This window comes from Mycobacterium colombiense, assembly GCF_001672755.1.
Classification (GTDB): Bacteria; Actinomycetota; Actinomycetes; order Mycobacteriales; family Mycobacteriaceae; genus Mycobacterium; species Mycobacterium colombiense_C.
Genome location: NZ_LZKI01000034.1, coordinates 1 through 57,671, shown reverse-complemented (window position 1 = coordinate 57,671; position 57,671 = coordinate 1). Strand labels below are relative to the sequence as shown.

General features: G+C 68.4%; 43 protein-coding genes (1 of these 43 running past the window's edge). 22 read left to right on the top strand and 21 right to left on the bottom strand.

Annotated features, from left to right (window positions below; all coding sequences use genetic code 11):
* From A5708_RS04500 to A5708_RS04460, 9 genes are all read left to right on the top strand, one after another.
* Positions 1 to 397 carry the 3' portion of a glycosyltransferase gene (locus A5708_RS04500; protein WP_065027474.1) on the top strand. 536 nt of this gene lie to the left of the window's left edge, so only the last 397 of its 933 coding nucleotides appear in the window; its start codon lies beyond the left edge, outside the window; its stop codon occupies positions 395 to 397.
* The gene (locus A5708_RS04495; RefSeq protein WP_065027473.1) at positions 394 to 1,224 is read left to right on the top strand and encodes an ABC transporter permease; all 831 of its coding nucleotides are present in this window, start codon (positions 394 to 396) and stop codon (positions 1,222 to 1,224) included. Before A5708_RS04500 ends, A5708_RS04495 begins: the two co-directional genes overlap by 4 nt.
* A gap of 94 nt (positions 1,225 to 1,318) precedes the next feature.
* Positions 1,319 to 2,197: a TauD/TfdA dioxygenase family protein gene (locus A5708_RS04490; protein ID WP_065027472.1), complete on the top strand. Its 879-nt coding sequence runs from the start codon at positions 1,319 to 1,321 to the stop codon at positions 2,195 to 2,197.
* 87 nt (positions 2,198 to 2,284) lie between these two features.
* Entirely contained in the window at positions 2,285 to 2,764 is a 480-nt protein-coding gene (locus A5708_RS04485; RefSeq protein ID WP_065027471.1) for a GreA/GreB family elongation factor, read from the top strand.
* 43 nt (positions 2,765 to 2,807) lie between these two features.
* A complete protein-coding gene (locus A5708_RS04480) occupies positions 2,808 to 3,242 on the top strand; it encodes a GtrA family protein (protein WP_064880240.1) in 435 nt (144 codons plus the stop codon).
* 32 nt (positions 3,243 to 3,274) lie between these two features.
* On the top strand, positions 3,275 to 4,666 hold the full coding sequence (locus tag A5708_RS04475) for an FAD-binding oxidoreductase (RefSeq protein WP_065027470.1): 1,392 nt from the start codon (positions 3,275 to 3,277) through the stop codon (positions 4,664 to 4,666).
* Entirely contained in the window at positions 4,667 to 5,434 is a 768-nt protein-coding gene (locus tag A5708_RS04470) for a decaprenylphospho-beta-D-erythro-pentofuranosid-2-ulose 2-reductase (protein WP_065027469.1), read from the top strand.
* Positions 5,435 to 5,436: 2 nt separating this feature from the next.
* Positions 5,437 to 7,359, top strand: a complete 1,923-nt coding sequence (locus A5708_RS04465; RefSeq protein ID WP_065027468.1) for a galactan 5-O-arabinofuranosyltransferase — start codon at positions 5,437 to 5,439, stop codon at positions 7,357 to 7,359.
* 6 nt (positions 7,360 to 7,365) lie between these two features.
* On the top strand, positions 7,366 to 10,629 hold the full coding sequence (locus A5708_RS04460; protein WP_065027467.1) for an arabinosyltransferase domain-containing protein: 3,264 nt from the start codon (positions 7,366 to 7,368) through the stop codon (positions 10,627 to 10,629).
* A 77-nt stretch (positions 10,630 to 10,706) separates the two neighbouring features.
* Here A5708_RS04460 and A5708_RS04455 read toward each other — a convergent pair whose 3' ends face one another.
* Positions 10,707 to 10,961 (bottom strand): hypothetical protein, encoded by a 255-nt coding sequence (locus tag A5708_RS04455; RefSeq protein ID WP_065027466.1) that lies wholly within the window; start codon positions 10,959 to 10,961, stop codon positions 10,707 to 10,709.
* Positions 10,962 to 11,210: 249 nt separating this feature from the next.
* Here A5708_RS04455 and A5708_RS04450 point away from each other — a divergent pair, with 249 nt between their 5' ends.
* Positions 11,211 to 11,834 carry a maleylpyruvate isomerase family mycothiol-dependent enzyme gene (locus tag A5708_RS04450; protein WP_065027465.1) on the top strand — a complete coding sequence of 208 codons (624 nt, stop codon included), beginning with the start codon at positions 11,211 to 11,213 and terminating at the stop codon, positions 11,832 to 11,834.
* Positions 11,835 to 11,837: 3 nt separating this feature from the next.
* Here A5708_RS04450 and A5708_RS04445 read toward each other — a convergent pair whose 3' ends face one another.
* Entirely contained in the window at positions 11,838 to 12,992 is a 1,155-nt protein-coding gene (locus A5708_RS04445; RefSeq protein WP_065027464.1) for a BTAD domain-containing putative transcriptional regulator, read from the bottom strand.
* A gap of 369 nt (positions 12,993 to 13,361) precedes the next feature.
* On the opposite strand from A5708_RS04445, the gene A5708_RS04435 reads away from it, so the two are divergent.
* From A5708_RS04435 to A5708_RS04415, 5 genes are all read left to right on the top strand, one after another.
* A complete protein-coding gene (locus A5708_RS04435; RefSeq protein WP_065027462.1) occupies positions 13,362 to 16,688 on the top strand; it encodes an arabinosyltransferase domain-containing protein in 3,327 nt (1,108 codons plus the stop codon).
* A complete protein-coding gene (locus tag A5708_RS04430; RefSeq protein ID WP_065027461.1) occupies positions 16,685 to 19,912 on the top strand; it encodes an arabinosyltransferase domain-containing protein in 3,228 nt (1,075 codons plus the stop codon). Before A5708_RS04435 ends, A5708_RS04430 begins: the two co-directional genes overlap by 4 nt.
* 167 nt (positions 19,913 to 20,079) lie before the next feature.
* The gene (locus A5708_RS04425) at positions 20,080 to 20,595 is read left to right on the top strand and encodes a hypothetical protein (RefSeq protein WP_065027460.1); all 516 of its coding nucleotides are present in this window, start codon (positions 20,080 to 20,082) and stop codon (positions 20,593 to 20,595) included.
* Between the two features lie 120 nt (positions 20,596 to 20,715).
* Positions 20,716 to 21,162, top strand: a complete 447-nt coding sequence (locus A5708_RS04420) for an FHA domain-containing protein (RefSeq protein WP_065027459.1) — start codon at positions 20,716 to 20,718, stop codon at positions 21,160 to 21,162.
* Between the two features lie 241 nt (positions 21,163 to 21,403).
* Entirely contained in the window at positions 21,404 to 23,179 is a 1,776-nt protein-coding gene (locus A5708_RS04415) for an acyl-CoA dehydrogenase family protein (protein WP_065027458.1), read from the top strand.
* An 87-nt stretch (positions 23,180 to 23,266) separates the two neighbouring features.
* On the opposite strand, the gene A5708_RS04410 is transcribed toward A5708_RS04415, so the two are convergent.
* The 11 genes from A5708_RS04410 to glf form a co-directional block, all read right to left on the bottom strand.
* Entirely contained in the window at positions 23,267 to 24,841 is a 1,575-nt protein-coding gene (locus A5708_RS04410; RefSeq protein WP_155765897.1) for an acyl-CoA carboxylase subunit beta, read from the bottom strand.
* Positions 24,842 to 24,852: 11 nt separating this feature from the next.
* A complete protein-coding gene (gene pks13 / locus A5708_RS04405; protein WP_196772530.1) occupies positions 24,853 to 30,117 on the bottom strand; it encodes a polyketide synthase Pks13 in 5,265 nt (1,754 codons plus the stop codon).
* A gap of 97 nt (positions 30,118 to 30,214) precedes the next feature.
* Positions 30,215 to 32,113: a long-chain-fatty-acid--AMP ligase FadD32 gene (gene fadD32 / locus A5708_RS04400; protein ID WP_065027455.1), complete on the bottom strand. Its 1,899-nt coding sequence runs from the start codon at positions 32,111 to 32,113 to the stop codon at positions 30,215 to 30,217.
* 325 nt (positions 32,114 to 32,438) lie between these two features.
* The gene (locus A5708_RS04395) at positions 32,439 to 33,449 is read right to left on the bottom strand and encodes a cutinase family protein (RefSeq protein ID WP_065027454.1); all 1,011 of its coding nucleotides are present in this window, start codon (positions 33,447 to 33,449) and stop codon (positions 32,439 to 32,441) included.
* A 110-nt stretch (positions 33,450 to 33,559) separates the two neighbouring features.
* Positions 33,560 to 34,462, bottom strand: coding sequence for an esterase family protein (locus A5708_RS04390; RefSeq protein WP_065027570.1), 903 nt, complete (start codon positions 34,460 to 34,462; stop codon positions 33,560 to 33,562).
* 162 nt (positions 34,463 to 34,624) lie between these two features.
* Entirely contained in the window at positions 34,625 to 35,668 is a 1,044-nt protein-coding gene (gene ag85A, locus A5708_RS04385; protein ID WP_065027569.1) for a diacylglycerol acyltransferase/mycolyltransferase Ag85A, read from the bottom strand.
* Between the two features lie 337 nt (positions 35,669 to 36,005).
* A complete protein-coding gene (gene aftB / locus A5708_RS04380; protein ID WP_269199375.1) occupies positions 36,006 to 37,979 on the bottom strand; it encodes a terminal beta-(1->2)-arabinofuranosyltransferase in 1,974 nt (657 codons plus the stop codon).
* Positions 37,966 to 38,874 carry a decaprenyl-phosphate phosphoribosyltransferase gene (locus tag A5708_RS04375; RefSeq protein ID WP_065027452.1) on the bottom strand — a complete coding sequence of 303 codons (909 nt, stop codon included), beginning with the start codon at positions 38,872 to 38,874 and terminating at the stop codon, positions 37,966 to 37,968. The genes aftB and A5708_RS04375 overlap by 14 nt, the downstream gene beginning before the upstream one ends.
* The gene (locus tag A5708_RS04370) at positions 38,871 to 39,413 is read right to left on the bottom strand and encodes a phosphatase PAP2 family protein (RefSeq protein WP_196772529.1); all 543 of its coding nucleotides are present in this window, start codon (positions 39,411 to 39,413) and stop codon (positions 38,871 to 38,873) included. Before A5708_RS04370 ends, A5708_RS04375 begins: the two co-directional genes overlap by 4 nt.
* Positions 39,406 to 41,292, bottom strand: a complete 1,887-nt coding sequence (locus A5708_RS04365) for a glycosyltransferase (protein ID WP_065027451.1) — start codon at positions 41,290 to 41,292, stop codon at positions 39,406 to 39,408. Before A5708_RS04365 ends, A5708_RS04370 begins: the two co-directional genes overlap by 8 nt.
* Before the next feature lie 50 nt (positions 41,293 to 41,342).
* A complete protein-coding gene (glf, locus tag A5708_RS04360) occupies positions 41,343 to 42,551 on the bottom strand; it encodes a UDP-galactopyranose mutase (RefSeq protein WP_065027450.1) in 1,209 nt (402 codons plus the stop codon).
* 253 nt (positions 42,552 to 42,804) lie between these two features.
* On the opposite strand from glf, the gene A5708_RS27375 reads away from it, so the two are divergent.
* Both A5708_RS27375 and A5708_RS04350 read left to right on the top strand, forming a co-directional pair.
* Positions 42,805 to 43,833, top strand: a complete 1,029-nt coding sequence (locus A5708_RS27375; RefSeq protein WP_231117810.1) for a PirG — start codon at positions 42,805 to 42,807, stop codon at positions 43,831 to 43,833.
* 129 nt (positions 43,834 to 43,962) lie between these two features.
* Positions 43,963 to 45,636, top strand: coding sequence for an LGFP repeat-containing protein (locus tag A5708_RS04350; RefSeq protein ID WP_196772528.1), 1,674 nt, complete (start codon positions 43,963 to 43,965; stop codon positions 45,634 to 45,636).
* 7 nt (positions 45,637 to 45,643) lie between these two features.
* On the opposite strand, the gene A5708_RS04345 is transcribed toward A5708_RS04350, so the two are convergent.
* Genes A5708_RS04345 through A5708_RS04330 form a run of 4 tightly spaced genes read right to left on the bottom strand, consistent with a single transcriptional unit; the run spans position 45,644 to position 48,823 of the window.
* A complete protein-coding gene (locus A5708_RS04345; RefSeq protein WP_065027447.1) occupies positions 45,644 to 46,459 on the bottom strand; it encodes a Cof-type HAD-IIB family hydrolase in 816 nt (271 codons plus the stop codon).
* A gap of 34 nt (positions 46,460 to 46,493) precedes the next feature.
* Complete coding sequence (locus tag A5708_RS04340) at positions 46,494 to 47,279, bottom strand: lysophospholipid acyltransferase family protein (protein ID WP_065027446.1); 786 nt, start codon at positions 47,277 to 47,279, stop codon at positions 46,494 to 46,496.
* A 14-nt stretch (positions 47,280 to 47,293) separates the two neighbouring features.
* On the bottom strand, positions 47,294 to 48,049 hold the full coding sequence (locus A5708_RS04335; RefSeq protein WP_065027445.1) for a lysophospholipid acyltransferase family protein: 756 nt from the start codon (positions 48,047 to 48,049) through the stop codon (positions 47,294 to 47,296).
* A 6-nt stretch (positions 48,050 to 48,055) separates the two neighbouring features.
* Entirely contained in the window at positions 48,056 to 48,823 is a 768-nt protein-coding gene (locus tag A5708_RS04330; RefSeq protein WP_065027444.1) for a lysophospholipid acyltransferase family protein, read from the bottom strand.
* Between the two features lie 200 nt (positions 48,824 to 49,023).
* Here A5708_RS04330 and A5708_RS04325 point away from each other — a divergent pair, with 200 nt between their 5' ends.
* A complete protein-coding gene (locus A5708_RS04325) occupies positions 49,024 to 50,574 on the top strand; it encodes an MBL fold metallo-hydrolase (protein WP_065027443.1) in 1,551 nt (516 codons plus the stop codon).
* On the top strand, positions 50,571 to 50,912 hold the full coding sequence (locus A5708_RS04320; RefSeq protein ID WP_065027442.1) for a hypothetical protein: 342 nt from the start codon (positions 50,571 to 50,573) through the stop codon (positions 50,910 to 50,912). Before A5708_RS04325 ends, A5708_RS04320 begins: the two co-directional genes overlap by 4 nt.
* 10 nt (positions 50,913 to 50,922) lie before the next feature.
* On the opposite strand, the gene A5708_RS04315 is transcribed toward A5708_RS04320, so the two are convergent.
* Both A5708_RS04315 and A5708_RS04310 read right to left on the bottom strand, forming a co-directional pair.
* The gene (locus A5708_RS04315; RefSeq protein WP_065027441.1) at positions 50,923 to 52,485 is read right to left on the bottom strand and encodes a phytoene desaturase family protein; all 1,563 of its coding nucleotides are present in this window, start codon (positions 52,483 to 52,485) and stop codon (positions 50,923 to 50,925) included.
* Positions 52,486 to 52,533: 48 nt separating this feature from the next.
* Positions 52,534 to 53,181 (bottom strand): TetR/AcrR family transcriptional regulator, encoded by a 648-nt coding sequence (locus A5708_RS04310; protein ID WP_065027440.1) that lies wholly within the window; start codon positions 53,179 to 53,181, stop codon positions 52,534 to 52,536.
* A gap of 72 nt (positions 53,182 to 53,253) precedes the next feature.
* Here A5708_RS04310 and A5708_RS04305 point away from each other — a divergent pair, with 72 nt between their 5' ends.
* Positions 53,254 to 53,733, top strand: a complete 480-nt coding sequence (locus A5708_RS04305; protein ID WP_065027439.1) for a DUF2834 domain-containing protein — start codon at positions 53,254 to 53,256, stop codon at positions 53,731 to 53,733.
* Here A5708_RS04305 and A5708_RS04300 read toward each other — a convergent pair.
* On the bottom strand, positions 53,730 to 54,302 hold the full coding sequence (locus A5708_RS04300) for a class I SAM-dependent methyltransferase (RefSeq protein WP_065027438.1): 573 nt from the start codon (positions 54,300 to 54,302) through the stop codon (positions 53,730 to 53,732). The two genes, A5708_RS04305 and A5708_RS04300, sit on opposite strands and share 4 nt — an antisense overlap.
* Before the next feature lie 79 nt (positions 54,303 to 54,381).
* On the opposite strand from A5708_RS04300, the gene A5708_RS04295 reads away from it, so the two are divergent.
* Positions 54,382 to 55,131 carry an AraC family transcriptional regulator gene (locus A5708_RS04295; protein ID WP_065027437.1) on the top strand — a complete coding sequence of 250 codons (750 nt, stop codon included), beginning with the start codon at positions 54,382 to 54,384 and terminating at the stop codon, positions 55,129 to 55,131.
* On the opposite strand, the gene serS is transcribed toward A5708_RS04295, so the two are convergent.
* On the bottom strand, positions 55,128 to 56,387 hold the full coding sequence (gene serS / locus A5708_RS04290) for a serine--tRNA ligase (RefSeq protein WP_065027436.1): 1,260 nt from the start codon (positions 56,385 to 56,387) through the stop codon (positions 55,128 to 55,130). The genes A5708_RS04295 and serS overlap by 4 nt on opposite strands.
* Before the next feature lie 112 nt (positions 56,388 to 56,499).
* Between serS and A5708_RS04285 the strand changes: the two genes are divergently transcribed.
* The coding region (locus A5708_RS04285; RefSeq protein WP_065027435.1) for a septum formation family protein at positions 56,500 to 57,671 on the top strand (1,172 nt) is incomplete at its 3' end.

Sequence of the window (57,671 nt, the reverse complement as noted above, 5' to 3'; positions counted from 1 at the left end):
GGACGCGGTCGGCGTCCCGGATCTGCGGCTGTTCATCCGCGGCGACGAGGTCGAGATGCACCGCCGGCTGGTTCGCTCCGGCCTGCCGTTCGGGACGTGCCTGGACACGATCTACTTGCACCCCTGCGGTTCCGATGAATTCCGCCCGATTCTGGGTGGCCGCATGCACACCCAGTATCCGGACAACAACACCAAGCGGTTCTACACCTACCGCAACCGCGGCTACCTGCTGTCGCAACCCGGGCTGCGCAAGCTGCTGGTGCAGGAGTGGGTGCGGTTCGGCTGGTTCTTCCTGGTGACCCGTCGCGACCCGCGCGGCCTGCTGGAATGGATCCGGTTGCGGCGCTTGGGACGTCGCGAGCAGTTCGGCAAGCACGATGCGGGAGGTTCCCGATGACGTTCCTCGACGCGGCGGCACAGTCGCGGACCTTCACCCGCGCCCGGGGCGATCTCGTCGACGGCTTCCGCCGCCACGAGCTGTGGCTGCACCTGGGCTGGCAGGACATCAAGCAGCGCTACCGCCGGTCGGTGCTGGGGCCGTTCTGGATCACCATCGCGACCGGAACCACCGCCGTGGCGATGGGCGGCCTGTACTCCAAGCTGTTTCATCTCGAGCTGTCGGTGCATCTGCCGTACGTGACGCTGGGGCTGATCATCTGGAACCTGATCAACGCCGCCATCCTGGAGGGCGCCGACGTCTTCGTCGCCAACGAGGGACTGATCAAGCAACTGCCGACGCCGCTGAGCGTGCACGTCTACCGGCTGGTGTGGCGGCAGATGATCCTGTTCGCGCACAACATCGTCATCTACATCGTGATCGCGATGATCTTCCCCAAACCCTGGTCGTGGGCCGATCTTTCGGTGATCCCGGCGTTGGCGCTGATCGTGCTCAACTGCATCTGGGTGTCACTGTGTTTCGGCATCCTGGCGACCCGCTATCGCGACATCGGCCCGCTGCTGTTCTCGATCGTGCAGTTGCTGTTCTTCATGACGCCGATCATCTGGAACGACGACACCCTGCGGCAGCAGGGCGCCGGACGGTGGTCGAAGATCGTCGAACTCAACCCGCTGCTGCACTATCTCGATATCGTTCGCGCCCCCCTGCTCGGGTCGCATCAGGAACTGCGGCACTGGGCCGTCGTGCTGGTGCTGACGGCCGTCGGCTGGATCCTGGCCGCCCTCGCGTTGCGCCAATACCGCGCCCGGGTGCCCTACTGGGTGTAGCCCGGCGGGCGGTGGCTCGAGGCCCGCGCCGGCTTGGTTGCCCGGGGAGCCATTTTGGGTGGAAAGTGTGCTCAGACTATCGATGGAGGGCGCGATGGACATCGTGCCGCTGGGCCCGGGCTTTGCCGCGGAATTGCGCGGAGTGACCATCCACGAGGTTGCCGCGGCCGACGCCGCCTACGCGGCGGTGCGCGCGGCATTCGAGGAGCATTCGGTTCTGGTCTTTCGTGACCAGGACGTCACCGACGAGGCACAACTCGCCTTCACGCGCCGGTTCGGCCCGCTCGAGGTCACCAAGGCGGGGTCGGTGGGCGCCGGCAGCAATCTCGTCGTCCTCCAGACCCTCGACGAGGGGGGCAACGTGGTGCCGGAAGATCACCGGCTCGCCCTGGAAAACAAGGCGAACCAGCTCTGGCACACCGACAGTTCGTTCAAGCGGGTGCCGGCGCTCGCTTCGGTGCTGTCGTCGCGCATCGTTCCGGCGCGGGGAGGCGAGACCGAGTACGTCTCCACCCGGCTTGCGTTCGAGCGCCTCGATCCGGCGCTGCAACGGCGGTTGGAGAATTCCTTCGCCTGGCACGAATACGCCTTTTCGCGCGCGAAGATCGCGCCCGACCTTGTCGGCCCGGCTGAGCGGGCGGCGCTGCCGCCACAATGTTGGCGCCTGGTGTGGAAGAACCCGGTCAATGGCCGCAAGGCGCTCTACATGGCCTCGCACACCTTCGCGATCGAGGGCATGGATCGGACCGCGGCGCAAGAGCTGCTTGCCGAGCTGACTCAGGCGGCGACCGCCCGAGGAGCGAGCTACCTGCACGCGTGGCGCAGGGGCGACGTGGTGATGTGGGACAACCGCGCGATCATGCACCGCGGCCGGCCGTGGCCGGCGCGAGAGCCGCGCCACATGGTGCGGAGCACCGTCGCCGCCACGGTCGCGGACGGGCTCGACGCGATGCATTCGCCGCTGCGCCGGTGACATGCACTCCGACTGATGGTGGCGGGTGCGTCGCCGTGGTGTCACACTGGAACGCCATCTGAGCAACCGGGCGAAAGGTCCACCGACGTGAGCAAAAAAGCCCCATCAGCAGCGGACGCCGCGCGGAACAACCTCGAAGCGGAGCTGGACCGGCTACGGCAACGGCGTGAGCGGCTAGAGGCCGAGGTCAAGAACGACCGCGGCATGGTGGGCGACCACGGTGACGCGGCCGAGGCGATCCAGCGCGCCGAGGAACTGGTGGTGCTCACCGACCGGATCAACGAGTTGGACCGGCGCCTGCGGACCGGGCCGTCGGACGCCGACGCGGCGGAGACGCTGCCCGGCGGCACCGAGGTGACGCTGCGGTTCGCCGACGGCGAAGTCGTCACGATGCACGTGATCTCCATCGTCGAGGAGACCCCCGTCGGCCGGGAGGCCGAGACGTTGACCGCGCGCAGCCCCCTGGCCCAGGCCCTGGCCGGGCGCAAACCCGGCGACACGGTGACCTACTCGACGCCGCAGGGCGAGAACCAGGTCGAGCTGATCTCGGTCAAGCTGCCCCGCTAGCGCTTGCCAGGGAGCGCCCGCCGGCCCCGTTAGACTCCCCTCGATGGTTGCCCCCCTGCCCGATTCCGCGTCTGAAGACGTGCGCCCGCACCTGAGCCTGACGACGCAGGTCACCCGGTTCGTCGTCACCGGCGGGCTGGCGGGGATTGTGGACTTCGGGCTCTACCTGCTGCTGTGGAAGGTGGTGGGCGTCCAGGTTGACCTGTCCAAGGCCACCAGCTTCATCGTCGGCACCATCACGGCCTACCTGATCAACCGCCGTTGGACCTTCCAGGCGTCTCCCAGCACCGCCCGGTTCGTCGCGGTCATGGTCCTCTACGCCATCACGTTCGCCGTGCAGGTCGGGCTCAACCACGTGTGCCTGGCGCTTCTGCACTACCGCGGCTGGGCGCCACTCGTCGCGTTCGTGATCGCGCAGGGCACCGCGACGGTGATCAACTTCGTCGTGCAGCGGGCCGTAATCTTCCGCATCCGCTGAGCCGCCTTCGGCAAGCGGTACCCTCTTTGACGATGTCGAGCACCGATCCCCTGACCAAGCCCACCCAGCTGATGGGCTTCGGGCGCACCGCACCGTCGGTGGCCCAGGTGCTCGCTACCCGCGATCCCGAGGTGATCGCCAAGGCGGTGGCCCGGGTGGCCGACTCGGGCGATCCCAAAAGCCGGGGCGTGATCGCCCGCGGGCTGGGCCGGTCCTACGGCGACAACGCCCAAAACGGCGGCGGCCTGGTGATCGACATGACCGGGCTCAACCGCATCCACTCGATCAGCGCCGACACCCGGCTGGTCGACGTCGACGCCGGCGTCAGCCTGGACCAGTTGATGAAGGCGGCGCTGCCGTTCGGGCTGTGGGTTCCGGTGCTGCCGGGAACGCGCCAGGTCACCGTCGGCGGCGCGATCGCCTGCGACATCCACGGCAAGAACCACCACAGCGCCGGCAGCTTCGGTAACCACGTCCGGTCGATGGACCTGCTCATGGCCGACGGCACTGTCCGCAGCATCACCCCCGACGGGGACGACGCCGAGCTGTTCTGGGCCACCGTCGGCGGCAACGGCCTGACCGGGATCGTGCTGCGCGCCACCATCGCCATGACGCCGACGGAGACGGCGTACTTCATCGCCGACGGTGTCGCCACCCACGACCTCGATGAAACGGTCGCCGTTCACCTCGACGGCAGCGAGGCCAACTACACGTACTCCAGCGCGTGGTTCGACCTGATCAGCCCGCCGCCGAAGCTGGGCCGGGCCTCGGTCAGCCGGGGCAGCCTGGCGAAGCTCGATCAGCTGCCGAAGAAGCTGGCCAAGAACCCGTTGAAATTCGATGCGCCGCAGCTGTTGACGGTGCCGGACCTGTTCCCGGTGAGCGCGATGAACAAGCTGTCGTTCATGGCGATCGGCGAGGTGTACTACCGGCTGGGCGGAACCTACAGCGGCAAGATCCAGAACCTGTCGCAGTTCTATCACATGCTCGACCTGGTCAGTGGCTGGAATAATGCTTACGGCCCAAGGGGTTTCGCGCAACACCAGTTCCTGGTTCCGCCGGATGCGATGAACGAGTTCAAGGCCATCATCCGCTGGATCCAGACCACCGGTCACTACTCGGCGCTGAACGTGTTCAAGCTCTTCGGGCCGGGCAACCGCGCGCCGCTGAGTTTCCCGATGGCCGGCTGGAACGTCGCCATGGACTTCCCCAACAAGCCGGGGATCAACGAGTTCCTCAACGAACTCGACAGGCGCGTGCACGAATTCGGCGGAAGGGTCTACACCGCCAAGGATTCCCGCGTGAGCGCCGAAACCTTCCACGCCATGTACCCGCGCATCGACGAATGGATCGCCGTGCGACGCAAGGTAGATCCGACAGGGGTGTTTGCCTCCGACATGGCCCGACGTTTGGAGCTGCTCTAAATGGTGCTCGATGCCGTAGGTAATCCGCAGGCCATCCTGCTGCTCGGCGGTACCTCCGAGATCGGCCTGGCCATCTGCGAACGCTACCTGCAGAACGCGCATGCGCGGATCGTGTTGGCCGCCATGCCCGGCGACCCCGGCCGCGACGCCGCGGTGGCGCAGATGCAGGCCGCCGGCGCGCGCTCGGTCGAGCTGATCGACTTCGAAGCCACCGATCCCGACACCCACCCGAAGATGATCGAGGCGGCCTTTAACGCCGGCGGAGATATAGACGTGGCCATTGTCGCGTTCGGCATCCTGGGGGATGCCGAGGAGCTGTGGCAGAACCAGCACAAGGCGGTGCAGGCTGCCGAAATCAACTACACCGCAGCGGTTTCGGTGGGAGTGCTGCTGGGCGAGAAAATGCGTGCCCAGGGGTTCGGCCAGATCATCGCGATGAGCTCGGCGGCCGGCGAGCGGGTGCGACGGTCCAACTTCGTCTACGGCTCCACCAAGGCCGGGCTGGACGGCTTCTACCTGGGACTCGGAGAAGCGTTGCGCGAGTACGGGGTTCGCGTCCTGGTGATACGGCCCGGCCAGGTACGTACCCGGATGAGCGCGCACGTCAAGGAAGCCCCGCTGACCGTCGACAAGGAATACGTCGCCAACCTCGCGGTTACTGCGGCCGCCAAAGGTAAGGAATTGGTTTGGGCACCAGCAGCATTCCGTTACGTGATGATGGTGTTGCGACACGTCCCACGTCCCATCTTCCGCAAGCTTCCCATCTGACCATGCGGAACGCGCTGGCCACCCTCGGCCAGATGGCTTTGGCGGTGCTGGTCGCGGTTGTCGTCGCGGTGGTCTCGCTGGTCGCCATCTCCCGGGTGCAGTGGCCGGCGTTCCCGTCCTCCAATCAACTGCACGCCCTGACCACCGTCGGGCAGGTCGGCTGCCTGGCCTGCCTGGTCGCCGTCGGCTGGGTGTGGCGCCGCTGCGCGCGCCCCCGCGGCCGGCTGCTGACCCAACTGGCCGGGCTGGTCTTCGTGTCCGCGTTCACCGTCGTGACGCTGGGCATGCCGCTGGGGGCGACCAAGCTGTACCTGTTCGGCATCTCCGTCGACCAGCAGTTCCGCACCGAATACCTGACCCGCCTGGCGGACAGCCCCGCCCTGCGCGACATGACCTATCTCGGGCTGCCGCCGTACTACCCGCCGGGCTGGTTCTGGATCGGCGGGCGCGCCGCGGCGCTCGGCGGGTCGCCGGCCTGGGAGATCTTCAAGCCGTGGGCCATCACCTCGATCACCATCGCCGTCGCGGTCGCGCTGGTGCTGTGGTGGCGGATGGTCCGGTTCGAATACGCCCTGATCGTCACCACCGCGACGGCCGCGGTGACGCTGGCCTACGGCTCTCCCGAGCCCTACTCGGCGATGATCACCGTGTTGTTGCCGCCGATGCTGGTGCTGACCTGGTCGGGTCTGCGCGCCGGTGACCGGCCGGACGCGTCCGGCCGTGCGGGCTGGGGCGCGGTGATCGCCGCCGGGCTGTTCCTGGGCTGGACGGCCACCTGGTACACGCTGCTGTCCGGGTTCAGCGCGTTCACCGTCGGGCTGATGGCCCTCTGGCTGGCCGGCGTGCGCTGGCACGGGAACCGCACGACCGGAGGCGTGAAAGCCGCCCTCGATCCGCTGCGCCGGTTGGGCGTCATCGCCGGCATCGCCGTGGCGATCGCCTGCACGACGTGGTTGCCGTTCGTGGTGCGGGCGGTGCACAGCCCGATCAGCAACTCCGGCAGCGCCATGCACTACCTGCCGGGCGACGGCGCCGAGCTGACCTTCCCCATGCTGCAGTTCACGCTGCTGGGTGTTGTCTGCCTGATCGGCACCCTGTGGCTGGTGCTCCGGGCCCGCTCGTCGGTGCGGGCGGGCGCACTGGCCATCGGCGTGCTGGCGATCTATCTGTGGTCGCTGTTGTCCATGCTCACCACGCTGGCGCGCACCACCCTGTTGTCGTTCCGGCTGCAGCCGACCCTGAGCGTGCTGCTGGTCGCCGCCGGGGCGTTCGGCTTCCTCGAACTCGCCCAGGCGCTCGCCGGCGCGGGCCGCGACCGCAGCTGGGGCCGCGCCATCGCCCCGGTGGCCGGCGCCATCGGCCTGGCCGCCGCCATCGCCTTCAGCCAGGACATCCCCGACGTGCTGCGACCCGACCTCACCATCGCCTACACCGACACCGACGGTCACGGGCAGCGCGGCGACCGCCGGCCGCCCAGCGCCGAAAAGTTCTACGCCACCATCGATCACGCCATCACGCAGGTGACCGGCAAGCCGCGCGACCAGACCGTCGTGATGACCGCCGACTACAGCTTCCTGTCCTTCTACCCCTACTGGGGATTCCAGGGCCTCACCTCGCACTACGCCAACCCACTCGCACAATTCGACCTGCGTGCCGCGCAGATCAACAAGTGGTCCAACCTCAAGACCGCCGACGAGTTGGTCCACGCCCTGGACACCTGTCCCTGGCCCCCGCCGACCGTCTTCCTGATGCGCCGCGGCGGAGGAGGCAACTACACCCTGCGGCTCGCCGAGGACGTCTACCCCAACCAGCCCAACGTGCGGCGGTATACCGTCGATCTGCGCGGGGCGCTGTTCGACAACCCGCGTTTCGTCGTCCAAAGCGTCGGCCCATTTGTGCTGGCCATCCGCAAGCCCGGGACGTAACCGCTGATGAGCACCGACACCACGGCCAAAACGGCCGAAGAACTAGCATCTAGCTCCGTGAACGACACGGAAGCGAATCACCGGATCGCCCGGCTGGTTGCTTCCGTCGCCGGGCTGCTCGGAGTGCTGCTGGCGATCGCCACCCCGCTGCTTCCGGTCGACCAGACCACCGCCCAACTCAACTGGCCGCAGAACGGCACCTTCGGCAGCGTCGACGCGCCGCTGATCGGCTACGTCGCCACCGATTTGACCGTCACCGTCCCGTGCGAGGCCGCCGCCGGCCTGGCCGGGCCGGGCAATACAGCCAAGACGGTGTTGCTGTCGACGGTGCCCAAGCAGGCGCCGAAGTCCGTCGACCGGGGGCTGCTGATCGTGCGCGCCAACAACGACCTGGTGCTGGTGGTGCGCAACGTCCCGGTGGTGACCGCCCCGCTGAGCCAGGTGCTCAGCCCGGCCTGCCAGCGGCTGACCTTCACCGCGCACGCCGACCGGGTCACCGCCGAGTTCGTCGGCCTGACCCAGGGACCCAACGCCGAGCATCCCGGCTCGCCGCTGCGCGGCGAGAAAAGCGGCTACGACTTCCGGCCCCAGATCGTCGGCGTCTTCACCGATCTGAGCGGCCCGGCGCCGTCCGGCCTGAAGTTCTCGGCGACCATCGACACCCGCTACAGCAGCAGCCCCACCCCGCTGAAGATGGCCGCGATGGTCCTCGGGCTGGTGCTGACGGCCGCCGCGCTGATCGCGCTGCACATCCTCGACACCGCCGACGGGACCCGGCACCGCCGCTTCCTGCCCGCCCGCTGGTGGTCGATCGGCGGTCTGGACGCCCTGGTCATCGGCGTGCTGGTGTGGTGGCATTTCGTCGGCGCCAACACCTCCGACGACGGCTACATCCTGACCATGGCCCGCGTGTCCGAGCACGCCGGCTACATGGCCAACTACTACCGCTGGTTGGGCACGCCCGAGGCGCCGTTCGGCTGGTACTACGACCTGCTGGCGCTGTGGGCGCACGTGAGCACGACCAGCGTCTGGATGCGGTTGCCCACCCTGGCGATGGCGCTGACGTGCTGGTGGGTGATCAGCCGCGAGGTCATGCCGCGGCTGGGCCACGCCGTCAAACAGAACCGCGCCGCGGCCTGGACCGCGGCGGGCATGTTCCTGGCCGTCTGGCTGCCGCTGGACAACGGCCTGCGTCCCGAACCGATCATCGCGTTGGGCATCCTGCTGACCTGGTGCTCGGTGGAACGCGCGGTGGCCACCAGCCGACTGCTGCCGGTGGCGATCGCCTGCATCATCGGCGCGCTGACCCTGTTCTCCGGGCCGACGGGCATCGCTTCGATCGGCGCGCTGCTGGTCGCGATCGGGCCGCTGCGGACCATCCTGCACCGCCGCTCGAAACGGTTCGGCGCGCTGCCGCTGGTCGCGCCCCTGCTGGCCGCGGTCACCGTCACCGTCATCCTGATCTTCCGCGACCAGACACTGACCGGTGAGATCCAGGCCACCATGCTCAAACGCGCCGTGGGGCCCAGCCTCAGCTGGTTCGACGAACATACCCGCTACGAGCGGTTGTTCATGGCCAGCCCCGACGGGTCGGTCGCCCGCCGCTTCGCCGTGCTGGCGCTGATCCTCGCGCTCGGGATCACGGTCGCAATGTCGTTGCGCAAGGGGCGGATTCCGGGCACGGCCACCGGGCCGAGCCGGCGCATCGTCGGGATCACCATCATCTCCTTCGTGGCGATGATGTTCACGCCCACCAAGTGGACCCACCACTTCGGGGTGTTCGCCGGGCTGGCCGGGCCGCTGGGCGCGCTGGCCGCGGTCGCGGTCACCTCCGTGGCGATGCGATCCCGGCGCAACCGCACCGTGTACGCCGCCGTGGTGCTGTTCCTGGTGGCGTTGTCGTTCGCCAGCGTCAACGGCTGGTGGTACGTCTCGAATTTCGGTGTGCCGTGGTCGAATGAGTTCCCGGCCTGGCACTACGCCTTCGCCACCGCGCTGCTCGGGTTGACCGTAGTGGTGCTGCTGCTGGCGGCCTGGTTCCACTTCGTCGCGCCGGACAACGGGCCACCCAAGACCCACCTGGGCGCACGAGCCGCTGGAATTATTCAGTCCCCCTTGGCAATTGCGACCTGGGTGCTGGTGGTGTTCGAGGTGGCTTCGCTGACCCTGGCGATGACCGATCAGTATCCGGCGTGGTCGGTCGGTCGCTCGAACCTGCAGGCCCTGACCGGAAAGTCGTGCGGACTGGCCGAGGACGTGCTGGTGGAGCAGGACCCCGACGCGGGGATGCTGACGCCGGTAAACGCGTCGGTGGCCGACGCGCTGGGCGCAGGTCTGTCGGAAGCCTTCACGGCCAACGGAATTCCCGCCGACGTGCGCGCCGACCCGGTGATGGAACGCCCGGGTGACCGCAGCTTCGTCAACGACGAGGAGAAGACGGGCAGCAACCAGGCCGGCACCGAGGGCGGCACCACCCCCGCGCCGGGGATCAACGGTTCTTCGGCCCAGCTGCCCTTCAACCTCGACCCCGCGCGCACCCCGGTGCTGGGCAGCTGGCGCTCGGGCATTCAGGTGCCCGCGCACCTGCGGTCCAGCTGGTACCGACTGCCCGCCCGCGACAAGGCGGGGCCGCTGCTGGTGGTGAGCGCCGCCGGGCGCTTCGACCCCCGCGAGGTCCAGGTGCAGTGGGCCACCGACGACCAGGCGGCCGGCGGGCATCCCGGCGGCTCGTTCCAATTCTCGGACGTGGGCGCGTCGCCGGCATGGCGCAACCTGCGCCTGCCGATGTCGGCAATTCCGAGCTCCGCCACCCAGATTCGGCTGGTCGCCGACGACGAAGACCTGGCCCCGCAGCACTGGATCGCGCTGACCCCGCCGCGAACTCCGCAGCTGCGCACGCTGCAGGACGTGGTGGGCTCCGCCGACCCGGTGTTCCTGGACTGGCTCGTCGGCCTGGCCTTCCCCTGCCAGCGACCGTTCGGCCATCAGAACGGCGTCGACGAGACCCCGAGATGGCGCATCCTGCCCGACCGCTTCGGCGCGGAGGCCAACTCCCCGGTGATGGACAACAACGGCGGCGGCCCGCTGGGCGTCACCGAGCTGTTGGTCAAGGCGACCACCATGGCCACCTATCTCAAGGACGACTGGTCTCGCGATTGGGGCTCGCTGCAACGGCTGACGCCCTACTACCCCGACGCCGAACCCGCGCACCTGCTGCTGGGGACGGCCACCCGCAGCGGCCTGTGGGGCCCAGCCCCGCTGAGACACTAAGGCGCACAACGAGTTCTGCCCCGCTTCCGGCCGAAGCACGGAAGCGGGGCAGACTACTGCGCGAGATCGACGTCAGATCATGGCAGGGCGGCGTTGAACGGGTGCGTCAGGGTCCAGCCCGGGTTCAGGAAGTTGGCGGCGTAGTGGCGCACCGGGTGCAGGTGGCCGCTGTGCGGGACGTAGGGGCTTGCGGAGGCGACGGCCGGCATCAGCGACCCGGCGATCGACAAACCGATGGCGCCCAATCCGACACCCGCGGCGACGCGGAGCTTGGAGACCTTCTTGGCCTTGACGTCGGTCTGGGTGTCTGCGCCGGCGATGTTGTCCTTCATGGTGGTGATTCCTATCTGCCGTACTTTGCGTATTTGCGTACTTTTTTCCTGGGACCGATCTTGCTGACCGGCAACACCAGGTTGCGACAGGCGGCTTGCCAGATGGTTCAGAGATTCTTGCGGAATTCTTGCGTCCCCGGTTGACCTGCGGCGCAACCCTTGAGGCTCGATATCGATGGGTCTAGATTTCGGTTCGTGGCCGCTGCAGCCGGGCCGCGGCCGAACCTGTTGAGCCGATGGTGACCCGCGATGACGTCCGACCTGATGACCATGGCCCGCGCCGAGCGCGCCGACCTCGCGGAATTCCTCGCCACGCTGACGCCGCAGGACTGGGAGGCGCCGACGCTGTGCACCCGCTGGAACGTCAAAGACGTTGTCGCGCATGTGATCAGCTACGACGAACTGGGCGCGCTGGGGCTGCTGAGACGCTTCGCCAAAGGTTGGATCGTGCGGGCCAACCAGGTGGGCGTCGACGAATTCGCCGCCCTCACGCCGCAACAGCTGCTGGAATTCCTGCGCGGTCATCTTCAACCACGCGGTCTGCCAGCGGGTTTCGGCGGAATGATCGCACTCGTCGACGGCACCGTCCACCACCAGGACATCCGCCGCTCGCTGGGCCGGCCGCGCGTAGTGCCGCCCGATCGACTCGAGCGGATCCTTCCGCTGGTGCCCGGCAACCCCCGGCTCGGCGCGGGACGCCGGATCAGGGGCCTGGGACTGCGCGCCACCGACGTCTCGTGGACACACGGCGACGGGCCCGAGGTGACGGGTCCCGGCGAGGCGCTCCTGCTGGCCATGACGGGCCGGCCGGCCGCCCTGGCCGACCTCGAAGGCGCCGGGCTTGCCACGCTGGCCGCCCGGGTCCGCGGGTAGCGTTCAGGCGGGGCGGATTTCGAAGACGAACTCCGAGTTGCCGATGCGGATGTGATCGCCGTCTTCCAGGGTGGTGCTGCGCCGCACGCGCCGGCCCCGCACCTGCACACCATTGGTGGATTTCATGTCGGTGATCAGGAAATCCGTTCCGGTGTCGATGATCACGGCATGGTGACGGCTGACCTCGGTGTCGTCCAGGACGATCTCGTTGTCGTCGAGCCGTCCGATCCGGGTGGTCACACCGTTGAGCTGGTAGTGCCGGCCTGCCTTGTCACGTAACCGGGCGACGACGGGATTGTCGACCAGCGCCGCCGTCGACTCCGAGCGCACGGTGCTCTGCTTGTGGGTGGTCATCACCGCCCGCTTGCCGACCCGCTTGGGTTGCTCGGGACCCAGCGGCTCCTGGCGCAGGATGCGCTGTTGCAGGGCGTTCACCGTCGGGCCCGGATCGATGCCCAGCCCGTCGGCCAGCGCCGTCTTCAGGCGCCGATACGCGCCGAGCGCATCCGACTGCCGCTCGGTGACGTAGTAGGCGGTGATCAGCTGCGCCCACAGCGGTTCACGGAAGGGATGCCGTGCGACGAGCGCTTCCAGCTCGCCGATGACGCCGTCGGCGCGCCCGCAGGCGATCTCGGCTTCGGCGCGGGCGGTGTAGCTGGCCACCCGCTCCTCGAGCAGCATGCTGGCGAACGCGTCGACGAAGGCGAAACTGTGCAGGTCGTCGAGCACCGGTCCGCGCCATTCGCCCAGCGCGGCCGACAGGTGGCTGCTGGCTTCCTCGAAGCGGCCCAGGCTGGCGGCCTGGACCCCCGCGGTCTTGTGGGCGCGGAAGCGTCCCAGGTCGCAATCGGCGTCGGCGACGCTGAGCTGATAGCCGGGCGGGGCGCTGGCCAGCACCCCGTTCGGGTTGGCCACCGCGCCGCGCAGCAGCCGACGCAGCGTGGAGATGTAGGACTGGATGCTGGTGCGCGCCGCCGGCACGGGAGCCTCGCCCCACACGGCATCGATCAGGGCGTCGACGGACACCGGTCGGTTGCGGTGGATCAGGAGCATGGCCAGCACCGCCCGCTGTTTCGGGGCGCCCAGCGACAACTGGGTGCCGTTGGCCGTCATCGACAACGGTCCCAGGACGCCAAATCCCAGACCTGCATTCGTCACGCGCTGTAAGCCTCCCGGGGGTTCGGCGGCCGCACTCGAGGCCTCAGCCCCCCATTTTGAACGCATAGACGCAACGAATGCTGAATCGGCAGGCGGGTTTTCCTGTGATTCGCGCCCGCCATCACAGCGTGAGCGGCACGCCCTGGGCCACGATCTCGCTGGTCGGCCCTACGCCGAACGTTTGCTCGCCCACCCGACGGCGACCGTGGGCGCCGATCCGGAGCCGGTAACGGACCCGGTCTCGGCCGGTGCGGTCGCGGCCGGCGGCGGACCCGGGGCGCTCAACAGCGAGGGTCCGACTCGGCCCCGGGGCGCTGCGCGGCCCCGCGTCCTCATCGGACAAAGCCGCGTCGCTTACGATCGAGCCTCGTGCCCCACGACGGTAATGAGCGATCGCAGCGGATCCCCCGGTCGGTGGCCGCCATCGCGGGCATCGTGGGCCTGCTGCTGTGCCTGTCCGTCCCACTGCTTCCGGTCAAACAGACCACCGCGACGGTGCTCTGGCCGCAGGGCAACACCGATGGGCACGTCAGCCAGATCACCGCGCCCCTGGTGTCGGGGGCACCCCGCGCGCTGGACATCTCCATTCCCTGCCCGGACATCGCGACCCTGCCCGCGGGCGGCGGCCTGGTGGTCTCGACCCTGCCGCCCGGCGGCATGGACGCCGGAAAGAACGGGCTGTTCGTGCGCGCCAACACCGACGTGGTCGTGGTCGCGTTCCGGGACACCGTGGCCGCGGTCGCACAACGTTCGGCCGTCGCCGCCGGGGGCTGCAGCGTGCTGCACGTCTGGGCCGACGCCGGCGCCACCGGTGCCGACTTCGTCGGCATCCCCGGCGCCACCGGGGTGCTGTCACCCGAAAAGAAGCCCCAGGTCGGCGGCGTCTTCACCGACATGAAGGTGCCCGCGGGACCTGGGCTGTCGGCCCGCATCGACATCGACACCCGCTTCATCACCGCGCCCACCGTCATCAAGGAAATCGTGATGGTCCTGGGCGCCCTGGCCGTGCTGACGGCCATCATCGCGCTCGCGGTGCTGGACCGCCGCAGCCGGGGCGGCAGCACGCTACTCAACTGGCGCTCCCCGATCGCCTGGCTCTCCCGGTACCGTCCCGGCACGCACCTGGCCAACTGGCGACGGGTCGGGATCGCGACCTGGATCGCCGACGCCGGCGTGATCGCGACCCTGCTGCTGTGGCACATCATCGGCGCCACCTCGTCGGACGACGGCTACAACCTGACCATCGCGCGCGTCGCCCCCGGCGCCGGCTACATCGACAACTACTACCGCTACTTCGGCACCACGGACGCACCCTTCGACTGGTACCTCGGGCTGCTGGCCAAGATGGCCTCCGTAAGCACGGCCGGGGTCTGGATGCGGCTGCCCGCCACGGTGGCCGGAATCGGGTGCTGGCTGATCATCAGCCATTGGGTGCTGCGCCGGCTCGGACCGGGCCGCGGCGGCCTGGCGGCCAACAGGGTGGCAGTCTTCACCGCGGGCGCGGTGTTCGTGGCGGCATGGCTGCCGTTCAACAACGGACTGCGGCCCGAACCGCTGATCGCCCTCGGCGTGCTGGTCACCTGGATGCTGGTGGAACGCGCGATCGCGCTGCGGCGGCTGGCACCCGCGGCGGTGGCCATCATCGTGGCGCTGCTGACCGCCACGCTGGCGCCGCAGGGCCTGATCGCCGTCGCCGCGCTGCTGACCGGGGCGCGGGCCGTCGCCCAGACGATCCGGCGCCGCCGGGCGAGCGACGGACTGCTGGCACCGCTGGCGGTGCTGGCGGCCTCGCTGTCGCTGATCCTGGTGGTGGTGTTCCGCAGCCAGACGCTGGCCACGGTCGGCGAATCGGCCCGCATCAAGTACAAGGTCGGCCCGACCATCGCCTGGTACCAGGACTGGCTGCGCTACTACTTCCTCACGGTGGAGTCCAACCCCGACGGATCGATGGCGCGGCGATTCGCCGTCCTGGTGCTGCTGCTGTGCATGTTCGGGATGCTGGTCACCCTGCTGCGTCGGGGCCGGATTCCCGGCGTGGCCAGCGGCCCGGCGTGGCGGTTGATCGGCGCATGCGCGTTCGGCCTGCTGCTGTTGACGTTCACGCCGACCAAGTGGGCGGTCCAGTTCGGCGCGTTCGCCGGGCTGGCCGGCGCGCTGGGTGCGGTCACCGCGTTCGCGCTGGCCCGGATCGGCCTGCACAACCGCCGCAACCTGACGCTGTACGTGACGGCGTTGCTGTTCGTGCTGGCGGTCGCGACCTCCGGCGTCAACGGCTGGTTCTACGTCGGTAACTACGGGGTGCCGTGGTACGACATCCAGCCGGTGATCGCCAGCCACCCGGTGACATCGATGTTTTTGGCGCTGTCGATCGCGACCGGTCTGCTGGCCGCGTGGCAGCACTTCCGGATGGACTACGCCGGGCACACCGAGGTCAAGGACAACCGGCGCAACCGGGTGCTCGCGTCGACCCCGCTGCTGGTGGTCGCGACCATCATGGTCGTCGGCGAAGTCGCCTCGCTGACCAAGGGTGCGGTGTTCCGCTACCCGCTCTACACCACCGGCAAGGCCAACCTCGCCGCGATCAGTTCGGGGCTGTCCCCCGCCAGCTGCGCCATGGCCGACGACGTGCTCACCGAGGCGGACCCCAATGCGGGCATGCTGCAGCCGGCGCCCGGGCAGACCTTCGGCCCGGACGGCCCGCTGGGCGGCAGCAACCCGGTCGGCTTCAAACCCAACGGCGTCGGCGACGACCTGAGGTCGTACCCGGTGGTCACCAAACCGGGCGTGGTGAACTCAGACGCGTCACCGAACAAGCCCAACGCGGCCATGAGCGACTCCGCGGGCACGGCCGGCGGAAAGGGCCCCGTCGGCGTCAACGGGTCGAACATCGCGCTGCCGTTCGGCCTCGACCCGGCCCGCACCCCGGTGATGGGCAGCTACGGCGAGAACTCGCTGGCCGCCACCGCCACCTCGGCCTGGTACCAGCTGCCCCCGCGCACCGGCGACCGGCCGATCGTCGTGGTGTCGGCATCCGGCGCTATCTGGTCCTACAAAGAGGACGGCACCTTCACCTACGGGCAGTCGCTGAAACTGCAGTGGGGTGTCACCCGCCCCGACGGGACCACCCAGCCGCTCGGTGAAGTCCAGCCCATCGACATCGGGCCCGAGCCGGCGTGGCGCAATCTACGGTTCCCGCTGACCTGGGCGCCGCCCGAGGCGAACGTGGCGCGCATCGTCGCCTACGACCCGAACCTGAGCTCGGACCAGTGGTTCGCGTTCACCCCGCCGCGCGTGCCCGTGTTCCAGACCCTGCAGCAATTGATGGGATCGCAGACACCCGTGCTGATGGACATCGCGACCGCCGCGAACTTCCCGTGCCAGCGGCCGTTCTCCGAACACCTTGGCGTGGCGGAACTTCCGCGGTACCGCATCCTGCCCGATCACAAGCAGACGGCGTCGTCGTCGAACGGGTGGCAGGCCAGCGAGGCCGGCGGACCGTTCCTGTTCCTGCAGACAATGCTGCGCACCTCGACGATCTCGACGTATCTGCGTGGCGACTGGTATCGCGACTGGGGTTCCGTGGAGCAGTATTTCCGGTTGGTGCCGGCTGATCAGGCGCCGGACGCCGTAATCGAACAGGGTGTGATGACAGTGCACGGCTGGAGCCGGCAGGGACCGATTCGGGCACTGCCATGAGCGTCACGACCGTCGACAGCCGCGAAGACAAGGCGGCCCCCGGGCAGAACGTGCGGGTGACCCGGTGGGTCGCGACGATCGCCGGGCTGATCGGTTTCATCCTGTCGGTCGCGACGCCGCTGCTGCCCGTCGTGCAGACCACCGCGCAGCTGAACTGGCCGCAGAACGGCCAGTTGAACAGCGTTACCGCGCCGCTGATTTCGCTGACACCGGTCGACGTGAACGTGACCGTGCCGTGCTCGGTGGTGCGCGCCCTGCCGCCGGAGGGCGGGGTGGTGCTCAGCACGGCGCCCAAGAAGGGTAAGGACGCCGCGCTCAACGCGCTGTTCGTGGTCGTCAACAACAAGCGCGTCGACGTCACCGACCGCAACGTGGTGATCGCCAGCGCGGCCCGGGATCAGGTCGCGTCCCCGCAATGCCAGCGCATCGAGATCACCTCGACCAAGGCGGGTGCCTTCGCCACCTTCGTCGGACTGAATGATCCGGCGGGCAAACCGATCAGCGGCGGATTCCCCGACCCGAACCTGCGGCCGCAGATCGTGGGGGTATTCACCGACCTCAGCGGACCGGCCCCGCCGGGTTTGAAGCTGTCGGCGACCATCGACACCCGGTTCTCCACCACCCCAACGACTTTGAAGCTGGCCGCGATGGTGTTGGCCATTGTGTCCACCATCGTCGCGCTGATCGCCTTGTGGCGGCTCGATCAGCTGGACGGTCATCGGATGCGCCGGCTCATTCCGGCGAACTGGCGCACGTTCACCCTGGCCGACGTCACGGTGATCTCCGGCTTCGTGCTGTGGCATGTGATCGGGGCGAACTCCTCGGACGACGGCTACATCCTGGGCATGGCCCGTGTCGCCGACCGCGCCGGCTACATGTCGAACTACTTCCGCTGGTTCGGCAGCCCCGAGGACCCCTTCGGCTGGTACTACAACCTGCTGGCGCTGATGACCCACGTCACCGACGCCAGCCTGTGGATGCGGTTGCCGGACCTGATCGCCGGGATCGTGTGCTGGCTGCTGCTCTCGCGTGAGGTGCTGCCCCGGCTGGGACCCGCGGTGGCCGCCAGCAAGGCGGCGAATTGGGCGGCGGGCATGGTGCTGTTGACGGCCTGGATGCCGTTCGACAACGGCCTGCGCCCCGAGCCGATCATCGCCGTCGGGTCGCTGATCACCTACGTGCTGATCGAGCGCGCCATGCGCTACAGCCGGCTGACGCCCGCGGCGCTGGCCGTCATCACCGCGGCGTTCACCCTCGGCGTTCAGCCCACCGGGTTGATCGCGGTGGCCGCGCTGGTCGCCGGTGGCCGTCCGATCCTGCGGATTCTGGTGAAACGCCATCGCCTGGTCGGCACCTGGCCACTGGTGGCGCCGATGCTGGCCGCCGGCACGGTCATCCTGACCGTCGTGTTCGCCGATCAGACGCTGTCAACGGTGTTGGAAGCCACCAGGATTCGCACCTCGATCGGCCCCAGCCAGGCCTGGTACACCGAGAACCTGCGCTACTACTACCTGATCCTGCCCACCGTCGACGGTTCGCTGTCGCGCCGCTTCGGCTTCCTGGTCGCCGCGCTGTGTCTCTTCACCGCGGTCTTTATCATGTTGCGGCGCAAGCGCATTCCCGGCGTGGCGCGCGGGCCGGCCTGGCGACTGATGGGTGTCATCTTCGGCACCATGTTCTTCCTGATGTTCACGCCCACCAAGTGGGTGCACCACTTCGGGCTGTTCGCCGCGGTGGGAGCGGCGATGGCCGCGCTGACGACGGTGCTGGTGTCGCACGAGAGCTTGCGCTGGTCGCGTAACCGCATGGCCTTCCTGGCGGCGCTGCTGTTCGTGCTGGCGCTGTGTTTCGCCACCACGAACGGGTGGTGGTACGTGTCGAGCTTCGGTGTCCCGTTCAACAACGTGATGCCGAGGATCCACGGAATCAGCATCAGCACTGTCTTTTTCGCGCTGTTCGTGATCGTCGCGCTGTACGCGGCGTACCTGCACTTCGCGCCTAGGGACCGCGGCGAAGGGCGGCTGGCGCGCGCGCTCACCGCCGCGCCCATCCCCCTCGCGGCCGGCTTCATGGCGCTGGTGTTCATCGCCTCGATGGTGGCCGGCATCGTTCGTCAGTACCCCACCTATTCCAACGCCTGGGACAACCTGCGGGAGTTCAGCGGCGGCTGCGGGCTGGCCGACGACGTGCTCGTCGAGCCCGACAGCAATGCCGGCTTCATGGCGCCGTTGCCGGACAACTACGGCCCGCTGGGGCCGTTGGGTGGGGTCAGCCCAACGGGATTCACTCCCAACGGGGTTCCGGACCGCACCCTGGCCGAGTCGGTCAAGGAGACGGAGGTGCCGCAGCCCGGCACCGACTACGACTGGGATGCGCCGCTCAAGCTGAAGGCCCCGGGCATCAACGGGTCGACGGTGCCGCTGCCCTACGGCCTCGATCCCGCGCGGGTTCCGCTGGCGGGCAGCTACACCACCGGCGCGCAGCAGCAGAGCCGGCTCACCTCGGCGTGGTACCAGCTGCCGAAACTCGACGACGGACACCCGCTGGTCGTGGTGACCGCCGCGGGCACTATCGCCGGCAACAGCATCCTGCACGGCCATACCAGCGGGCAGACGGTGGAGCTGGAATTCGGCAGGCCCGGTCCCGGCGGCGCGGTGCAGCCGGCCGGTCGCCTGGTGCCCTACGACCTCTACGGCGAGCAGCCGAAGGTGTGGCGGAACCTGCGCTTCGCGCGCTCCCAGATGCCCGCCGACGCGGTCGCGGTGCGGGTGGTCGCCGAGGACCTGTCCCTGACGCCGGATGACTGGATCGCGCTGACCCCGCCGCGGGTGCCGGAGCTGCGTTCGTTGCAGGAGTACATCGGTTCGAAGCGCCCGGTGCTGATGGACTGGGCGGTCGGGCTGGCGTTCCCGTGCCAGCATCCGATGCTGCATTCCAACGGCGTCACCGAGATCCCGGAGTTCCGCATCACCCCGGACTACAACGCCAAGAAGCAGGACACCGACACCTGGCAGGACGGCGTCAACGGCGGCCTGCTGGGCATCACCGACCTGCTGCTGCGAGCCCACGTCATGTCGACGTACCTGTCCCATGACTGGGGCCGCGACTGGGGATCGCTGCGCAAGTTCGACACCATCGCCGACGCGCGCCCGGCGCAGCTCGACCTGGGCACCGCCACCCGCACCGGATGGTGGTCGCCCGGACCGATCCGCATCAAGCCGTAGCGAGCGACGAAAAGTCTTGAAATGGCATTGCGCCGTCATTATTCACCGGTGTAATAGTGCGCTGAATTAACGGCAGAGTAATTACTGGTCAAAGGTTTAATCGCGCCATTTCCCGGTCAATATCTATTCCGCTGTGATCCATTTCACACGACGGAAAAGGATGGCCGATGCGCACGCTGACACGCCTGGGAAACTGCACGGCCGCGGTCGCGCTGCTGATCGCGCCGGCCGCGAGTTCGGCCATCGGGACGGCGGCCGCCGAGGGTGGCGGCACGACGGTCGTTTTCGACAACTATCTGCGGCGTTGCGATTTCAGTAAGGTCAGCACCGCCCCCAAGGTGCCCAGTCCGATGCTCGGCAGCGGATCGGCCATCGTCCGGGCCGGCGGTTCCCGGGCCGTCGCCGAGGTACATCTGGTCGACGGGCCCGAGCCGGGCATGCACTACGACGTCGGCCTTATCGAAGAACCGCGACCATCCTCGTCGACCTGCGGGCCCGGAGACCCGGGAACCGCCTTTACCGGCATGGATCTCGACGGCGCTGGAAACGGAACGGCGACCGTTGCCGACACCATTCGGCCAGGCACCACCGGCGTGTGGGTGATTATCGAGCGGGCGAACGCGGAGTCGCAAAACCCGGCGGAGTTCTATACGTCCGAGTTCGTGGTGCCGGTGGGGTCGTAGCCGCCCGGTGCACCGCCCGAGACAGCCACCCCAGAAGAAAAGGGGACTTCGGTCCCTATCTTGACGCGCACGTCAACTGCTGCGATGGAGGTATCGACGAGAACCTGGTGAAAGGGAGCGGTGTCGGCGTCATACGGGGAGACAAGCCAGCAACCAATCGCGCCGGATGATCCGACCGGCGACATCGGTTCGGTGCTGGGTTCCGACGTCCGCGACGAAATAGACACATCGTCGGCCGTCGCCGAAGCGGCGGCAATGCTGGCCCGCGGCTCGGCCATGCTGGTGGTGAAGCGGGGCCCCAACGTCGGGGCGAAGTTCATGTTGAACGAGCCGGTGATGAACGCCGGGCGGCACCCCGCCAGCGACATCTTTCTCGATGACATCACGGTCAGCCGCAGGCACGCCGAATTCCGCAGCGAGAGAGGCGAATTCCGCGTCGTCGATCTTGGCAGCCTCAACGGGACCTATCTCAACCGCGGCGCCGTCGACTCTGCGGTGCTGACCAACGGCGACGTGCTCCAGATCGGCAATTTCCGGCTGGTTTTCCTGACCGCCCAGACGGCCTGACACCGAGGGGGATATTCGTGACCACTGGTCGGCGCCGACCGGGTTTCGGTGAACAAGGCGCTGCGCGGTTCACGACGCGCGGCTGGATCCTGTTGGACGGCAAGACCGTTGTGATCGTCCAGCCCGAAGCGCTGGTTCGCCGCGCCGATACGGCTGACAGTTCCGGCCCGGACCCGAATCGCCGGCGGCGCCCGCTGCGCGCTACTGCCTGACGATCGGCTCGGCGCGTAGCGTCTGACCCATGAGCGACTACGCCGCAGAGGCCGTGGACCGGCTGCCGTTTTCCACCGACGAGAAAGCGCAGCGCTACGCCACGGAGAACTACCGCGGGGCCGTGGGACTCAATTGGTACCTCACCGACCCCACGCTGCAGTTCACCATGGCCTACTACCTCAAGCCCGAGGAACTGCAGCTGGCCGAACGCCACCTGACGCGTATCGGTGAACTGATGGGCGGCCCGGTGGCGCAGTGGGCCGAGGAGACGGATCGCAACCCACCGCGGCTGCAGCGCTACGACCGGTGGGGACACGACATCAGCGAGGTGGTCATGCCGACCTCCTTCACGCAGTCCAAGCGGGCGGTCCTGGACGCCCAGCAGGCGCTGCGGACCGAGGCCCGCGAGGCGAAGACGAGCTCGTCGCTGCCCATGTTCGCGTCGAATTATCTGCTCAACCAAGCCGATATCGGGATGGGCTGCGCGTTGGGCACCGGCGGCGGCATGGTCCAGTCCTTGGTGGCCGCCTACGCGCCGCCCGATGTGGCCGAGCACGTGCTGGCCAAATTCGCCTCCGGCGAGTGGGCCGGCGAGACGGCGCAGCTGCTCACCGAACGCACCGGCGGCTCAGATCTGGGGGCGCTGGAGACCACCGCCACCCGGCACGGCGACGCATGGTTGTTGAACGGCTTCAAGTGGTTCGCGTCCAATTGCGCCGGGGAGGCGTTCGTCGTCTTGGCGAAACCCGAAGGGGCACCGGACTCTTCGCGCGGCGTCGCCAACTTCCTGGTGCTGCGCACCCGCCGCGACGGCTCACGCAACGGCGTGCGGGTCCGGCGGCTGAAGGACAAGCTGGGCACCCGGTCGGTGGCCTCGGGCGAGGTCGAATTCGTCGATGCCGAAGCGTTTTTGCTGTCCGGTGAGCCCACCGATGCCGACGCCGGGCCGTCGGACGGCAAGGGGCTGGGACGCATGATGGAGCTGACCAACGCCGCCCGCCTGGGCATCGCCTTGTTCGCGCTCGGTAACGCGCGGCGCGCCCTGGTGGAATCGCTGTGCTATGCCCGGCAGCGCCGGGCGTTCGGCGGCGCGCTCATCGACAAGCCCTTGATGCGGCGCAAACTCGCCGAGATGATCGTCGACGTCGAGGCGGCCCAGGCGCTGGTGTTCGACGGCACCGGCGCCACCAACCATCGTCAGCCGCGCAGCATGCGGCAACGCATCGCCGTGCCGGTAACCAAGCTGCGGGTCTGTCGGCTGGGGATCACCGCGGCATCGGATGCGATCGAAATCCACGGCGGCAACGGCTATATCGAAACCTGGCCGGTGGCGCGGCTGCTGCGCGATGCACAGGTGAACACCATCTGGGAGGGACCGGACAACATTCTGTGTCTGGATGTGCGGCGCGGGATCGAGCAGACCCGCGCGCACGAAGCGCTGCTGGCGCGGATGCGCGACGCGGTGTCGGTCGCCGACGACGGCGAAGCCACCCGGCTGGTCGCCGGCCGCATCGAGGATCTCGACGGGGCGATTACCGCGTGGACCAAACTCGACAGGCGGACGGCCGAGGCAAGGCTGTTCCCGCTGGCCCAATACATGAGTGACGTCTATGCCGGAGCGTTGCTCATCGAGCAGGCCGCCTGGGAGCGGGCCGCCCGCGGCGGCGAGCGTAAGGCCCTGGTCGCGGACCTCTACGTGCAGCGCTACCTCGCCGATCGCGGAGCGCTGCGCGGGATCGACGCCGACTCGGACGAGGCGCTGGAGCGCTTCGACGAACTGCTCGACGGCGCGCTGCGGCTTTAGGCAATTGTGTTGCCCGCGAAAGCGATAGCGGATGCGCTAGCGCTTCGCGATATCACCCATCGGGGGAGCGGCCGTCGGACGGCCGAGTTAGATCGGGATGAGCCCGTGCTTACGCGCCGTGCGGAACCACAGTTGCTTCTCGCGCAGCAGCTTCATCGACTTGCGCAGCAGCAGCCTGGTCTCGTGCGGGTCGATGACCGCGTCAATGAAGCCGCGCTCGGCGGCGGTCCACGGGATCGCCATGTTGAGGTTGTAGCCCTCGATGAAGTCCTTCTTGATCTGTTGAGCCTCGGGCGTGGTGGGGTCGGGGAACCGCTTCATCAGCAGCTGCGCGGCCCCCTCGGCGCCGATCACCGCGATGCGCGCGGTCGGCCAGGCGAAGTTGAAGTCAGCGGTCAGCTGCCTGGACCCCATCACGGCGTAGGCGCCGCCGTAGGACTTGCGGACAGTAATCGTCACCTTCGGCACATCGGCCTCGACGACCGAGTACAGGAAGCGGCCGCCGCGCTTGATGATGCCGTTCTTCTCCTGCTCGGCACCCGGCAGGAAACCCGGCGTGTCCACCACGAACACCAGCGGGACGTTGAACGCGTCGCAGAACCGGATGAATCGCGCCGCCTTGTCGGAGGCCTCGTTGTCGATCGACCCCGACAGGTGCATGGGCTGGTTGGCGATCACGCCCACCGGGTGTCCGTCGACCCGGGCGAACCCGGTGATGATGGCCGGCCCGTGCTGGGCGGCCACGTCGAGGAAGTCGCCGTCGTCGAAGATCCGCAACAGGATCTCGTGCATGTCGTAGGCCATGTTGTCCGAGTCCGGCACGATCGAGTCGAGCTCAAGATCGGTCGGGGTCGTCTCCGGCTCCAGACCTGGGTTGACGATCGGCGGCTCGCTGACGGCGCTCGACGGCAGGAACGACAGGAAGTCGCGCACGTACTGGAACGCGGCTTCCTCGGAGTCCACCACCTGGTGGATGTTGCCGTTGCGGGCCTGCGCGTCGGAGCCCCCGAGCTCGTCGAGCGTGACGTCTTCGCCGGTGACCTCCCGGATCACGTCCGGCCCGGTGACGAAGAAGTAACCCTGGTCGCGCACCGAAACCAGCAGGTCGTCCTGGATCGGCGAATACACCGCTCCCCCAGCGCATTTGCCGAAGATCAGGGAGATTTGCGGCACCAGCCCGGACAGCGCCTCGTGGCGGCGGCCCAGCTCGGCGTACCACGCCAGCGAGGTGACGGCGTCCTGAATCCGCGCGCCGCCGGAGTCCTGGATGCCGACGATCGGGCAGCCGACCATCGCGCACCATTCCATCAGCCTGGCCACCTTGCGGCCGAACATCTCGCCCACCGTGCCCTGGAACACCGTCTGGTCGTGGGAGAACACCCCGACCGGTCGGCCGTCGATCATGGCGTGCCCGGTGACGCACCCGTCGCCGTAGAGCGCGTTCGGGTCGTTCGGCGTCTTGGCCAGCGCGCCGATCTCAAAGAAGGTGCCCGGGTCGACCAGCGCGTGGATGCGGGCGCGAGCGCTGGGGATGCCCTTCTTGTCGCGCTTGGCGACGGCCTTCTCACCGCCCGGCTCTTTGGCCAGTTCCAGGCGAGCGTAGAGCTCGGCCAGCTTCTCGGCGGTGGTGTGCTGGATGGGAGCTGCCCCCGAAGCTGGCACGGTCTCCGTCACTACTTGCCCACCTCACTCGTCTGACTGGTTTCGGCCTCCACCTTATTCAGCACGTCGGAGAGGTGAGCACCGACCTTGCCGATGACCGGTTCGTCGATGGCCTGGATGTGCTCGCCACCGATCGGCACCACCTCGAGGTCGGCCACGTACTCTCCCCAGCCGCCGTCGGGCCGGCGGACCGCATATCGCGGCTCGAACTCGATGACGTCGTCGTGGTAGCGATCGGCCATGTACAGGGTCACGTGCCCGTCGTACGGCTCGATCTGGACGGTCTCGAGCGCCCGGTTGTCCAGGTAGGACGTCCGCTGGTGCTCGACGATGCCACCCGGGATCTGCACGCCGCTCTGCTGGACGACGTCCAGCACGAACTTGACCTGGCCCTCGTCGTCGAGCTCTTCGAGCTGCTCGTAGGGGATCGCGGGAATCTCCACGTTGAACGTGCGCTCCGCGAACTTCGCGTACCGGTCCCAGCGCTTGCGGGTCTCCTCCTGCGTCTGGGGGATCTCCTCGCCGGCGCGCACCGTGTCGATCATCCCGACGAAGCGCACGTCCTCGCCCGCCCGCTTCAAACCGATCGCGCAGGCGTAGGCCAGCGCGCCGCCGAGCGACCACCCGGCCAGGATGAACGGCTTGCCGGCGTTCATCTCCAGCAGCTTCGGCATGTACTGGGCGGCCCGTTCCTGGACGGTGCCCTCCACGCGCTCGAACCCGTACATCGGCGTGTCCGCGGGCAACCGGTTCAGCAGCGGCTCGTAGACCACGGTCGAACCGCCGGCCGGATGGAACACGAACACCGGGGGTTTCGAGCTGCCCTCGGGGCGTGCCCGCAGGGTGCGGACGAAGCCGTCGATCTGCCCGGCCTCCAGGTACTGGCGGACCTTCTCGGCCAGCGCCTCGATGGTGTCCGACGTCAGGACGTCCTCGGCGGTGATGGCGCCCTCGGCGCGCTCCGAGAGCCGCTGCGCCATCTTTTCCGCGGTGTCCCCGTCGAGCTTGGGCAGCGGGTTGAAGATGCCGCCCGGCGACTTGCCCGTGACGATCGCCCAGGTGGCGAAGGTGACCCTCTCGGCGGCATCACGCGGCGGCACATCGGAATTCAGCGCCTTGGACACCGCCTCCTGGCTGAGCGCCCCCGCGAGATCCGGCTTCGCGCCGTTGGTCACCGCGCCCTTCGGGCCGGACGGATCCGTCGGTGGTGGCGGGATCGTCGCGTCCGGCGCCGGCGGGGCCGGCTGCGTCTCCGGCTCGGCCTGCGGGTCCGGTGCGGGTGCGGCGGCCGACGTCGGCGTCGCCCCGCTGAGCAGCTGGGCCTGCTCCCGGGCGATCTCCTCGGGTGTCTGCGTCTTCTGGTGCTCGTGCAGCTGCTCGACCTCGTCGCGGTGCTCGATCGCGTACTCGATCAGCTTCTCGACGGCGTACAGGTTGGCGTCCCGCACGGCCGTCAATTGGATTGGCGGCAGGTCGAAGTCGTATTCGACGCGGTTCTTGATCCGCACCGCCATCAGCGAGTCCAGGCCGAGCTCGATCAGCGGCACCTCCCACGGCAGGTCCTCGGGCTCGTAGCCCATGGCCGCCGAGACGATCAGGCCCAGCCGCTCGCCGATGCTCTCGCCGGAGTCCGGCGTCCACCGGCCGACGCTGGACGGCAGGTAGCGGTTGGTCAGGCTGTCCGACAGCGTCTCGGCGTCGGCTTCCTCGGCGGGCGCCTCGACCGCGGTGGTCGTGGTCGGGGCGGCGATGGCCGCACCGGCGCCCACCGCGGTGGGCAACGCGGCCACACTCTGCCCGGCCCGCGACACCAGCGCGTCGTAGACCAGCGTGAAGGACTCGTCGATGCGGGCATGCACCTGCACCGCGGCGCCACCGGGGTGCCGGGTCATCGTCGTCACCAGCCGGGCGCCCGCGCCGGGCACCGCGCGCTGCTCGGAGGCCACCAATTGGGCATCCGAAAGGACTTGTGTCGCAGCGGATTTCACCAGTGCGGCCAGATCAGTCTCGCCGTTGCGCGGCGCGTACTCCCACACGTGGCGGCCGTCCGGCAACGCGACGTGGGTCCCCGGCATGATCACCGATCCGTCGCCGGAGAAGTGCACATCCAGCCAGTGCTCTTTGCGCTTGAACCGGGTCGGCGGGACGTTCGCGTAGTCCTCGGGACCCTGCGCCCGGCCGAACAAGGTGCGGATGTCCAGGTCGTGGCCGTGGACGTAGAGCTGGGCCATCGCCGAGATCATCGACTCGACGTCATCCTGCTTGCGGGCCAGCGTCGGAATCAGTTGGGCGTCATGCAGTCCCGCGGCGGCGGTGGTCAGGCCGATCTGCATCAGCGCCACCGGGTTGGGTGCGAGCTCCAGGAAGGTGGTGTGGCCGCTGTCGACGGCGTTGCGCACGCCGTGGGTGAAGTACACCGAGTGCCGCATGCCCTTGACCCAGTAGTCGACATCGTGCACCGGCTCGCCGCCGGGCTTGATGTAGGTGCCCTCGTGCACCGTCGAGAAGATCCCGACCGTCGGGCTCAGCGGGTGAATGCCCTGCAGCTCGGCGGAGAACTCACCGAGCAGCGGGTCCATCTGCGACGTGTGACCGGCGCCCTTGGTCTGCAGCTTGCGGGCGAAGCGGCCCTCGGTCTCCGCGCGGGCGACGATCGCGTCGATCTGGTCCGGCGGCCCACCGATCACGGTCTGGCTGGGTGCGGCGTAGACACACACCTCCAGGCCGGGGAAGTCGCCGAACACCGTCTTGAGCTCGTCGGCGGAGTACTCGACGAGCGCCATGAACCGGATGTACTCGCCGAACAGCATCGACTCACCCTCGCCCATGAGGTGCGAGCGCGACGCGATCACGCGGGCCGCGTCCGCCAGCGACAGGCCGCCGGCGAAGTACGCCGACGCCGGCTCGCCGAGCGACTGGCCCACCACCGCAGCGGGTTTGGCGCCGTGGTGCTTGAGCAACTCGCCCAGCGCGATCTGGATCGCGAAGATGACGACGTTGCTGGTCTCGATGCCGTAGTCGACCGAGTCGTCGAGGATCATCTCGAGCACCGAGTAGCCGCGCTCGTCCTGGATCAGCGCGTCGACCTTCTCGATCCACTCGGCGAAGACCTCGTTGCGCAGGTACAGGCTCTTGCCCATCTTGCGGTGCTGCGCACCGAAACCGGCCATCGCCCACACCGGGCCGCTGGTCACCGGCCCGTCGGTGCTGAACACGTTCGGCCGTTGCTTGCCCTCGGCGATCGCGCGCAGGCCCTTGATGGCCTCCTCGTGGTCGTGGGCCAGCACCACCGCGCGCGAGCGGCCGTGGTTGCGTCGCGACAGCGCCCGGCCGATGGATTCCAGCGACGACGCCTGCCCCTCCGGGCTCTCCATCCAGTCCGCGAGCTCGGCGGCGGCAGACTTCTTGCGCGACGTCAGAAACGCCGACACCGCGAGCGGGATCAGCGGCCTGGTCGGCTCCGACTCCTCTTGTGCGGCAAGCTCTTCCAGCGCGATCTCTTTGAGGCGCAGCGCCTCGTCGGTCACGCCCGGCAGCTCGTACTCCGGCTCATCGGCCTCGGAGGCGTCGGGGATGATGTTGCCGAAGTCGTCGAACCGCAGCGAGTGACTCTCCAGCGTGGGCGCCTCGGTCGCGTCGGCGGCCGGCGCGGCCGCGACGGGCTGCGGCTCGGCTTCGCGCTCGATGACGTCGCGGGGCAGCACCTCGCGCACCACCAGGTGCGCGTTGGCCCCACCGAAGCCGAAGCTGGACACCCCGGCCAGTGCGTAGCCGCCGTAGCGCGGCCAATCACTGGCGCTGTCAATGACTTTCAGGCGCATGCCGTCGAAGTCGATGTAGGGACTGGGGCCGGCGAAGTTGATCGACGGCGGCAGCTTGTCGTGCTGCAACGCCAGCACCACCTTGGCCAGGCTCGCCGCGCCGGCAGCCGACTCCAGGTGTCCCACATTGGTTTTCACCGCGCCCAGCAGCGCTGGGCGGTCGGCGGGGCGGCCCCGCCCGACGATGCGGCCCAGCGCCTCGGCCTCGATCGGGTCACCCAGGACGGTGCCGGTGCCGTGCGCCTCGATGTAGTCGACGGTGCGCGGGTCGATGCCCGCGTCCTTGTAGGCGCGGCGCAGCACCTCGGCCTGGGCATCCTGGTTGGGGGCGATCAGGCCGTTGGACCGGCCGTCGTGGTTGACCGCGCTGCCGGCGATGACGGCCAGGATCTGGTCGCCGTCGCGGCGGGCGTCGTCGACCCGCTTGAGCACGAACATGCCGCCGCCCTCGGAACGGGTGTAGCCGTCGGCGTCCGACGAGAACGACTTGATCCGGCCGTCGGGGGCCAGCACGGCGCCGATCTCGTCGAAACCGAGCGTCACCAGCGGCGTAAGCAGCGCGTTGACACCGCCGGCGAGCGCGACGTCGCATTCACCGTTGCGCAGCGCCTGCACGGCCTGGTGCGTAGCCACCAGCGAGCTCGAGCACGCGGTGTCCATTGCCACCGACGGGCCGCGGAAGTCGTAGAAGTAGGACACCCGGTTGGCGATGATCGAGCTGGCCGTCCCGGTGATCGCGTACGGGTGCGCGACCGTGGGGTCGGACACCGCCAGGAATTGGTAATCGTTGTTGGAGAAGCCGACGTACACGCCGACGGACTCGCCGCGCAGGCTCGACGCCGGAATCCGGGCGTGCTCGAGCGCCTCCCAGGTGAGCTCCAGCGCCATCCGCTGCTGCGGGTCGATGTTGTCGGCCTCGGTCTTGGCGACCGCGAAGAACTCGGAGTCGAAGCCCTTGATGTCCTTCAGGTAGCCGCCGCGGGTGCGGGCGGTGCCGACGCGCTGGGCGATGCGCGGCTCCTCGAGGAACTCCGACCAGCGGCCCTCGGGCAGATCGGTGATGGCGTCGCGGCCCTCCATGAGCGCCGCCCAGGTCTCGTCCGGGGAGTTCATATCGCCCGGCAGCCGGGTCGACAGGCCCACGATCGCGATGTCGACGCGCTCGGCCGGGCCGGTGCGGGTCCAGTCGGCGCCGTCGAGCTCGTCGTCGGGCACCTCGGGCTCGCCCTCGATGATGCGGGTGGCCAGCGATTCGATCGTCGGATGCTGGAAGGCCACCGCGACCGACAGGGTGACACCGGTCATGTCCTCGATGTCGGCGGCCATCGCCACGGCGTCCCGCGACGCCAGGCCCAGCTCGACCATCGGCACCGACTCGTCGATGTCGTCGGGCGATTTCCCGACGGCGCGGCCCACCCAGTTGCGCAGCCACTGACGCATCTCGGGGACGGTCATATCGGTCCCCTTGGCAGGCCGTGTGGCGGGCACCTCCCCGTCAGGGCCCGGGGTCTGGTTTTCGGGGTGCTCAGTGTCAGCCATGGTCCTCAGGGATTCAGTCAGTGGAGCTGGCGAAGGCCGTCGGGGACCCGACGCCGCTTCGCAGACTGCCGTCGAGGTAGGCCGCGCGGCAGGCGCGGTGCCCGATCTTGCCGCTGGAGGTACGCGGGATCGTTCCCGACTGCACCAGCAGCAGGTCGCGGACCGTCACGCCGTGGCGCACCGCGATCGCGGCCCGGATGTCGTCGGCGATGGGCTGGTAGTCCAGCTTGTGCGAGCCGGCGGCGCGCTCGGCGACGATGACCAGCTGCTCGGAGCCGTCGTCGGGGTCGTACTTGATGCCGGCGTGGGGGTTGTCGAACACTTCCTTCGGCAGCTGGTTGGCCGGCACCGAGAAGGCGGCCACGTAACCGGTGCGCAGCGCCTTGCTGGCTTCCTGCGCCGAGTACTCGAGGTCCTGCGGGTAGTGGTTGCGGCCGTCGATGATGACCAGGTCCTTGATGCGGCCCGCGATGTAGAGGTGGCCGTTGTGGTAGGTGCCGTAGTCGCCGGTCTTGACCCACATGCCGTCGTCGGGGGCGCCCTCGGCGTGGGACTGGCTGATCCGCGACTTGAGGATGTTGCGGAAGACGTCGTTGGTCTCTTCTTCCTTGCCCCAGTAGCCGATGCCCAGGTTGTTGCCGTGCAGCCAGATCTCGCCGATCTGACCGTCGGGCAGCTCGCTGGCGGTCTCCGGGTCGACGATGACGGCCCACTCGTCCACGCCGATGATGCCGGCGGATACCTGCGGAACGGCCTTCGGCGAATCGGCGGGCACCTCGACGAAGCGCTGCTTGTTCAGCTCGTCACGGTCGACGTGGATGACGGTGGGGGCCTCGTCCATCGGCGTGGTGGAGACGAACAGCGTCGCCTCGGCCAGTCCGTAGGACGGCTTGATCGCCGTCTCGCGCAGACCGTAGGGCGAGAACGCCTCGTAGAACTTGCGCATCGACGCCGGGGACACCGGCTCGCTACCGTTCAGGATCGCCTTGACGTTGCTCAGGTCCAGCGGCGGCTCACCCTCCTTGGGCACCCCGCGGACCGCGGCGTGCTCGAAGGCGAAGTTCGGCGCGACGGTGATGACCTCACAGTCCGGGGCGTCCTCGGGCTTGCGCGCCATCTCGCGGATCCACCGCCCGGGCCGGCGTACGAACGCGGCCGGGGTCATGAAGGTGAAGTTGTGACCGATCACCGGTGACAGCAGCGCGGTGATCAGCCCCATGTCGTGGAAGAACGGCAGCCAGGACAGGCCGCGGTCGGCCTCCTTACCTTCCAGGCCGTTGAGCACCTGCAACACATTGGTGGGCAGGTTCAGGTGCGTGATCGCGACGCCGGTCGGGGTACGGGTGGAGCCGGAGGTGTACTGCAGATAGGCGATGGTGTTCTCGGTGGCCTCGGGCGGCTCCCAGGTGGATGCGACCTCGTTCGGCACCGCGTCGACGGCGATGACGCGGGGGCGCTCCTTGGCCGAACGGGCGCGGATGAACTTACGGACGCCCTCGGCGGCCTCGGTGGTGGTCAGGATCGTCGACGGGGTGCAGTCGTCGAGCACGGCGTGCAGGCGGCCGACGTGACCGGGCTCGCTCGGGTCGAACAGCGGCACCGCGATCCGGCCGGCGTACAGCGCGCCGAAGAGGGCAACGAGGTAGTTCAGGTTCTGCGGGCAGAGCACGGCGATGCGGTCTTCGGGCTGCGTGACTTGCTGCAGCCGGGCGCCCACGGCGCGGTTGCGGGCGCTGAACTCCGACCAGGAGATGTCGCAGGCGACGCCGTCGCGCTCGGTGGAGAAGTCCAGGAACCGGTAGGCGAGCTTGTCGCCGCGAACCTTGGCCCATTTCTCAACGTGTTTGACCAAGTTCGTGTTGTCCGGGAACTTGATCTTTCCATTCACGATGAACGGGTTGTGGTACACCATGCCGCTCTCCTGTCGCACCTGTTTTCGGTCGGCTCGGCCGACGCTTTGTTCCTAGGTCGGCTCCGCCGACGGTTTCGTTCTCAAGCCGGCTCGGCCGACGGTTACATGTCTACGCGCACACCGCACCTCGCACCGCACCCCGCTGGGGAACGCCGGTGATGTGCCAGCCCCAGCCGGCATCGACCCCGACCGGGTGCGCGCCAAAGGTCCGATAGCTCTTAAATTCCTCTTAATGTTACGGGGCTGCCTACGGCAGACCAAATCACAAGGTACCGCTGATCTTCATCGGCGACCGCTTCCTACCCCTTGTGTCCCACCGCCCCGGTCATCCGTGTTTCGGTTGTGGCGCATTTGCGATCAGACCGTGAGCCCAGTTGAGCGTCCAGTCGGTCGCGGGTGCCCCGTCGATGCTCCAGCACTGCGTCGTGGCGTACAGCGCGTGTACCGGCTGACCGGCGCCGCCGGCCAAGGTGTTCAGCGTGGCCGGCAGGTTGGCGATGCTGAACGCCTCCTCCGGAGCGGCGCAGATCAGGTCGCCCGGCGCGCAGATCTCGTTGGTCTTGCCGTTGAGGTCGCCGAAGCCGCCGGGGCGCGGGCCGGTCATGGTCAGACCCATCCCGGACAGGATGGGCACCTCGTGCAAGGTGACCTCGGCGCCCTGCCCAGGCGGGTTGGGTCCGATGTCGTTGCCGACCCCCATCTGGCGACGACCGTCAGCGATCAACGTCACACCCAGCACCAGGTCGTCATCGACGGGTCCGCGGCCGTTGCCGATATCGCTGGCGATGTCGCCCGCGATCACCGCGCCCTGCGAGAAACCCATCAGCACGTAGCTGGTCAGCGGGCACTTGGTGTTCATGTCGGTCATCGCCTGCACCGTCGCGCGCGTGCCCTCGGCCCGGCTGGCGTTGTAGGACATCTGCGTGTCGCCGCTCAGCGGATTGTGGAACTGCGCGGTGTAGGGCGTGGTGTACGACTGCACCCGCGACGACGGGAATTGCTGGGTGAGGCTCGCGGTCACCTTGTGCAGCAGCGCGTTGGGGAATTGGACGGGGTTGGCGGGGTCGTCCTGCACGGCGGACTCCCACGTCCCGGGGACGTTGACCAGAAACACGTCCGGGCACGACGCGTCCTGAGAGGCGGGTCGCGGCTTGTGCGGGTGCGTCGTCGTCGACGACGGGGGCAGGACCCCGGGCGGCACCGCGCTGGGCTCCGACTGGTGGCCGCGCAGCAAGGTCACCGCCGCCAGGATGCCCAGGAAGACGACGGCGGCGACCGACAGAGCGGCGATCCACGCGAGGGTGCGTTGGCGCTTACGCCGCGCGCTTTTAGCCATGTTCTCCTGCCAGCAGAGTCGGTGGATCGCAGCTACGCGGTCCTCCCGACCCCTGCTGCACCCCTACACGGTACCGGCTCGGCCGAACGGGCCAGTCGGGCAGCGAGCCGCTAGCGGATCGCGCCGACGATGTCGCCCGACATCGCCCCGAGCTGCCCCGACCACGAGCCCCAGCCGTTGTCGCCGCCGCCGGGGAAGTCGAAGTGGCCGTTGTGGCCGCCGTTGCTGCGGTACTGCTGATAGAACTCCCGCGAACTGCCCATCGCCGCGCCGGCCTGGCCGATCATCGCGGCGTCGTCGCCGCCCATGTTGGTCGGGCTGTAGACCCAGACGCGGGTGTTGTTCTGCGCCAGCAGCGAGGCGTGCACGTAGGGGTCGTGCCACTTCCACCGGCCCAGCTGCGGGGCGCCCCACATGCCGTTGCCGTCGACGCCGCCGAACTGCTGCAGGCCGGCCAGGATCGCGCCGTTGTAGTTGGTGCTCGACGGGTAGAGGAAGCCGGACAGCGAACCGGCCATGCCGAACCGGTCGGGGTGGAAGGCGGCCAGCGCCATGGCGGCGTAGCCACCCTGCGAGGCGCCGACGGCGGCGTGCCCGCCGGGCGCCAGGCCCTTGTTGGCGGCCAGCCAGTCGGGCAGCTCGCTGGACAGGAAGGTGTCCCACTGCTTGCTGCCGTCCTGCTCCCAGTTGGTGTACATGCTCCACGCGCCGCCGGCCGGGGCCACCACCGAGATGCCCTTACCGCCGAGCGTGTTCATGGCGTTACCGGCGGTGACCCAGTTGCTGACGTCCGGGGCCGCATTGAAGGCGTCGAGCAGGTAGACCGCGTGCGGGCCCCCGGCCATGAAGGCCACCGGGATGTCGCGGCCCATCGCCGCCGACGGAACCATCAGGCTCTCGTAGCCCGCCGCCCTGGCTTTGCCGACGGTTGCGGCGGTCTGCAGCGCGAAGGCCAGCCCGACGGCCAGCACGGCTACGCAGAACACCCGGAAAAGCGCCGACATACCCCGCACGACCGTCATGTCCACCCTCCATCGTGTAGTCGCTGAAAGCACATTAGCCAGGGCCGTAGTTCCCCCGCGCGCCGGGTAGTGAAACACATCACACGCGCCGCGAACGACGAGCGGCGGAAACCCCGAAGGGTTCCCGCCGCTCGTTCGTACTGCTTGGCGTGTTTAGGTGCCCTGGCCGTTACCGGCGTTGGTGGCCGCGGCCGTGGCCGGACCCGCACCCGGGGTGGCGCCCAGCACCGACTGCAGGTCAGGCTTCATCGCCTGCAGCTGCGCGCCCCAGTAGGGCCAGTCGTGGGTGCCGTTGGCGTCGAAGTTCCACACCGCGTTCTGGCCGCCCGCGGCCTTGTAGGCGTCCTGGAACTTCAGGTTGCTGGTCCGCACGAAGCCCTCGAGGAACTTCGCCGGCAGGTTGTCGCCACCCAGGTCGGACGGCTTCCCGTTACCGCAGTACACCCAGATGCGGGTGTTGTTGGCGACCAGCTTGCCGACCTGCAGCGACGGGTCGTTGCGCGCCCACGCCGGGTCGTCCTTCGGGCCCCACATGTCGGCGGCCTTGTAGCCACCGGCGTCACCCATGGCGAGGCCGATCAGCGACGGGCCCATGCCCTGCGACGGGTCCAGCAGCGCCGACAGCGAGCCGGCGTAGACGAACTGCTGCGGGTGGTAGGCGGCCAGGATCAGCGCCGACGAACCGGCCATCGACAGGCCGACCACGGCGCTGCCGGTCGGCTTGACCTGCTTCTGGCTCTCCAAGTACGAGGGCAGCTCGCTGGTCAGGAAGGTCTCCCACTTGTAGGTGACGCAGCCGGCCTTACCGCACGCGGGCTTGTACCAGTCGGAGTAGAAGCTGGACTGGCCGCCGACGGGCATAACCGTCGAGATGCCCGACTGGTTGTACCACTCGAACGCCGGGGTGTTGATGTCCCAGCCGTTGAAGTCGTCCTGCGCACGCATACCGTCGAGCAGGTACAACGCGGGCGAGTTCGGGCCACCGCTTTGGAACTGAATCTTGATGTCGCGGCCCATTCCGGCGGACGGAACCTGCAGGTACTCCACCGGCAGACCGGGGCGCGAGAAGGCCCCGGCGGTCGCCGAGCCTCCGACGGCGCCAATCAGGCCCGAGAGCAGCGCCGCACCAGCGGCCGCCACAACGAGCCGGCGCGGCATACCCGCCACGGCGCCGCGCAATCTGTCGACAAGCGTCATCCTTGCTTCCTCATCCTTCTTGCAGCCCTCGGCGCATTTCACCGACCGGCCACTTTCTTGATTGGGTCGAACTGCCCGCGCGCGGGCGCGGCAGTGCTCGTGTAGTCAACCACACGTTGTGCCATTCGGTCGCATCGAGGCGCGGTCGCCAACAGTCGAGCGACCCTCCTACCCAGCGCTTTTCAATTCAAACATGTGTCTAAAAGGCGCCGTTTTCAGGTGTGCCTCATGGTCATTGCGAGCTGGTGAGAGGCCAAATGTAATGTTGCTGCCATTTTTTCGCGACCGACGCACTGTGATTTGTTCGGCAGGTGCCGAAATTTCTTCTGCGCGACGCTTACTCATGCGGTGGGGGCGGTGGCTCCGGGGGTAGCGGCAGCCCGCAGCGGGCCAGTTCGTAACGCGGCACCCGGTCGATTCGGTATCCGGTGAACTGGAAGGAGTTCACCAGGTTGGACACGAATCGGTGCGGGGTCATCGGCGCGCGCACCGAACTGAGCACCGCCTTCGTCTCGGGGCATTGCAGCGCCGCGACGGCCTCTGCGATCCACCGCGCGTCCAGGTAGCCCGGTATCCCCGGAGGCAACTTCACCCAGGGGCCGTCGGCGATCACCCAGTCCGGAAAGAGGTTCTTGTCGTGTCCGATGCGGCCGTGCTTGAGCCGTTCGGTGTGTTGCGCAAGCGGATTCGCCAAACCGATCTGATCGATCACCCTGACATCGAGCCCAACGTTCATGCCGACCATGCCGAGGTTGGTGAAAAACACTGCATGCTGGGGTTTTTGCGGGGACTTGTCGCCCGGCGCCGGCTGGGCCTGGGGCACCAGGTCCCACTGGATGTAATTGCCCGACGGCAGCAGCAGCGCGCCTTCGGGCGTGTTGTTGAGGGCGGTCAGGATGGCCGCCATCCGCGGATAGCCCAGGTAGTCCGCGGCGGTCAGCGGGTGCGGGTTGCCGGTGGCCTGGGAGTAGAAGCGGCGCTCGTCCACGATCCCTGAGTAGGTGACGTGGGTGGCGTCGTCGCCCATCCCGGGTGAATTCGCCGCCCACAGTGCCCATCCGGCCAACCCCAGCCACAACGCGCTGGCCGCGCCGGCGACCCAGTTACCGGTTTCCCGCGAATAGTCCTGGCCGTCGGGGATGGCGATCGGAATGACGGCGACCGGCGCCAGCAGGCAGAACAGCGGGGCCAGCAGCACGCGGGCGTGCATGAAGTCGCCGCCTTGCCGGATCCAGTAGAGGGCCTGCAACAGCCCGCTGATCAGCACCCACGCCACCACCGCAGGCGGGCTGTGCACGGCGCGGGCCACCCGCCCGTAGTTGGGCGCCAGCGCGGGGCGCAGGAACGACGGCCGCCGGCGGGCGGCGAACAGCAGCACGCCCAGCGGCACGAGGAGCACCAGCGGGATCCACACCGCATAGGGCGCGTTGAAGTTGGAGAGGTAGATCATGCCCTGGGACCACTTGTCCCCGGCCGCGTCCTTGGCCAGGGCGGTGCCCGGCACCAGCAGGCCGTAGTAGCCCATCCGGAAGATCTCGTAGCCGACCGGCAGGAAACCCCCGGCCACCACGATCAGCACCCGGCGGCGCCAAGTCCGGGCGGCGACCAGCATCATGATCAGCGCCAGCCCGCCCATGAGCGCCAGCTCCGGCCGGACCAGCACGCTGAACCCGGCGACGAACGCCAGCAGGCCGGCGAACACCTTGTTATCGGTGCGGTTGCGCACCGGCTGCGCCCAGCAGACCATCATCCACCACAGCAGCCCGAGATAGCCCAGCGCCAAGCCACTTTCCAGCCCGGAGGTGGCGAAGTCCCGCGCCGGCGGCAGCGCGATGTAGACCAGGGCGCCGGCGGGCAACATGATGGCCCTGCGGCCCCGCAGGCTCGGGGCGTACAGCCGCGCGGCGCCCAGCATCAGCAGCGCCACCCCCACCACCGAGAGCGCGAGCGCCAGCGCGAGCGCCACGTACTCCATGCGCAGCGGGCCGCCGACCCAGCTGCCGACGTACATCAGGTAGGTCCAGGCCGTGGAGGTGTTGGCCTCGACCCGTTCGCCCTGGTTGAAAACCGGCCCGTTGCCGGCGAGCAGATTGCGCACGGTGCGCAGCACGATCAGCCCGTCGTCGGCGATCCACCGCCGCTGCCAACTCCCCCACCCGAACAGGATGGCGACCAACGCCACGCTGATCCACAGGCTGACCCGAACCATCGTGGTGTACGGAAACAACGGCCAGCCGGGCCGCCTGATCACCGGCCGGCTGCGCATCATGCGCGCTTTGAGAGCCTGCAGTTCGGGGCTAACCGAAGGCAACGGCGGCTCCGACCGTCGCGATCCACGCCAGGAACAGCAGCTGCAGCACCCGGTCCCGCAGCGCGATGTCTTCGGGTTCGCCGGCCAGCCCGCCGTCGACGTCGACCGCGTAGCGCAGGATCGCGATGGTGAACGGGACCATGGACACCGCGAACCAGGATCCCGAATGGTGGTCGCGCTCGAACGCCCACAGGCCGTAGCAGATCACCACCGCGGTGGCCGACAGCGTCCAGACGAAGCGCAGGTAGGTGCTGGTGTAGCTCTCCAGCGACTTGCGGATCGCCGCGCCGGTGCGCTCGGCCAGCTGCAGCTCGGCGTAGCGCTTGCCGGCCACCATGAACAGCGAAGCGAACGCCGCCGACAACAGGAACCACTGCGACAGCGGGATGTCGGTGGCCACACCCCCGGCGATGGCCCGCAGCAGATAGGCCGACGACACGATGCAGATGTCAAGCACGGCTTGATGTTTGAGGCCGAAGCAATACGCCAGCTGCATGACGAGGTAGACGGCCATCACCAGCGTCAGGTTGGGCGTCACCGCCCACGCGATGCCCAGCGAAGCCACGCCCAGCAGCAGCGCCAGGAAGTAGGCCAGCCACTCGGGGACGATGCCCGCCGCGATCGGCCGGAACCGTTTGGTCGGGTGTTCGCGGTCGGCCTCGACATCGCGCACGTCATTGACCAGATACACCGACGACGCCCCGAGGCTGAACACCACGAACGCCAACCCCACCTGAGTGAGCATCTGCCCGTAGTCGTAGCGGATACCGCTGCCCAGCCCGGCCACCGGAGCGGCCAGCACCAGTACGTTCTTCACCCACTGCCGGGGGCGGATCGCCTTGATCACCCCGGAGATCAGGTTCGCGGGCGGTCGGGTCACGACGTCCTCACTCATGCGGCTTCACCTCTTGCGAGCTCTCCTGCGCGGCGCGCGACCGCCGCGACGACGGCACCGAGGGCGATGCCGAACGCCACGTCGCTGGGGTAGTGCACTCCCAGCAGCATCCGCGACAACGCCATCGGGGGCACCAGGACGGCGGGCAGCGGCAGACCCGTGGTGCGGCCCATCAGCACCGCCGCGGCGGTGGTCGAGGTGGCATGCGCCGACGGGAAACTCAGTTGGCTGGGCGTGCCGACGTTGACCGCGACGGCGGGATCATGCGGCCGCTTGCGGCGCACGATCCGCTTGACGACGACGGCCGCGGCGTGTGCGGCGAACGCCCCGGCGCCGGCCACCAGCCAGTCCCAGCGCCGCTTCGGGGACAGCACCGCTCCGAGCGCGGCGACGGCCACCCAGCCGATGCTGTGCTCGCCGAAGTGGGACAGCCCGCGCGCCACCGGCAGCACCCCGGGCCGATCGCCCAGTACCGCCTGGACTGCGACCAGCGCGGCCACCTCGCCGCGGGGCGCCTGCGCAGCGGCGGCCTCATGCATGTTCTGCAGCGGGCAGCAACGCCGTCTCCCACTTCTGCTTGCTGGACAACACGGGCAGAGCATCGCGATACACCCGGCGCATCTCGTCGAACCGGCTGAGCAGCTGGCGCTGCCGGCGCAGCGATGCGAACAACAGCGAGAACATCTTTCGGCGGTCCCGCTGCCGGTAGACCACGCCGCAACCGTCGGCCGTGGTGACCGTCACGCCGTCGACCGTGCACAGCCGGAACCAGCGCGCATCCTGGGTCGGGACGTTGAACTCGGGGCGGGTGTGGGAGTCGATGTCGGCCTTGGTCATGTTGTGCAGGACGCCGCGGGCCAGCCGGTAGCTGATCGACACCGGGTTCACCGGCGGCTTCATCGCCTTGGTCTTGTTCTGCGGCGCCGGCAGCTCGCTGGCCGCCGGCAGCACGACGGCATCCGGGTATTCCTTGCGCAACCGGTGCACCTCCGGCAGACCCGATTCCAGGATCGAGAAGATGTGCTCCGGGCCGGCGAGGAAGTCATCGATGGCCCGGTTCTGAATCGCGACAGTCGAATACTCAAGGCAAGCAAGGTGTTTCAGTGTCGCCTTGAGGTGGCTGCGGACCAGTCCGGTGATGTCGCCGTCCCAGTGCAGTGCCGCCACCACCAACCGGTTGCGCAGGTGGAAGTAGGCCTGCCAGTCGATGGCGTCGTCCTTGTCGCTCCAGGCCATGTGCCAGATCGCGGCGCCGGGCAGCGTGACCGTCGGATAGCCGTGCTCGCCGGCGCGCAGGCCGTATTCGGCGTCGTCCCATTTGATGAACAGCGGCAGCGGTTGGCCCAGTTCCTCGGCGACCTGCCGTGGGATCATGCACGTCCACCAGCCGTTGAAGTCGACGTCGATGCGCCGGTGCAGCAGTGCGCTCCGATCGTTCTTGTCGTTCAACGGAAATTCGGCGAAGTTGTGGTCGTACTCGGCGTGCGGCGCGGCGGTCCACATGAAGTTCGCCTGGTTGACGACCTCGCCCATGATGTGCAGGTGCGACGGCTCCTGCAGGTTGAGCATCTGCCCGCCGATGAGCGTCGGCTTCTTGGCGAAGCGGTTGAGCGCCAGCACCCGCAGGATCGTGTCCGGTTCGATGCGGATGTCGTCGTCCATGAACAGGATCTGTTGGCAGTCGGTGTTTTTCAGCGCTTCGTACATCACCCGGCTGTAGCCGCCGGAGCCGCCGAGGTTGGGCTGGTCATGGATGGACAGCCGGCTGCCCAGTCCTGCCGCCGCTGCCGCGAAGTCCGGGTGGTCGCGCACCTTGCGCACACCCTGGTCCGGCACGATCACCGCACCGATCACCTTGTCCACCAACGGATCCGCGGTGAGGTCGGCCAGCGCGTTGACGCAGTCCGCGGGCCGGTTGAACGTGGGGATGCCGACGGCGATGTTGGCCGTGCCCGGTGCGGGCTCGGTGGCATACCAGCCGCCGCTGATGAGGTTGACCGCGGTGTCGGTGGTGATGTCGAACCAGATCCAGCCGCCGTCCTCGAACGGCTTGAGCGGTACCTCGATCTCCACGACGGCCGGCTGGTCGTCGGTGCCGACGAATTGGCGGCCCTCCACCGAGATTCGCACCCCGGTCGCCTTGGTCCGGTACACGTCGACTCGCCCGGTGCCGGTCAGCTCGACCCGCAGCGCCACCGACTGACAGATGGACCAGCGGCGCCAGTAGCTGGCCGGAAACGCGTTGAAGTAGGTGGCGAACGACACCTCGGACTCTTTGCCGATCTCCAGCGACGTGCGGCTGGTGGCGTGGGCACGCCGGGCGTTGGTCGTCGACTCCTCGAGATACAGCTTGCGCACGTCGAGCGGCTCGCCGGGACGCGGCAGGATGATCCGGGACAGCAGGCTCACGGCACTCATTTAGGCGCCACTCCTTCTCATCGCTTCGCTGTGCATCGTCGTGGCGCGCATCAGCGCGCGCCTTCCTCTTTGTTCTGGGCTTCAATCAGGGATGCGCCGTCCCGCAGGTGCGGCGCGAGCACGTTGTCGTACATGTTCAGGGCGCTGGCGATGGCCATGTGCATATCCAGATACTGATAGGTGCCCAGCCGGCCGCCGAACAGTACCTTCGACGACGCCGTCTCGGCCTTGGCCCTGGCTCGGTAGGCGGCCAACAGGGCACGGTCGGCTTCGGTGTTGATCGGATAGTAGGGCTCGTCGTCGTCTTCGGCGAAGCGCGAGTACTCCCGCATGATCACGGTCTTGTCGGCGGGATAGTCGCGCTCGGTGTGGAAGTGACGGAACTCGTGGATGCGGGTGTAGGGCACGTCGGGGTCGTTGTAGTTCATCACCGGAGTGCCCTGGAAATCCCCGATGGGCAGCACTTCCAGCTCGAAATCGAGGGTGCGCCAGCCCAGCCGGCCTTCGGCGTAGTCGAAGTAGCGGTCGAGAGGTCCGGTGTAGACGACGGGCGCATCGGGGCTGTCCGCGCGCAGTTGGTCGCGCACGTCGAACCAGTCCGTGTCCAGCCTGACCTCGATGCGATCGTCGGCGGCCATGTTGCGCAGCCAGGCCGTGTAGCCGTCGGCGGGCAGGCCCTCGTAGGTGTCGCTGAAGTAGCGGTTGTCGAAGGTGTAGCGCACCGGCAGCCGGGTGATGTTCGCCGCCGGCAGCTCCTTGGGGTCGGTCTGCCACTGCTTGGCGGTGTATCCCTTGACGAAGGCCTCGTAGAGCGGCCGGCCGATCAGCGAGATCGCCTTCTCCTCGAGGTTCTGCGCGTCGGCCGTGTCGATCTCCGCGGCCTGCTCGGCGATGAGCTTGCGGGCTTCGTCCGGGGTGAAGTACTTGCCGAAGAACTGCGACACCAGGCCCAGCCCCATCGGGAACTGGTAGGCCTGCCCGTTGTGCATCGCGAAGACGCGGTGCCGGTAGTCGGTGAAGTCGGTGAACTGCCGCACGTAGTCCCAGACCCTCTTGTTGGAGGTGTGGAACAGGTGGGCACCGTACTTGTGCACCTCGATGCCGGTGTGCGGCTCGGCTTCTGAGTAGGCGTTGCCACCGATGTGCGGTCGGCGGTCCACGACGAGGACGCGCTTCCCGAGCTGGGTAGCCACGCGCTCGGCAATGGTCAGTCCGAAGAATCCAGAGCCGACGACGAAAAGATCGAAACGAGCGGTCATCGGTTGCTTAGGGTATCCGACCGCGTGGCCCTAACCCATTTGGCGAGGCCATGCAGGGGCGTTCGCCCTGTGACGACGCCCGTTGGGGCGCCCAGGCTCCGCGATCACAGTCGTGGTCGCAATTGCCTCACGATTCAATATCACCACTCTAGTAACAGGTTCACCACTCGTACCATCGACCTTGTGTGATTCCCACCAGTTAGGAGCGGTGGGACGCGCCGACACAACACATAGTCAGATAGAGGAGACTTCCGTGCCGAACCGACGCCGACGCAAGCTCTCAACAGCCATGAGCGCGGTTGCCGCCCTGGCAGTGGCGAGTCCTTGCGCGTACTTCCTTGTCTACGAATCGACCGCCGGCAACAAGGCGCCCGAGCACCACGAGTTCAAGCAGGCCGCGGTGATGAGCGACCTGCCCGGCGAGCTGATGGGCGCGCTGTCGCAGGGCCTGTCGCAATTCGGGATCAACATGCCCCCGATACCCGCCTTGAACGGGGGTGCGACCGGCACGCCGGGTCTCGCCAGCCCCGGTCTGGGCACTCCGGGCCTCGGGACTCCCGGGCTGGGCACGACGGGCCTGACCAATCCGGGCGTGACCAGCCCCGGCCTGACGAGCCCCGGCCTGACAAGCCCGGGTATGACGAGCCCCGGTATGGCACCCATGACGCCCGGGCTGACCGCGCCCGGCGCGTTGCCGACCACCCCCGGTGGCGGTGTCGCGACCCCGGGTGCCGGGCTCAACCCGGCACTGTCCAACCCCGGGCTGACCAGCCCGGCCGGGGTCACTCCGGGCCTCGGCGGCCCGGCGATGTCGCCGAGCGAGGTGCCGATCGACTCCGGAGCCGGGCTGGACCCGGGCGCCGGTGGCACCTACCCGATCCTGGGCGACCCGTCGACCTTCGGTAACGCTTCGCCGATCGGCGGCGGTACCGGCCTGGGCGGCGGTTCGGGCACCGGTGGTGCCAGCGGCGGCCTGGTCAACGACGTGATGCAAGCCGCCAACCAGCTGGGTGCGGGCCAGGCGATCGACCTGCTCAAGGGCCTGGTCATGCCGGCCATCACGCAGGGCATGCACGGCGGCGCGGGTGCCGCCGGAGCCCTGCCGGGTGCCGCCGGTGCCCTGCCGGGTGCGGCCGGTGCCCTGCCGGGCGCCGCGGGTGCCCTGCCTGGTGCCGCCGGTGCCCTCCCGGGTGCCGCCGCGGGCGCTCTTCCCGCCGCCGCGGGTGCGGCCGGTGCGTTGCCGGCGGCCGCCGGTGCGGTACCGACACTGCCCCCGGTCTAGTCCTTTACAAACCCTCCACAAGACGGCACCGCAGAATCATCTGCGGTGCCGTCGATTTTGTGCAGATTCGCCGGTGCTCAGTTCGTGTCGTCCCATAGATAACATTAGAAACACACGTAACATCGGCTGGTGTCTCGCAGTCGCGCGCCGACGATGTTGCTCACCGCCATGGCGGCGACCGTCGTCCTCGTCTCGTGGGTGGCGGACACGACACGCGACCGCGGCACCGCGGGCGCGCCGCCGTCACGCGGCACCCAACTCGTCGAGCAACCGCTGGTCGGGCTGGGCGCGGGCGTCACGGTTCGCGAAATCAGTCAGGCCACCCCGTTTTCTCTGGTCGCTCTGACCGGCGACCTGGCCGGCACGTCGACCCGCGTGCGCGCGAAGCGCCCCGACGGCTCGTGGGGCCCCTGGTATCAGACCGAGTACGAGACCGCGGCACCCGATCCGGCGTCCCGAGCGGGCGGCGACGAGTCCGCGGGACCCGACCATGCCGGCGCGGCGGCCGAGGGGCCCCGCGGCACCGATCCGGTGTTCGTCGGCACCACCACGACCGTCCAGATCGCGGTCACCCGTCCGCTCGACGCGGCGGTGACCCAGGCGCCGCCGGCGCCGGCGAGCGAGAAGACCGACCTGGGCTACAAGCCGGCATCCAGGGAACAGCCCTTCGGCCAGAACATCTCGGCCGTCCTCATCTCCCCACCGCAAGCGCCGGCCGAAACGCATTGGACACCACCGGCCGGGGTGTTGATGCCCGGCCAGGCTCCGCCCATCATCAGCCGCGCGCAGTGGGGCGCCGACGAGTCGCTGCGCTGCGGTAGCCCGCAGTACGACAACGGGATTCGCGCGGCGGTCGTGCACCACACCGCGGGTAGCAACGACTATTCGCCGCTGGAATCGGCCGGCATCGTCAAGGCCATCTACACCTATCACAGCAAGACGCTGGGCTGGTGCGACATCGCCTACAACGCGCTGGTCGACAAGTACGGCCAGGTATTCGAGGGCAGCGCGGGCGGGCTCACCAAGGCGGTCGAGGCCTTCCACACCGGCGGATTCAACCGCAACACCTGGGGCGTGGCGATGATCGGCAACTTCGACGACGTGCCCCCCACGCCGATCCAGCTCAGGACCGTGGGCCGACTGCTCGGCTGGCGTCTGGGCCTGGACGGCGTCGACCCCAAGGGCACGGTGCAACTGGAGTCGGCCGGCAGCCACTACACCACCTTCCCCGCCGGCTCCATCGCGACGCTGCCGACCATCTTCACCCACCGCGACGTCGGGAACACCGATTGCCCGGGCAACGCGGCCTACGCGCTGATGGACGAAATGCGTGACATCGCATCGCATGTCAACGATCCGCCGGAAGAACTGCTCAAGGCGCTGCAGGGCGGTGCCATCTATGACCACTGGCAGGCGATCGGCGGGATGGGCAGCGTGCTGGGCTCGCCGACCTCCCCGGAGGACAGCGCGGAAGGCGACGCCCGCTTCGTCACGTTCGCCCGGGGCGCGATGTACTGGTCACCCGAGACCGGCGCCCAGCCGGTCACCGGAGCCATCTACGACGCCTGGGGCTCCGAGAGCTACGAACGCGGCCCGCTCGGCTTGCCGACCAGCGCGGAAATTCAAGAGCCGCTGCAGATTACGCAGAACTTCCAGCACGGCACGCTGAACTACGAGCGGCTGACCGGAAACGTCACCGAGGTCGTGGACGGGATCACGGTTCCGCTGACGACCGAATTACCAAGCGGCCCAACGGTTCCGGCCGAGCACTTCTCACTGCCGTCGCACCCCACCCCGACGTGACCGACGGCTAAAGCCACCAGCGTTCCAGCACCCGGCCCACCCCGTCGTCGTTGTTCGCGGTGGTGACCTCGTCGGCGGCCGCCTGCACGTCCGGATGGGCATTGCCCATCGCCACGCCGTGCCCCGCCCAGCGCAGCATCGGCAGGTCGTTGGGCATGTCGCCGAACGCCACCACCTCCTCGCGGGCGATCTCCAGCGGCCGGGCAATCTCCTCGATGCCGGTGGCCTTGCTGGTGCCCAGCGGCACGATCTCGATCAGGCCGTTGTTGGTGGAGTAGGTGATGTCGCCCTCGATGCCGACGTGCTTGGCCAGTTCGGCCGCCATGTCGGCGCTGCGGGCCCCGGAGCGGCGAATGAGCAGCTTGATGGCCGGGGCGCTGAGCAGATCCTGGATCGACACCTCGGTGTTATCCGGGTTCAGCCAGGCATGCTCGTAGCCCGGCGAGCTGACGAACTGGGGCGTCGCCGTGTCGTGGGCGCTTTCGCCGATGCGCTCGACGGCCAGCCCCGCACCGGGGATGACGCGGGTCGCCAGCTCCGCCAGCTCGGCAAGGGTGTCGACGGGCAGCGTGCGGGTCGACAGCACCCGGTCGGTCGCGGCGTCATAGATGACGGCACCGTTGGCGCACACCGAGACTGGCGCGAAACCCAGTGCATCGACGACGGGCCGGATCCAGCGCGGCGGACGGCCGGTCGCCACTACGAACTGCGCGCCTGCGGCCACCGCGGCGCGGATCGCGTCGCGGGTGCGCGGTGAGATCGTCTCGTCGTCGTCGAACAGGGTGCCGTCGACGTCGCAGGCGATGAGCGCCGGCAGGGTCATCGGAACCACCCGCCCCGGCGGCCGGCCGGACCGCTCAATGCCGCCCGCTCTGGTTCTGGCCGGGTCGCGTCACGCCGTCGGTTCCATACTTCTGCAACCGCTCCTGCAACTCCGACAACCGCAGGGCCCGGGAATCCTCCTGGGTGGGTGCGCTGCCGCCCAGCCGGCGCGGTACCCAGAATTCGTCTTTCGGGTGCGGATATTCCTCCTGCACCGAATACAGCAGGTCGTTCATCGCCGAACGCAGCAGCAGGTTGAGTTCCTCGGGCGTGCCCCGCGACGGCAACGGCCGACCCGCCGCCACGGTGATCGGCACCTTGTTGCGAAACACCTTCTTCGGGTGGTCCTTGGGCCAGATCCGGTGAGCGCCCCACACGACGATCGGAACGATCGGCACCTGGGCGTCCAGCGCCATGCGCGCCGCCCCGGTCTTGAACTCGCGCAGCTCGAAACTGCGACTGATGGTCGCCTCGGGGTGCATCCCGATCAGCTCACCCTCGCGCATGCGCTGCACGGCCACATCGAGGGCGTCGTGTCCCGACCGGCGATCCACCGGGATCAGCCGGGCGTGATTGATGACGTAGTTGACCGCCTTCACGTCGGCCATCTCCGCCTTGATCATGAAGTACGCGCGCCGCTTGCGCTCACGGACTGCCATCAGCGTCGGAAGCCAGTCCAGGTAGCTGGTGTGGTTCTGGGCCAGCAGGGCGCCGCCGCGCTCCGGAATGTTCTCCAGCCCGCGGTAGGTGAACTTGGTCCCCTGCATCGCGACCATCGGCGGGACGATCCACTCCGCCAACCGGTAGAACCCCTCGGGCATGTCTTCTCCTTCGCCTACTGCGACGGGCGCTCGGTCCTTTTCGCCGAGCGGGCCGCCGCCTCGGTGGCCTCCATGCGGGCGGCTTCCGCCAGGGTTGGCGCTCCGCCGCCCAGCCGGTGCGGCATCCAGTACGTCCCGGGCTCGCCGGGATAGTGCTGTTGCGCCCGGTGCAGCAAGGTGGTCATCGAGTCGCGCAGGGCAACGTCGGTCTGCGCGATGTCTTCGCGCGCCGGTATCGGCGCGCCTACCTGCACAGTAATGGGTATTTTGGCGCGGCCCACATTCCGCGGGTGATCCTTGGTCCAGATTCGCTGCGCTCCCCACACGATCACCGGCACGATCGGGACCTCGGCTTCGATGGCCATCCGGGCCGCGCCGGTCTTGAACTCCTTGAGCTCGAAGCTGCGGCTGATCGTGGCTTCCGGGTACACCCCGACCAACTCACCTTCGCGCAGCCGCTGCACCGCGATCGCATAGGCGCCCGCCCCGGCGCCGCGGTCGACCGGGATGGTCCGGGTGTGCTTGATCAGGAAATTGACCGGCCTGACCTGCTGCATCTCGGCTTTGATCATGAACCGCAGCCGGCGTCCCCGGCGGTGTACGGCCAGCGCGGCCGGCAGGAAGTCGACATAGCTGGTGTGGTTGATCGCCACCACCGCGCCGCCCCGCTCGGGGATCTGCTCCTCACCCCGATAGGTGATTGTGGTGCCGGTGGCCTTGACCGCCAGTTGAGCCAGAAGCTCCAAAGCGCGGAAGGTCGGCTCCACCATCGGTCACTACTCCGACGCCCCTGCGGACCGGGCCCGGCGGGCCGCCCGGGCGGCCGCCTCCTCGGCCTCCAGCTGGGCCGCCTGCGCCAGCGACGGAGCGCCTCCACCCAACCGGTGGGGCACCCAGAACTCGCCGGCCGGGTGCGGCCCATACATCTCCTGGGCGCGCTCCAGCAGATGCTGCATGCGCGAATGCAGCAGCCCCTTCAGTTCCTCGATGCCCAGCGTCGGCTCGATCGGTTCGCCGACCAGCACCGTGATCGGAACCTTCGGACGCCACAGCTTCTTCGGGTGGTCCTTGGTCCAGATCCGCTGGGCACCCCAGACGATGTGCGGAACGATCGGCACCCCGGCCTCCACGGCCATGCGCGCGGCCCCCGACTTGAATTCCTTGATCTCGAAGCTGCGGCTGATCGTGGCCTCGGGGTAGACGCCGACCAGCTCGCCGTCCTTCAGGTGCCGGACGGCGGCCTCGAAGGAGGCGGCGCCGTCTTGCCGATTCACCGAGATGTGCCGCAGGCTGCGCATGATCGGCCCGGTGAACTTGTGGTCGAAAACCTCCTGCTTGGCCATGAACCGCACCTTGCGGCCCAGGCCCTGCTTGTACGCAGGCAGGCCGGCGAAGGTGAAGTCCAGGTAGCCGGTGTGGTTGATCGCGATCACCGCACCGCCGCTTTTCGGCAGGTTCTCCACGCCCGTGATGGTGATCTTCAGACCCTGGACACGCCACACCAGGCGGGCGAGCTGAATGACAGTCCCGTAAACCGGTTCCACAGCAGTTCAGCCTAATGCTCCCGGCCGGGCGCCGCCCTAACAGCCGGAAATCCCGGGGTGGGCGGGCCGGGTGGCCGCGCGCCGTCACCGGACGGCGGTGACGGGCCGATGGTGCAGGCCCGCGCTAAGCTCGGGGGCTGAAAAGCCGTCATCCCCGGCCGAGGCCGCAGCAGGCTTTAACCGGCCCCAGGAAGGTATCAGTGCAGGTCACCAGCGTCGGCCACGCCGGATTTCTGATCCAGACCCAAGCGGGCAGCATCCTGTGCGACCCGTGGGTCAATCCCGCCTACTTCGCGTCGTGGTTCCCGTTCCCGGACAACAGCACGCTGGACTGGGACGACCTGGGTGACTGCGACTACCTGTATATCTCGCACCTGCACAAGGACCACTTCGACGCGAAGAACCTGGCCGAGCACGTCAACAAGGACGCGGTGGTGTTGCTGCCGGACTTCCCGGTGCCCGACCTGCGAAATGAGTTGGAGAAGCTGGGTTTTCACCGGTTCTTCGAGACCAGCAACTCGGTCAAGCACCGGATCGGCGGTCCGAAGGGCGACCTCGACGTCATGATCATCGCCCTGCGGGCGCCGGCCGACGGCCCGATCGGTGATTCGGCGCTGCTGGTTTCCGACGGCGCGACAACGGTTTTCAACATGAATGACGCCCGGCCGGTGGACCTGGACGTGCTGGCGTCCGAGTTCGGGCACATCGACGTGCACATGCTCCAGTACTCGGGGGCCATCTGGTATCCGATGGTCTACGACATGCCGGCCCGCGCCAAGGAGTCCTTCGGTGTCCAGAAGCGGCAACGGCAGATGGACCGCGCCCGCCAGTACCTCGCCCAGGTCGGGGCGACGTGGGTGGTTCCCTCGGCGGGCCCGCCCTGCTTCCTGGATCCGGAGCTGCGCGACCTCAACGACGACCACGCGGATCCGGCCAACATCTTCCCGGACCAGATGGTCTTCCTGGACCAGATGCGCACGCACGGCAACGACGGCGGGCTGCTGATGATGCCCGGGTCGACCGCCGACTTCACCGGCTCCACCCTGAATTCACTGACCCATCCGCTGCCCACGGACGAGGTCGAGGCCATCTTCACCACGGGTAAGGCCGACTACATCGCGGAGTACGCCGAACGGATGGCACCGGTCGTCGCCGCGCAGCGGGCCGGCTGGGCGCCGGCGACCGGGGAGCCACTGCTGGAACCGCTGCGCGCCCTGTTCGAGCCGATCATGTCGCAAAGCGACGAGATCTGTGACGGGATCGGCTATCCCGTCGAGCTGGTGCTCGGACCGGAGACCGTGATCCTTGACTTCCCGAAACGAGCTGTGCGGGAACGGATTCCGGATGAGAAGGTTCGCTACGGGTTCGCGATAGCACCGGAGTTGGTCCGCACCGTGCTGCGCGACGGCGAGCCGGACTGGGTCAACACCATCTTTCTGTCGACCCGATTCAGGGCCTGGCGAGTCGGCGGCTACAACGAGTACCTCTACACGTTCTTCAAGTGCCTGACCGACGAACGGATCGCCTACGCCGACGGCTGGTTCGCCGAGACCCACGACGACTCGGCCTCGGTCACGCTGGACGGCTGGGAGATTCAGCGCCGCTGCCCGCACCTCAAGGCCGACCTGTCGAAATTCGGTGTGGTCGAGGGAAACACGCTGACCTGCAACCTGCATGGCTGGCAGTGGCGACTGGACGACGGGCGCTGCCTGACCGCGAAGGGTCACCAGCTGCGGAGTTCGCGGGCGTGAGCGACTCCTACGGCTCCTACGATGATGGCCTGGTCCAGCTGGACCGCGCGGCGATCACGTTGCGCCGCTACCACTTTCCTTCGGGCACGGCGAAGGTGATCACACTCGATGCGATCCGTGGGTACAAAGCCGAAGACCTGGGGCTCTTCACCCACCGGTTCCGGATATGGGGCAGCTCGGACTTTCGCCGGTGGCTGCCGCTGGACATCAGCAGGCCCTTCAAGTCGAAGCTGATCACGCTGGACGTGCCGGGCACGCGACCCTCCCCGGCATTCACCCCGGTGCGCCCCGACGAGTTCACCGCCCTGTTGGACGAACTGCTCAGCCGGCGCGGCTAGGACGCGCGCTCTACCGGCCCAGGTCGGCGAGTGCTTGGCGCGCCGCGTTGTAGCCGGGGATGAAGGTGATCCCCGGGCCGCCGTGACAGCCGGCGCTGCCCAGATACAGGCCCTCGATCGGGATCGGCTGGCCGAGGAATCCCCGCGGGCCGGGCCGGTTGGGCCCGATCTGGTTCGCATTCAACAGGCCGTGGCAGTAGTCGCCGCCGGGGGCGCCGAACATCACGCCCATATGCCTGGGCGTGAAGGTGGTGTGCCTGATGATGCTGCGTTCGAAATTCGGGGCGAGCCTGGTGATCTTGTCGATCACCCGCTGGCCCATTTCGACCTTGGCCTGCCCGTAATCCACGTCGCCCTCGATCGGAAAGAACAGCGCGAAGGCCGACGCGGCGTGCTTTCCCTCCGGCGCCAGGTCCGGGTCGTTCTGCGACGGGATCTGCAGCACGACGGTCGGGTCGGCCGGGACGATTCCGCGCCGCGCGTCCTCCCATTGCTGCTGGACTTCCTCCGGTGTGCAGAACAGGCCGATCGAGGCCTGCATGGCCGGTTCGTTGAGTGCCTCGTAGGGCGCGGCGAAGACGGGCGCCTCCTCGAGCGCGAAGTGCATCTGCAGGTAGCTGCCGCGGTGGTCGATGCGCGCATAGCGTTCCCGGATGTCGGCGGGTAGCGCGGCGGGATCGATCATCTCGTTGAGCGTGACATCCGGTGCGATGCCGGAGACCACGATCGGGGCGTTCAGCGTCTCGCCCGCCTCGGTGCGTACCCCGGTCACCCGTCCGTCGGCGACCAGGATCTCGGTCACCTTGGTACGCAAGCGAAGTTCGCCGCCATGGCTCTGCAGCACGTCGCACAGGTGCGAGGTGAGTGCGCCGATGCCACCGCGCAGCTTCTTCATCTGCATGGTGTCGCCGTCGGGCACGCCGAGGCCGAAGGCGAGCGCGGCGGCGCTGCCGGGCGTGGACGGGCCCCGGTAGAGCGTGTTGACGGCCAGCACGGTCATCGAGCCGCGGATCGCGCCGAACTTCTCGCGGTCCGGCAGGTAGCGGTCCAACACGTCGGTGACCGAGCCGAACAACATGTCGTCGATCGCCGAGCGCTCGAATTCGTTTGTCGCACAGGCGTACATCTCGTCGATGCTCTTGGGTGGTGTTCCGGCTTCGAACCGGCCCAGCGCGCGGGTCGGCCCCTGACTCCAGGCCATCAGCCCCGCCATGCCGTTGACGGCGTCCGCGCCGTGCACCTCGTTGAGGTGGGTGAACAGCTTGATGGGGTCGCTGTACTGCACCAGCGGATCGTCGCCGACGCCGCGCACGGCCACCGACATCACGTCCAGGTCGAGCGTCGGAATCGTGTCCAGGCCCAGCTCGTCGACCACCACCTGGGACGTCGGGAATTGCACCGAGCCGGCGATCTCGAACTGGTACCCGTCGAAAAGCTCGACGGTGGAGGCCATGCCGCCGGCGTAGAGCTTGGGGTCCAGGCACACGGTCCGCAGCCCGGCCTTCTGCAGCAGCACGGCCGCGGTCAGCCCGTTGTGGCCCGCGCCGATAACTATCGCGTCGTAATCAGTCATGTCCTGCCCTCCGGAATGGAGGCTCGCACGACGTCAAAGTTTTGTCAATTATGACGAAACTTCACGGGCGGTTGCCGTGACCCAGGTGTCGGTGATCCCCGCCCGCAGCGACTCCAGCGCCGCATGGCACAGCCGCGCGAGTTCGCCCAGCGACCGCTCGTCGCCCTCCATCCAGACCTCCATCGCGCCGAACACCGCGGCCGCAATGCATCTCGCGGTGACCGCGGTACGCACCCGTCGGTCCGCCGTCGGATCCGCGGCGCGGTTGGCCCCGCGGCTGCGCCGTTGCAGCTGCGCGCCAATGGCGTCGGCGAAATCGGCCTGGACCTCCCGGATGTGCCGGACGATGCGGCCGGGGTCGAGTTCGTCGTGGCGCAGGGCAGCGATTTTGGCCACCGCGTCCACGTCATAGGGGAACGCGAAGATCGCCGACTGCACCGAATCGATGATCGCTTCGTCGGCCGGCCTGGCATCCAGGGCCGCGCGAAACCAGTGCAGCCCGGTGTAGTCGGCGAACAGCAGATCGTGCTTGGAGCTGAAGTGGCGGTAGAACGTCCGCAGCGACACCCCGGCGTCGGCGGCGATCTGCTCGGCCGACGTGTCTTCGACGCCCTGGGCCAGGAATCGCACCAGGGCGGCCTGCCGCAACGCTTCGCGAGTGCGCTCGCTGCGCGCCGTCTGTGCGGGCCTGACCATGGGAAGAAGGTACCCCAAGAACTTGATATGTCATTATTGACAAAACTTCGGCATCAGGGCGAGACTGCGCCAATGTCATCCATCATCATTCACTTTGCGCTCGGGCTGGCCTGCATCGCCGGGCTCATCGCGTCGAACAAGAAGATCTACGCCAAACCCGAAGGCGGACCGTGGTTGTCACCGCTGGAATGCGTCTACTACGCCGCGGGCATCGCTTCGATCGCACTGGGCTATTGGTTCAACGTCCACTTCGTGCTCGCGGCGCACGGGCAGGGAAACCTGATCTCCGGCCCGGCCAGCTATCCAGAATTCATCAAAGGACAATTCGCCACCCCGGCGTGCGGCTCGGGCAATCAGGACTACATGATCGCCAATGTCATTCTGATGCCGGTCTTTACCATCGTCGACGGCCTCCGCCGCGGCATTCGGCGCCCGTGGCTGTTCTTCCTGTCCAGCTTCTTCACCAGCTTTGCGTTCCCGTTCGCGTTCTACTTCGCGACGATGGAACGTCAGCGCCGGCACGAGCGGGACCGCGCGCCGGTCAACGCCTAGCCCAGCGGCTTGGTGGCCCGCCACTTCTGCCGACCGCCCCGGACGTCGGTGTGTACGTCGGCGAATCCCGCGGCCCGAAGCCGCCCGGGGAGGTCGCTCGGCGCGATCGGGTTGTAGGTGTCGGCGATGTGAATCAGCCGAAACGCCCATGACGGAACGCCGTCGCTGCCGGCGAACACCCCTCCGGGCTGCAGCACCCGGAACGCCTCGGCGAACAGGCGGTCCTGCAACTCGGGGCGCGGAACGTGGTGCAGCATCGTAAAGCACACCACAGAGGTGAAATCGTCTGCGGGCAACCCGGTTTCGCCGCCGTCGCCGTGGATGATGCGCGCCCGGTCGCCATAAAGACGCTGCAGGCGATCGGCCATCGCGGCGTCCACTTCGACCGCGGTGAGCGACGCCGCGCGCGCCAGCAGGGCGCGCAACGTCGCACCGTAGCCGGGACCGATCTCCAAAGTGCGCGCGCCCAATTCGACGTCGCGCAGCGCCCAGGGCAACAGCTCATCGGCCACCGACCTTTCCCAGGCCGCCGAGCTGCACCGGCGTCGGTGCAGGAGATTCATCGCCATCGTGATCCCGCCTTCCTGTGGGTCAACCACAACGCTATGCCGCCGCCGGTACTGCGGACTTCCGATACCCTGCCTAGATATGTCGGAATTCAGCCACCACGGGCCGGCGACGTCGTCGCAGACGTTGCCGCCGGGAGCGCAGATCGAACGGCACCGGCATCCCCTGCACCAGATCGTCTACCCGTCAACGGGCGCGGTCTCGGTGACGACCCCGGCGGGCACGTGGATCACGCCGGCGAATCGTGCCATCTGGATACCGGCGGGCTGCTGGCACGAACACAAGTTCCACGGCACCACGCGATTTCACGGCGTCGCGCTGGACCCCGGCCGCTACACCAACGGCCCCGCGGCGCCCGCCGTGCTGGCGGTCAATCCGTTGATGCGCGAGCTGATCATCGCGTGTTCGCAAACCGACGGCACCGATACCGACGAGCATCACCGGATGCTGGCCGTGCTGCACGATCAGTTACCGGCGACCGGCGTCGGGGAGCCGCTGTGGATTCCCACCCCCGTCGACGGCCGGCTGCGTCAAGCCTGCGCGTTGATCGCCGACAACCTGCGAGAGTCGTTGACGCTGCAGCAGATTGGCAACCGGGTCGGCGTCGGCCAGCGCACGCTGAGCCGACTGTTCAGCGACGAGCTGGCCATGACGTTCCCGCAGTGGCGCACTCAGGTCCGGCTGCAACACGCCCTCGTGCTGCTCGCCGAGCGACGCGATGTCACGTCGGTGGCGGCCGAATGTGGTTGGGCCACACCGAGTGCCTTCATCGACAGCTATCGGCGAGCGTTCGGGCACACTCCCGGCCAGCTGACCGGTAAGGCGTTCTAGCGGGCGGGCTCCAGCACTTCGGCGCCCACGAACGGCACCAGCGCCTCGGGCACCCGCACGCTGCCGTCGGGCTGCTGGTGATTCTCCAGGATCGCCACCAGCCACCGTGTGGTGCCCAGCGTGCCGTTGAGCGTGGCGGCGGTCTGCGGTTTGCCGGCCTCGTCGCGATACCGGGTGGCCAGCCGGCGGGCCTGGAACGTGGTGCAGTTCGACGTCGACGTCAGCTCGCGATAGGCACCCTGGGTCGGAACCCAAGCCTCACAATCGAATTTGCGCGCGGCCGACGAGCCGAGATCGCCCGCGGCGACGTCGATCACCCGGTACGGCACCTCGATGCGGGCCAGCATCTCGCGCTGCCAACCCAGCAGCCGCTGGTGTTCGGCCTCCGCGTCGGCGGGTCTGCAGTAGACGAAGCCCTCGACCTTGTCGAACTGATGCACCCTGATGATGCCGCGGGTGTCCTTGCCGTAGCTGCCGGCCTCGCGGCGGAAGCACGACGACCATCCCGCGTACCGCAGCGGCCCGCCGGACAGGTCCAGGATCTCGTCGGAGTGGTAGCCAGCCAGCGGCACCTCCGAGGTGCCCACCAGGTACAGGTCGTCGGCCTCCACCCGGTAGACCTCCTCGGCGTGCGCGCCCAGGAATCCGGTGCCGGCCATCACCTCCGGGCGCACCAGCACCGGCGGAATCATCGGGATGAAGCCGTTTTCAACGGCCAGCCGCAACGCCAGCTGCAACAGGCCCAGCTGGAGCAGCGCACCCTTGCCGGTCAGGAAGTAGAACCGCGACCCGGACACCTTGGCCCCGCGCTGCATGTCGATGAGCCCGAGCGATTCGCCGAGCTCCAGGTGGTCCTTCGGGTTGGCGATCGCCGCGGGCTCGCCGACCATGTCGAGGACGGCGAAGTCGTCCTGCCCTCCCGCGGGCACGCCGTCGATGACGACGTTGGAGATCGCCATGTGTGCCGCGGTGAACGCCGTCTCCGCGTCGGCCTGGGCGGTTTCGGCGACCTTCACCTGCTCGGCCAGTTCCTTGGCGCGCGCGAGCTTGGCCGGACGCTCCTCGGGGGACGCCGCCCCCACGCTCTTGCTGGCGGCCTTCTGCTCGGCCCGCAGCGAATCCGCCGACGAGATCGCGGCCCGGCGGGCTGCGTCGGCGGTCAGCAGGGCATCTACCAGCGACGGGTCCTCGCCACGACTGAGCTGGGAGCGGCGCACGACGTCGGGGTCTTCCCGGAGCTGCTTCAGGTCGATCACGGCCCTGAGACTACTTTCACCGCACCCCACCGGCTGGCGGCGCATCCACCCCTGCTGACCGCAGGACTCACATCAGTAACTTTTGTCACGCGTCTCAGGTGCTGCTGTCAGAATGGAGCGGATGTCGCAAGCGCCCGAGAAGGAACTTTCGGAAGCCCGGGAAGGCCGGGTGGTCGAGTCGTCCGCCGCCTCGACCGATGAGTCGTCCGGTCAGCAGCAGTCCGCCTTCGGTTGGCCGCGCAGCCTGCAGGCCCGGGCGACCCGGCGCGCGCTGCTGCTGACCGCGCTCGGCGGCCTGTTGATCGCCGGGCTGGTCACCGCCATCCCGGTAGGCGGCGGCGCGTCGGGGCGGTTCCTCGACAGCAGCCCGGTGCGCAGCACCGGCACCAAGAGCGACGCCGCCTTCAACCGGGCCTCCCCCGGCGAGTGCCTGATGTGGCCGGACACCACCCCGGAGTCGGCCAGGATCGTCAACTGCGGCGACGACCACAAGTTCGAGGTCGCCGAATCCATTGACATGCGGACGTTCCCGGGCTCGGAGTACGGGCCCAACGCCGCACCCCCGACGCCCGCCCGCATCCAGCAGATCACCCAGGAGCAGTGCGAGGCCGCCGTCCGCAATTACCTCGGCGCCAAGTTCGATCCGAACAGCCGGTTCACCGTCAGCCTGCTGTGGCCCGGTGACCGGGCCTGGCGCCAGTCCGGCGATCGCCGCATGCTGTGCGGCCTGCAGCTGCCCGGCATGAACAATCAGCAGCAGGCGTTCAAGGGCAAGGTCGCCGACGTCGACCAGTCCAAGGTGTGGCCGGCCGGCACGTGCCTGGGCATCGACTCGGCGACCAACCAGCCGACCGACGCGCCGGTCGACTGCGCGGCGCCGCACGCGATGGAGGTCACCGGCACGGTCAACCTGGCCGAGAAGTTCCCCGGGGCCCTGCCCGCCGAGCCCGACCAGGACGGCTTCATCAAGGATTCGTGCACCAAGATGACCGACGCGTACCTGGCGCCGGTCAAGCTGCGCACCACCACCCTGACGCTGATCTACCCGACGGTGCCGCTGGCCAGTTGGACGGCGGGCAGCCGCGAGGTGGCCTGCAGCATCGGCGCGACGCTGGGCAATGGCGGTTGGGCCACCCTGCTGAACAGCGCCAAGGGTCAGCTGCTGATCAACGGCCAACCGCCGGTGGCGCCGCCCGACATTCCCGAAGAGCGGCTCACCATGCCGCCGATTCCCCTGCAGGCGCCGGCGCAGTCGCCGTCCAGCCAGTCCGGCTCGGGTGCCGG

Excerpts from the sequence above, each read along its gene's own strand:
- A5708_RS04375 (WP_065027452.1), bottom strand. The coding sequence starts at position 38,874 with ATGAGTGAGGACGTCGTGACCCGACCGCCCGCGAACCTGATCTCCGGG.
- glf (WP_065027450.1), bottom strand. The coding sequence starts at position 42,551 with ATGACCGCTCGTTTCGATCTTTTCGTCGTCGGCTCTGGATTCTTCGGA.
- A5708_RS04340 (WP_065027446.1), bottom strand. The coding sequence starts at position 47,279 with ATGCCCGAGGGGTTCTACCGGTTGGCGGAGTGGATCGTCCCGCCGATG.
- ag85A (WP_065027569.1), bottom strand. The coding sequence starts at position 35,668 with ATGACGCTTGTCGACAGATTGCGCGGCGCCGTGGCGGGTATGCCGCGC.
- A5708_RS04395 (WP_065027454.1), bottom strand. The coding sequence starts at position 33,449 with ATGGCTAAAAGCGCGCGGCGTAAGCGCCAACGCACCCTCGCGTGGATC.
- A5708_RS04310 (WP_065027440.1), bottom strand. The coding sequence starts at position 53,181 with ATGGTCAGGCCCGCACAGACGGCGCGCAGCGAGCGCACTCGCGAAGCG.
- A5708_RS04370 (WP_196772529.1), bottom strand. The coding sequence starts at position 39,413 with ATGCATGAGGCCGCCGCTGCGCAGGCGCCCCGCGGCGAGGTGGCCGCG.
- A5708_RS04305 (WP_065027439.1), top strand. The coding sequence starts at position 53,254 with ATGTCATCCATCATCATTCACTTTGCGCTCGGGCTGGCCTGCATCGCC.
- A5708_RS04490 (WP_065027472.1), top strand. The coding sequence starts at position 1,319 with ATGGACATCGTGCCGCTGGGCCCGGGCTTTGCCGCGGAATTGCGCGGA.
- A5708_RS04415 (WP_065027458.1), top strand. The coding sequence starts at position 21,404 with ATGAGCGACTACGCCGCAGAGGCCGTGGACCGGCTGCCGTTTTCCACC.
- A5708_RS04480 (WP_064880240.1), top strand. The coding sequence starts at position 2,808 with ATGGTTGCCCCCCTGCCCGATTCCGCGTCTGAAGACGTGCGCCCGCAC.
- A5708_RS04450 (WP_065027465.1), top strand. The coding sequence starts at position 11,211 with ATGACGTCCGACCTGATGACCATGGCCCGCGCCGAGCGCGCCGACCTC.
- pks13 (WP_196772530.1), bottom strand. The coding sequence starts at position 30,117 with ATGACCGTCCCCGAGATGCGTCAGTGGCTGCGCAACTGGGTGGGCCGC.
- A5708_RS04430 (WP_065027461.1), top strand. The coding sequence starts at position 16,685 with ATGAGCGTCACGACCGTCGACAGCCGCGAAGACAAGGCGGCCCCCGGG.
- A5708_RS04300 (WP_065027438.1), bottom strand. The coding sequence starts at position 54,302 with ATGGCGATGAATCTCCTGCACCGACGCCGGTGCAGCTCGGCGGCCTGG.
- A5708_RS04345 (WP_065027447.1), bottom strand. The coding sequence starts at position 46,459 with ATGACCCTGCCGGCGCTCATCGCCTGCGACGTCGACGGCACCCTGTTC.
- fadD32 (WP_065027455.1), bottom strand. The coding sequence starts at position 32,113 with ATGGTGTACCACAACCCGTTCATCGTGAATGGAAAGATCAAGTTCCCG.
- A5708_RS04495 (WP_065027473.1), top strand. The coding sequence starts at position 394 with ATGACGTTCCTCGACGCGGCGGCACAGTCGCGGACCTTCACCCGCGCC.
- A5708_RS04425 (WP_065027460.1), top strand. The coding sequence starts at position 20,080 with ATGCGCACGCTGACACGCCTGGGAAACTGCACGGCCGCGGTCGCGCTG.
- A5708_RS04465 (WP_065027468.1), top strand. The coding sequence starts at position 5,437 with ATGCGGAACGCGCTGGCCACCCTCGGCCAGATGGCTTTGGCGGTGCTG.
- A5708_RS04470 (WP_065027469.1), top strand. The coding sequence starts at position 4,667 with ATGGTGCTCGATGCCGTAGGTAATCCGCAGGCCATCCTGCTGCTCGGC.
- A5708_RS04455 (WP_065027466.1), bottom strand. The coding sequence starts at position 10,961 with ATGAAGGACAACATCGCCGGCGCAGACACCCAGACCGACGTCAAGGCC.
- A5708_RS04315 (WP_065027441.1), bottom strand. The coding sequence starts at position 52,485 with ATGACTGATTACGACGCGATAGTTATCGGCGCGGGCCACAACGGGCTG.
- A5708_RS04460 (WP_065027467.1), top strand. The coding sequence starts at position 7,366 with ATGAGCACCGACACCACGGCCAAAACGGCCGAAGAACTAGCATCTAGC.
- A5708_RS04335 (WP_065027445.1), bottom strand. The coding sequence starts at position 48,049 with ATGGTGGAGCCGACCTTCCGCGCTTTGGAGCTTCTGGCTCAACTGGCG.
- A5708_RS04475 (WP_065027470.1), top strand. The coding sequence starts at position 3,275 with ATGTCGAGCACCGATCCCCTGACCAAGCCCACCCAGCTGATGGGCTTC.
- A5708_RS04365 (WP_065027451.1), bottom strand. The coding sequence starts at position 41,292 with ATGAGTGCCGTGAGCCTGCTGTCCCGGATCATCCTGCCGCGTCCCGGC.
- A5708_RS04295 (WP_065027437.1), top strand. The coding sequence starts at position 54,382 with ATGTCGGAATTCAGCCACCACGGGCCGGCGACGTCGTCGCAGACGTTG.